This is a genomic window from Bacillus cereus group sp. BfR-BA-01492 (assembly GCF_022662815.1).
Taxonomy (GTDB): Bacteria; Bacillota; Bacilli; order Bacillales; family Bacillaceae_G; genus Bacillus_A; species Bacillus_A cereus_BD.
Genome location: NZ_JAKUEH010000005.1, coordinates 115343 through 173013 on the forward strand (window position 1 = coordinate 115343; position 57671 = coordinate 173013).

Below are 57671 nucleotides of genomic sequence, written 5' to 3' on the forward strand. Positions count from 1 at the left end.
TATCGGATAAACATGTAAGCGATAATATAAATCTTGCCTAAATTTGCCTTCCTCTACAAGTTGAAGTAAATCACGGTGTGTTGCAGTAATCACCCGAATATCTACTGCCACTTCTTTTATGCTGCCGATAGGAGTTACTTTACGCTCTTGTAAAACACGTAAGAGAGCCACTTGCATTTCTGGTGAAACCTCTCCTATTTCATCAAGAAAAATGGTTCCTCCATTTGCTTGTTCAAATTTCCCTTTATACCCTTGACGCCGCGCTCCCGTGAATGCCCCTTCGACATAACCAAACAATTCACTTTCCATAAGTTCCTTTGGCAATGCTCCGCAATTCAATGCTATAAACGGACCGTTTTTTCTTGAACTATTTTCATGAATCGCTCTTGCGACATACTCTTTCCCTACTCCCGTTTCCCCGCACACATATACACTGGCATCTGTCTGAGAAACGAGTTTGATTTCTTCTAATGTTCGCTGAAATGTATCGCTGATTCCAATCACTCCAGGAAAATGGATGGGTTTCTGAAACGAAGCAGAGAAATGGACTGCTTTAAACTGCTTTTCTGCTAAATATAAACATTTCCCAATCATTCTATCATTATCATATACAGGTACCTCCATTTGAATATTCCAGCCATCATGTAATAAATCAGCTACTTTTATCCGTGACCAATTTGGGACTTGTTTCCGAACTGATTTACTTGCAGAAATGACAATTTGGCGGTGATTACATATCACCACTGGTTCGTCACCATCAATGACATGTAAAAAGCGATGAAGTAATTCTAATTCATGTTGATGCACACGAATGCTACACTCGCGCTCAATGGCATGTGCAATGGAAGTGACCATACCGAGCATATACGGATGTGAACATTCAATCGGACACGAAAAATCAAGGACACCAAGTAATTTCCCGTCATCATTATGAATTGGTGCAGCTGCACAGCTCCAACTATGAGATGCAATAGAATAATGCTCTGTACCGCTTATCATAATTGCCTCTTCTGTAGCAAGTGCAGTTCCAATCGCATTCGTTCCTACAGCTGCTTCTGTCCATTTCACTCCTTCTATAAAATTAATATGCTCAGCTTGTCTTAATGTCTTTTGGTTTCCAGTAATAGAAAGGACATATCCATCCGGATCAATTAATAATGCCATCATTTGTAGTTCATCTATTGTCTTTTTCATATTTTGTAAGTGGGGCAATGCAATATCAAGGAAGATTTCACTTTTTTTCTTTTGTTCCTTAAACTTATTGTAGGTCAAAATGTTCTGACCTTTTTCTATATGCGGATTTACATTCTCTGCTTTACAGCGGTGCCACGATTCTAAAATTCTTTTATTGATTCTAGTTGGATCAAGAACGCCTTCATTTACAAATTTTTCCCATGTATGTAAGTAAAAGGTTGATGTTAACATATTATCATCTCCCTCTTTTTCATTTTGGAGATTTATAGTTAGGAGTTCACTCGAGGAAATATAATTTTATTATAAAACTTGATAAAAACGTTTTCAATACAATTAAAAAAAGGATATAATTCGTCACCTCATCGCTACTAAAAAGAACGAGTATAAGCCAGCGATAGCTATACTCGTTTTTTCTATTAAACATGTACAGCATGACCAATCGCTTGTAACAGTGCTTCATGTATTGCTTCTGCTAACGTTGGATGTGCTGCGATAAAATCTCTCATAATATCTGCTGTTACTTCAGTATGAAGCATGACTGTTCCTTGCCCAATCAGTTCTGTTGCGCGGGGACCAACAATGGAAATCCCTATAATTTCTTGATATCTCGGCTCCACAATTACTTTTACTTTCCCTATCTGTTCTCCTAAAATAAGTGCCTTTCCATTTGCCGTAAACGGAAATTCTCCAACAAGGATATCTCCACCATATTGGTTGCGCGCGGTCTTCTCTGTTAATCCAACGCTCGCGATTTCTGGTGCAGTGTACATGCAGCGCGGAACAGCATGATAGTTCACTTTCGTTTCTTTCCCACACGCATGTAAAGCTGCGGTAGCTCCTTCATGAAATGCAACATGGGCAAGTTGAATACCGCCAATAACATCACCGGCTGCATAAATATAGGAAACGTTTGTTTGCATATGTTCATTTACAGAAATCCCCTTACTGGAAAACTCTATTCCTGCCTGTTCAAGATTTAGCTCATTCACACGCGGTCTTCTCCCAACAGAAACAAGAACATACTCTGGATTCTGTTCAAAAAAACCTTTTTCATTTTCAAATAGCGCTTGTTTTTTATGAAGATTTAACCCTTTTAACACTGTTTCTGTATAAACTTCTACCCCGTCATTTTCTAATTTTCCTCTTAATATATTTGCAATATCTTCATCTTCACCAGGAAGAATTTGATTCGCCATTTCAACAATCGTTACTTTTGTTCCCAGTCTACTATAAATACTAGCAAACTCACATCCAATCACCCCACCACCAACAATAAGCAATGATGATGGGATATGATCAAGCGACATAATATCGCTACTATTTAAAATCCATTCTCCATCAAAAGGGGCAAACGGTAATTCGATCGGTTCCGATCCAGATGCAATAATAAATTGGTCTGCATCTAACGTTTCTTCTTTCCCTTCTTGTATAATATGCAAGCGGTGATCGGTTTGAAAATGAGCTTTTCCTTTCAACACTTTAATTTTATTTTTCTTCATTAAATATTGGATTCCTTGTACAAGTTGCTGAACAATCATTTGTTTTCGATTTTGCATTTGTCTCCAATCAACGACAATATGATCCTTCAAAATGTTCACGCCAAATGTTGGCGCATGCTTTACAATATCATGGACTTCCGCACTTTCTAATAATGATTTCGTTGGCATACACCCTACATTTAAGCATGTTCCACCAAGTGCTCCTTCTTCTACAAGGACAACTTCTTTTCCATTTTGAGCAGCTGTAATTGCAGCTACATATCCAGCTGGTCCCCCGCCAATGACAACTAATTTACTCATTCTCTCACCTTCTTTTATACAAGAATTGTTACAGGATCTTCTAAATATTGCTTAATCGTACGTAAAAAGGCAGCAGCTGGTGCACCATCTAATACGCGATGATCAAATGTTAAACTTAGCGGTAATATACTTCCTTTTTGTAGTTCTTCCCCGCGATACACAGGAACATGTTCAATGGCTCCTACGCCTAAAATCCCTGTTTCTGGTGTGTTAAGCACAGGTGTGAAATATTCAATGCCATAAGCCCCTAAATTACTAATTGTAAAAGTTGTCCCTTGCATCTCATCACTGCTTAATGTGCCTTCTTTCGCTTTTTTGGCAACTGTTTTTATTTCTTTTGATAATTGTACAAGTGATAAGTTGTTCGCAAAACGAATGGCTGGTACAACTAAGCCATTGTCGAGCGCCACTGCCATTCCTAAATGGATATGCTCAAATTGGTGAATTGCCTCATCCATATACGCACTATTCATATCTTTATGTTCTTCAAGAGCCAATATAACAGCACGAGACACAAAATCTGTTATCGTTAATTTATGATCATATCTTCTTTGAATGCTTTCCGCCATCGTTTTATGTAACGCAACTAAATCTGTTACATCTGCTTTCATTGTTAACGTTAATTGCGCGCTATTTTGTAAACTTGCATGCATACGGTTTGCGATTGTTTTTCTCATGCCGGTAACTGGAATACGTTTCCCCTGTTCTTGTTTTATAGATATTGGTGATACATTTTTTTCTTCCGCTGCCTTTAATACATCTGCTTTCGTAATTCTTCCTCCAGGTCCTGTACCTACAAGTTTGGTAATATCAAGATTTTCAGCTTGTGCAATTTTTTTAGCTACAGGCGAAATTTTTATTCTTTGTTTCATTTCTTCTTTCCTGTATCTTTCGGATTGTTGTACATTTCGAGGCAATTCTTCTTTCGCTATCGATTCCTCTAGAACGGATTTTTTGCCTTGTACATCTACTTTTTCATTTGGCTTACCAATATAACAAATGACCGTTCCAGGCGGAACTCCTTGATCTTCTCCTACTGCTATATTTAAAACCGTTCCATCAGCTGGCGCTGCTATTTCTGTCTCGATTTTTTCAGAGTTAATGCTAGCGATAAATTCCCCTTTCGTTACATGATCTCCTGTTTTAATATTCCACGATGTGACCATTCCTTCTTTCATTGCCATTCCAAGTTTTGGCATTACAACTTCTACAGCCATTCGTCTCTCTCCTTTCTTTTTATTGCGCTATACATGTAATAAAGAACGATCCCCCATCATCTCGGATACTGTTTCAATGACTTTTTCAGGTGTTGGTAAATATAATTTTTCAAGCGGTGGTGAGAATGGTACTGGTGTATGTGGCGCTGTAACTCGTTTAATCGGTGCATCCAATAAATCAAATCCCTTATCAGCAACGATTGCCGCAATATCCGTTGCCATGCTACATCTAGGATTTGCCTCATCAATTACAATAAGACGATTTGTTTTTTCAACAGATGCTAAAATCGTATCTTCATCAAGTGGTGATAAAGAACACGGATCAATGACTTCTAATTCCAATCCTTTTTTTGCGAGTTGCCCTGCAGCTTCTAGCGCTGTATGGACTTGTTTTCCAATCGCTACAATTGTTACATCAGACCCTTTTCGTTTTATATCTGCCTTTCCAAGCGGAATTGTGTAATATTCTTCAGGAACTTCATCTTGCATATTGTAAAGTGTTTTATCTTCAAAGAAGATAACCGGATCATCATCTTCAATAGAGGCTAATAGTAATCCCTTTGCATCATATGGAGTGGATGGAACAACGACTTTAATACCTGGAATGCTTGTAAATAATGCATATAAACTTTGTGAGTGCTGAGCTGCCGCACTAAATCCAGCTCCATGCATGGTACGAACCGTTACAGGAACTTTTGCTTTCCCGCCAAACATGTAACGGAATTTTGCCCCTTGGTTTAACACTTGATCTAAACAACTACCGATAAAGTCATTAAACATTAACTCCGCAACTGGTCGTAAACCTGTTGCTGCAGCTGCCATCGCCGCTCCCATATAACCAGCTTCAGAAATCGGTGTATCTAAAATTCGATTTCGTCCAAATTCTTGTACAAGCCCTTTTGTTACGCCAAGAACACCGCCCCAAGCTTCATCATCTTGCAAATGATCCACTTGCGCCCCACCAGCAACATCTTCTCCCATTAAAATCACATTCTCATCACGGCGCATCGCTAATTTCATCGCTTCATTAATTGCAGTTGACATACTTACTGTTCTTGTCATTCTTTTTCACCCTCCTCTTATTTGTAAGACACGTATACATCTTGTAATAATTCACTGTCCGCTGGATATGGACTATTTTCACTAAACTCAATTGATTTTTGAACCGCTTCATCAACAGCTTTTTCCATATCTACTAATTCAGTTTCAGTTAGTAATCCTTCATGAATTAAATGCTTACGAAAATTCACAATCGCATCTTTTTCATTTAAATGTTCTTCCTTTTCTTCGGCCGTTTTATATATTTGGGCTTCTCCTTCAAAATGGCCGTAGTTCCGATACGTCATGCATTCAATTAAAGTAGGTCCTTCTCCATTCCGCGCACGTTTCACCGCGAATTCCGCTACTTTATATACAGCAAGAAGATCTTTTCCATCAACGCGAATTCCTGGAATATTATAAGCCTTTGCTCGATCAGCAATCGATTTACAACTTGATGCATATTCAAATGGTGTAGCTTCACCGTAACCATTATTTTCAGCTACAAAAATAACTGGTAATTTCCAAATGGCCGCTAGATTTATACCTTCATGAAATGTCCCCTCATTATTTGCACCATCTCCAAAGAAGCAAACGCTTACATCTTTTGTCCCTTTATACTTTGCTGTTAACGCTGAACCACATGCAAGCGGAAAACCTCCTCCAACAATACCGTTTGCTCCAAGCATCCCTTTATCTAAATCTGCAATATGCATGGAACCGCCTTTCCCTTTACATAGACCTGTTGCTTTTCCGAAAAGCTCAGCCATCATTCCGTTTAAATCGCAGCCTTTTGCAATACAATGTCCATGTCCTCGATGTGTACTCGTAATACTATCGCGATCTGTTAAATGGGCACATACACCAACAGCTACCGCTTCTTCACCAGCATATAAATGAACGAAACCTGGAAGCAAACCTTGCGCAAATAATTCATGCACTTTATCTTCAAACTTACGAATCTCAAGCATCTTTTTATACATCCAACGAGCTTTTTCTTTTGTCATTTCATTTCCTTTACTTTCCGTTGTTTTTAGCATCTTTTAGCCCCCCTATTTTCTTTTCATCTTTTATTCTTGCAAATTGCGTGCCAATTTCAAAAAGTTGTAATGGTGAGCTTTTTCTCTTTATGAAAAGAGAAAAAAGTGGACATAATGAGACAGCTGTCTCATTATGTCCACTTTTGTACAAGATTGTGGAACTTCACTATGACATTTTTATTAGAATAAAATCATGATTTATTATGGAATTTTTTCTTAATGATATCGTAGTAAATAATAAAGAATCTTCTAATCTACTTCCTCTCCTCTCCTACTGACTCTTACTAACCATTCTTTCACTAAACTCTCGAATAATTGAGGCTGTTCAATTTGTAAATTATGCCCTGCCATATCTAGAATAGCGAATGTTGCTCTCGGATAGTCTTCGACAACGTCTAATATATCTTTATAGCCTACAACTATATCTTGTCGCCCTGCAAGTACAAGGACGGGATTCATATATTTTTGTTCCTTTATAGGAACATTCGAGCGATAATTTTTTTGTAAATTTTCGATAAATTTTATGTTTGCCGCGCTAAGACCTGGCTTAATCTCTTCTTTATACCGACGATATGTATATTCATTTGCTATCACTGCGAACTCACAAAACTCTCTTCTTTCCTCTACTGGAAGACTATTTAAAAATAGATCATCGCTGTTGATAAGATGATAATCTGGAACGGTCCGCTTTTCATGCTCTGCAATTATAACAGGACATATTAGTAGTAAGCCATGAATACGATGAGGCATTTGGGTAACTATCACTCTAGATAAATACCCACCATATGATTCTCCTGCAAGTAAGAAAGTTTCATTTGGAATGATCTTTTCTATACATGAAATAAGTAGCTCTATTAAACAATCTGAACTATTTACCCATTTCGGCGCATTTGACTTCCCCATACCTGGCAAGTCAATGTATATTCGCTTATAACCAGGATGCCTATGAAATACTGGTTCCATACACCCTTTCATCGCTCTATGATCAATAGAACATCCATGCAGGATAACAATTGGTTTTCCTTCACCAATTATTTCATAATAAATTTCTGCATCTTTTACAGAATATATCATAACTAAATCCCTCCTCCAAAACTAATACAGCATTATCTTGCCGGCAGAATATACGTTCTATTATATATTCCTTGTCAGAAACGAACAACTCTAACTCATTAACCTTCTGCTTGAGTAATACAACAAATGTATACCTTACGAGAAAGAGAATCATAGATTTTCGATATAAAAATCGTTATGATATAAGAAAAAAGAAAGTGAGCAAAAGATGAAGAAAATCGCGATTATTACTGGTGCATCAAGTGGCTTTGGCCTATTAACAACTATTGAATTAGCTAAAAAAGATTATATTGTCATCGCTACAATGCGCGATCTGAATAAACAAGAAAATTTATTACCGCAAGCTTCCGCATTGCATTTACAACATCATATCAAAATTCATCAACTGGATGTTACCGATCCAAATTCAATCCATACTTTTCAATTATTTTTAAAAGAATTAGACCAAGTAGACCTTCTCATCAATAATGCAGGATATGCAAACGGCGGTTTTGTAGAGGAAATTCCTATAGAAGAATATCGTAAACAATTTGAAACGAATGTATTTGGAGCAATCTCCATCACGCAAATTGTATTACCTTATATGAGAAAGCAAAAAAGTGGCAAAATTATTAATGTCAGTAGTATTAGTGGTCAAATTGGCTTTCCCGGTTTATCCCCTTACGTTTCTTCTAAACATGCATTAGAAGGTTGGAGTGAATCGCTTCGCTTAGAAGTAAAACCGTTCGGAATCGATGTTTGCTTAATTGAGCCTGGTTCTTATAACACAAACATATGGGAAGTTGGAAAATCGCTAGCGGAACAGTACTCAGAAAACACTTCTCCCTATATAGAATATGTGCAGAAAATACAACATCATATAAATAACGGGAGTGATACATTCGGTAATCCAATTGATGTCGCTAAGAAGATTGTAGAGGTTGCCGAAGCAAAAAGAACATCCTTTCGTTATCCCATTGGAAAAGGCGTAAAACTGATGATTACTGTAAAAAAACTAATTCCGTGGAGAATGTGGGAGTTTCTAGTTCATAAAAACTTTAAAAAGATGTAATAAATGTTCATTAACAATCGCTAATTTTTCAAACTTTTATATTTTAACTAAAAAACATCCCCACATTAGATGTAGGGATGTTTTTTGTAATCTTCTTCTGTTGTTATTAATTTACACAGCCTAAAATGCCAACAATCTCACTTGCTTTTGCATTATGAATGTAATAATACATTTCCAATCCTTTTCGTTCGGAACGTAGCACTTTTCCTTTCATTTTCGATAAGTGCTGAGATACAGTTGATTGTGGGATTTCTAAAATTTCTGTTAGCTGTGATACGTTACAAGTTTTTCTATTTTTTAACTCGTTAACAATTTGTAATCGTACTGGATGTGCCATCACTTTTAAAATATCTACATCTTCTTCTGTAATTTGTGTTTTTATCTCTTTACTTTCCATTGCCATGAGAATCTCTCCTTTTTTGTTGCATTTCTTTTTCTATAAAAGGCATTCAGAGAAAGTGAATGCCACCCCTGTAACTTATTTGTTGTTATTCTATATAAAAATAATTAAATATAATTCTTACTTCATATCTGATATCTACATCATACACTTTCAATGTGTGTTTTATATGAAGTTTATTTAAAGTTACAATGAATTTTTCACAAAAAATTCATTGTAACTTCTTGAAAAATATCTTTTTTGATTATTTTACTGAAACTTTTCTGTCCTATCCTCTTCTTCTTCGATGAAATCCTTGTGTGATTCGATCTAATATAATAGCGATTACGACAATGGCTAGTCCTGCTTCAAATCCCATTCCAATATTCACTTGTGTTACAGAGCGATATACATCTACACCAAGTCCCGGCGCTCCTACAAGTGATGCTGTCACAACCATCGATAATGATAACATAATACTTTGGTTAATCCCGGCCATAATTGTTCCTGTCGCAAGTGGCAATTGTACTTTAAATAGCTTTTGTGATGCTGTAGATCCAAATGCATTTGCAGCTTCAATTAAATCTTCTGGTACTTGTCTAATTCCAAGGTCTGTAAAGCGAATCGTTGGTGGCATCGCAAAAATAACAGACGCGATAATCCCTGGCACTACCCCAACTCCAAAGAATGTAATGGCAGGAATTAAGTAAACAAATGCCGGCATTGTTTGCATAAAATCTAATGTTGGTTTTAAAAATTTCGAAAACCGTTTGTTTTGCGATGCTAAAATACCGATAGGGATTCCAACAATAATAGAAATAATAACGGATGTAAGAACAAGCGCCAATGTTTGCATCGTTTGTCCCCAATAGTTAATGTTTAAAATAAATAATAAACCAATCAATGTAAAAATAAGTAAAGAGACTTTTCTTGTTGTATACCAAACGAGAAAGCAAACAATGACAATCATTAAAAAAGCTGGAATGAATGTTAAAAAATTCGTCAGTAAATCAACAAAACCACCAATCACATAAGAAAATCCTCTAAATATATTTTCAAAATGCTCATATAAACTCGCTACAAACGTATCTACCCATTCACCTAACGGAATACGTGGAATATTATTCATTGTCATTCACCTCATCTTCAATATTTCCGGCAAGAGCTTGAATGACACTTTCTCGTTTAATAATCCCCCTTAGCCTATTTTTTTCATCAATAACAGGTAAAGGAAATTTCATCTCTGCCATTTTTGCATACGTTTCTTCTAGCAATGTATCTACATACACATGAGGAAGATTTGTAATTAACAAATCGGCAATTGGCCATTGTTTTTGCACTGCTTTACTTGCATCATCAGCCGTTAAAATTCCTAAAAACTCATGTTTTTTATTGACTACATATACAGTAGATACACCCGCATTTCTCATAATTTGCAGAGCTACGCGCGGTCCGCGATCAATCAGTAATGTTTCTGGCCTTTTTAAAATAGATTCAGCAGTAATGACTTTTCCTAAATTTACATCCGCAACAAATTTCTCTACAAATTCATTTGCTGGGCTCATCATAATTTCTTCAGGTGTTCCAATTTGGACAATTTCTCCATCTTTCATAAGCGCAATACGATCTCCAATTCGAAGCGCTTCGTCTAAATCATGCGTAATAAAAATAATTGTTTTTTCCATTTTATCTTGCAGCTCTAATAATTCATCCTGCATTTCTTTTCGAATCAATGGATCTAATGCACTAAATGACTCATCCATTAGAAGCACGTCTGGATCATTCGTAAGCGCTCTTGCAATTCCAACACGTTGCTGCATCCCACCGCTTAATTGCCCTGGATAACTATCTTTATGATGATCTAATCCAACTAATTTGAGGGATTCTAATGCTTTTGCTTCTCTTTCTTCTACCGGTACCCCTTGTACTTCTAAGCCATACGCTACATTTTGAATCACAGTTCGATGCGGAAATAAAGCAAATTTTTGAAATACCATGCTCATCTTCGTTCTTCTTACTTTGCGAAGCGCCTCTTTCCCCATTGTTGCGATATCTTCTTCATCTATGTATATATGTCCCGCTGTTGGTTTTATAAGCTGGTTCAGCATACGAACAAGTGTTGATTTTCCGCTCCCTGAAAGTCCCATAATCACAAATATTTCTCCTGTATATACTTCAAATGTCGCTTTTTTTACACCAACATTCATCCCTGTTTCTTTCAAGATTTCTGATTTACTTTTCCCTTCCTTTAATAAAGCAACTGCTCGTTGAGGGTTTTTCCCGAATACCTTTGTCACGTTTTCCACACGTACTTTTGTATTTTTCATAAAACGACTCCTTTTCTGCCCATCTATTCACATAGTGTAGCGATTTTAAACAGAAATATTACATAGAAATAACAGAAATAAGCTTTCTTAAAATCTTTATTTTCCGTTCATAATAAGAAGGTTCACCTATACCTTTATTTGTATACAAATGTTAGTGATGAAACGGGAGGATTTCAATGAGACGAAAAATATGGCTTATTAGCATCTTGTTATTTATCAGTATGATTATTACCTCTTGTAATGCAACAAATGCAAATACAAAAGGAAAAATTAAACTTGGTGTTACAAGTTGGAAAGAAAATATTGCAATTGCAAATTTATGGAAAGTTTTACTGGAACAAAAAGGGTATAAAGTAGAACCGATGTATTTAGAAAAAGCAGCCATTTGGACTGGTGTTGCTCGTGGTGATATAGATGCAAATTTAGAAGTTTGGCTTCCAGTTACCGATAAACCGTTAAATAGTCGGTATAAAAATGATATCGTCTTAAAAGCAAAATGGTATGAAGGAACTGGACTTGGCTTAGTTGTTCCTTCTTACATGACAGACGTTAACAGCATCGAAGATTTAAATGCTCATAAAGAGGAATTCGGTAATAAAATTGTCGGTATTGAACCAGGTAGTAGCTTGATGAATTTAACAAATAAAGCGATGAAAGAATACGATGTAAAGTTAAAACTTGTCCAATCTTCAGAAGCGGCCATGATGAGTGAATTAAAAAAAGCATATACACAAAAGAAACCAATCGCTGTGACGCTTTGGAATCCACACTGGGGCTTTTCAGAATTTGATTTAAAATATTTAAAAGACCCTAAGAAAGTATATGGTGAAAAAGACGACATTTATTACTCTGTAAGAAAAGGATTTGAAAAAGATTATCCAGATGTTGTGAAATATTTTGATAGATGGAAAATGAATGATGAACAACTTGGTACTTTAATGGTTATGCTAAATAAAATAAAAGATCCTGAAGAAGCGGCACGAAAATGGATTAAAAAGAACCAAGCACTTGTGAATGAGTGGATGAAAGAATAATGCACTAAAAACAGGCTAGGAAATAGATTATGTTCCTAGCCTGTTTCCCATTATTTTTTTGTAATAACCGCATCAACAATCCCGTATGTTTTTGCTTCTTCTGCCGTCATAAAGTAATCTCTTTCTGTATCACGTGCTACTTTTTCAATCGGTTGCCCTGTTCGGTCAGATATAATATTGTTAATATCTTGTTTTAACTTTAATATCCGCTTTGCTGTTATTTCGATCTCTGTCGCTTGCCCTTTTGCTCCGCCAAGCGGCTGGTGAATCATAATTTCACTATTTGGAAGCGCAAATCGTTTTCCTTTTGTTCCGCTAAGCAACAAAAGTGCCCCAAATGATGCTGCAAAGCCCATACAAAGCGTTTGTACATCTGGTTTAATCAAATTCATTGTATCCAAAATCGCAAATCCTGCTGTCGTCGAGCCACCTGGACTATTAATATAAAGAAAAATATCTTTTTCTGCATCTTCCGCTTCTAAAAACAATAACTGCGCCACTACACTACTTGCAACTTGATCATTAATTTCTGAACCAATCATTACAATACGATCTTTTAATAATCGAGAATATATATCATAGGAGCGTTCTCCTAACTTTGTTTGTTCCACAACATACGGAATTGTATTCATCATGATCCCTCCATCTTATTGTTAAGCTGCACATAACATAAAATTGTAAGAAGAAGATTTTTTCGCACTGAACAATAACACCGGCTCTTTAGAAGATACATGTGTAAAATGAATAGTCGGAAGGAGTTTTGTTAATAATTCTGGTTTTTGTTCTCGAACCGCTGTTACGACTACCTTGACATCATCTTGCCAGGCTAAGCTACTATCTTCTTCATTTCTCATTTTCAATTTATTTCTACTCCGAAATAACGAAGCTTTCACTGCTCCTTCTGATATCGAGCATATTTTCGCAATATCAGATAGATGATATTGAAAGACATCCTTTAACAAAAAAATAACAGTTTGTTGTGCATTTAGTGAAGTAACTACTTTTTCCGCCATCTCATGCAAATCAGCAATTATTTCATGTGGTGTTTCAAATGTTACTTCCTTCTCTACTTTCTCTTGAACAGATTTTGATTTTAATTGATCGAACCATTGATTTCGCGCAATTTTATATAGAAGCGTCATACAAATATCTTTCTCTGCATATTTTTGCAGTACTTTACAAACCGCTTCTTGCGCTAGGTCTTCACCGTCCCACTTGTTTTTTGTTAAAAACATGCAGTACCTTTTTAATTCGGCATAATTCTCAATAAGAAAATTTTTATTTGAATAATCCATATCGATAGGATTTTTAAACAATGGCATTACTTTTGTGCACAAAATAACCACTCCTTTTCAGCGCTTACTTAATGAACGATTGAAGGGATAAAAAAGTTACGGAGGAAATAAAAAATTTTTAAGGTTTATGTTTTTCAATGCGCGGTCATAAATATGTTATGTAGAATTTTACACAAGGAGGCTATCAAATGCCAAAATTAACTGTAATCGGCACTGGTACTTTTGATGTTGAAGAAGGAACAAAATTAGTGTTAGCTCTTGAAGATAATGGCGTTCCAATTCTTCATCGTTGCGGCGGGAAAGCTCGCTGTACAACTTGTAGAGTTGAAGTCATCGCAGGTGATTTCTGTGAGCCTACGCCTAAAGAAACACATGCAATGACAGAGAAAGGCATTGAGGACCACTTACGATTATCATGTCAAATGCGAGTATATAAAGATTTAACTATCCGGCCCATATTAACGGTTGAAAATTCAGGTTTAGATGCTGGACCGCGTCCTGCAGAATAAGGCGACGGAGTGCATCATGAATCTAAAACGTTTAGCTGGTGAATACGCTGTGCATTTTGTACAAGATGGGATGAAAATCGGACTTGGGACAGGGTCTACTGTGTATTGGGCGATACAACGATTAGGACAACTTGTCAAAGAAGGTCTTACGATTGAAGCTGTACCTACATCAATCGAAACGGAAAAATTAGCAACTGAGCTGTCTATCCCATTACGACTTGACAATACAATAGATTATCTTGATCTCACCATTGACGGCGCAGATGAAATCAATCCAAATTTACAGTTAACAAAAGGTGGAGGTGGTGCTCTTTTTCGAGAGAAAATAGTCGCCGCTTCCTCTCGAAAATTGATTATAATTGCAGATGAATCAAAGCAAGTAGAAGAGTTAGGTACGTTCCCTCTACCAATCGAAATCATTCCATTTGCCTATAATCAAACAGAAAAAAAGATTCAATCGCTCGGTTGTCAAACTGTGTTACGTATGAAAAACGGCGTGCCCTTCCTTACAGACAATGGTAATTTCATTTTAGACTGCAAGTTTCCAAATCAAATTACAGACCCACTTGAAATGAATCATCGTTTAAAAATGATAACGGGTGTTATTGAAACTGGATTATTTATTAATATGGTACATAAAGCAATCATTGGGACTGAAAATGGAATCATCGAGTTATGATTTCATTTAATCAGTGGAGGGGTTCTTCCTCCCTGTCCCATTACTTTCACTGAATTTTGAGATGGATATATAATGTTTCATAGAATACTTGGATGATCTTATAACTATTGAAAGAAGTTTACATGTTTTGTAATGTAACATATATAAATGATCCACTATTATACGAAAAAGGACTGAGTCAGTTGAAATCGAAAAGAATTCAAGAAATGAAAGATCTAGAAATCGCCTTTCAAATTCGAAAAGAAGTATTTGTAAAAGAGCAAGGAGTTCCTCTTGAGGATGAATTTGATACATTTGACACATTAAGTGAGTTATGCCAGCATATTTTAGTTTATTATAACGAAATACCGGTAGGAACGGGCCGAATTCGCTTTGTTGACAACATGGGGAAACTAGAAAGAATTTGTATTTTACAGCCTTATCGGAAATATGGACTTGGAAAAGTAATTATTCAAACGTTAGAAGAAATTGCCTATGAAAAAGGAGCCAACAAAGTAAAACTACACGGTCAAACACAGGCTGAAGGTTTTTATAAAAAATTACACTATCAGCCTTCTTCCGATGTTTTTATGGAAGATGGAATTCCTCATATTTTAATGACAAAAGAATTATCATGTTAAGTTCTTTCCGCAGCAGGCATTGAAAAAATAACACGTCTTTTATCGGAATGTTGAGAATGAAAAGGAGTCCATCATCTATATAGTGGGTGGTGGACTCCTTTTCATGATGAAGTGGACTTTTTCAGCGGCCTCTTCTTCATGTTATCCCTTTTTGATTTGAAAGTATGATAGTGAATTTTTATTACTTCACAAACCATCCCGACTCCAACGCCAATTGTATAAGCAAATACATCACTCCATAAAAAACCATAACCTAATACAAGTCCGCCTAATCTCGTGGCACGAATACTATCAATCCATTCTGCATGATATAATTGACTCATTTCAATTGCATAGCAAAATAACAAACTCATTAAGGCCACTTTTTTCGTTTCCAGTTTATGAAAAAGGAATCCAAATCCAATAAAAATCATAAGTGCCCATAATACATCCCCTAAATATGAATGTAAGAAGTCTGGAAAAATATGTGCAAATTTTCTCGATCCTAACCCGAAGACCATAACGATTATTGTTAATAATGCATATCGTACTCTATTTCGTTCATCATTCATTGTTTTATCCTTTCTTACTTTCTCCTTCTAGTTTACATAACAATATTACATTTAAGTTATCGGCGTTTCTCAAAAAAGTGCTGACGTTAACCTCCACCCATAAAAAATCGATAGGAAGATAATAAAAATACATCGTTCTCGTTATGTCTCCCTATGTTTTTCTAACATCGTCTTTTAATAGAAGCTTATCTGTTACCTCATCTGGCAGAACGGACATATTAGATTGAATGAATTTATTTTTTTATATACTCACTTGCATTATTTTGTTGTATAAATTTCAATGCATGTTCTCGTTTTCTTTTTAACACTTTTCAACATTCGATCCTTTATTTCCAAACCCTTCTTATTGGTTCGACAAAATGCTGTTTGGCAAAGTAAATGCACCATGTTCTTGATAAAAAGGAACAGAATCTATAACATCATCGATATGTATAGTTCCATATACATGTGGATAATCTTGACCATTCGATGATTTTTCATATTTTATTTCCGCTTGAACACGTGTTGAATCTATTAAAGGTAAGACTAATTCCTTTTCAGTACGAAAGTGTTTTTCTGCAATGGATAAAGATTGTTCTAAAAACGAACAATGAATAAATCCCTCTTCTGCAAGTGATGCCTCCTTAATTTCCCCGCTTATTTGTGCTGCTTCCCAATCTCCTCTTTTCATAACTTTTGTGATCGTGGTCAATTTTGTTCTCTCCTTTTTAAATTCCAAAGTGAATCATATATTTATTCTCTTCTTTTGCTTGAATAATTTTGTTAGCTAATACGTTCAGCTCAATAGATTGCTTCATATCTTTAGAAGATATAACTATATCTAAAAATTGAGATAGTGATTCAGGTGGAATAATCGTAATCCCCCAATTTGCCAAACCATATTCAGGGCGATCTAACGTATGAAAATATGTCTTCATTATCGATAAAGGTTCAAATAAATTTGTAAGAATATCATCATTTACAGAAATACAGTTATATACATCTGGATTGTAACTCTTGTAAGTCTTTTGATTATTGATATCATGAATTATGCCGAATTCGTGATTTATAGCCATACGTATAACCCCTCCTTTGATAGCTTTCCGCCTCTTTTCCTAACTAACTGAGTATCAAAAGATTCTTATTTTTATTACGCCGAGAATCATAATAAAATTTTTAAGGTATTTGCACTCAAAAATCATTAATAAAGTTGTTTAATTCTTATTGAACTAAATATGTTTTTGTAACCACTGTTCAAATATCTTTAACTGTTCTTCAGTATGAAAATAATGTTCACCTGTTTCTATAACTTCTAATTCACAACGATGTTTTTTTGTAAAATAGTTAATAATTTCAAATTCGCACAGTTCATCCTTGGCTCCATACATAATATATGTATCTGTATTCCATGTATGAATAGGATGTTCTTTTACATAGCATAAATAATCCCAATATAACTTTTGACCAATAGGTGTCGCTATAGTCATTTCTTTTTGCAAAAGCTCTGGTGTTACCTGAAACCATTTCATCATATTTTCGATAATTCGTTCCATATTAACTACTGGTGATAAAAATAATGCCTTTTCTAGCACATCATTTTGATAGGCTAAAAGGCTAAAATAAGCTCCCATACTACATGCAAACACGCTTACTTCTTTCCAATGTTCTTTTGCATAATTCATAATTATAGATAATTCACTAACACAAAACTGTACTTTGCAAGGAGTAGTATCATTTTTTCTTTCTCCATGTTCAGGTAAATCAAAGCTTAATACTTGATAACCTTTTTGATTAGCTTCTTCAGCTAATATTTGAATAACTGCATCTTCCTTATTTGACATATTTCCATGTACTGCAATAAAAATTTTTTCACTCTTATCTCCCCATAAAACCGCGGGAATATTACAAATTTTAAAATTATCTTTAAGCATATTTCCTCCATAGAATAAGACATATAGGACTTGGCAAAAAACGCACACACTTTATAATCCTCTACTCATTTCCAAAAAAATCAAACTATTCCTAGTTTATCACAAATGAATTATAATATCTCTCTACCTCTATATAACAGAGTCTACTTTGCATTTAAAATCTTTCTTTTTTCCATTTCTTCAGCTACAAGTCCTTATTTTGATTCCTTATTGAGCTAATCTACTCCGTTAGTGGAAGAAAGATTTTTAAATGACTTTATTTTACATTATCAAGACCTAATTCAAAAAAGTCATGAAAATAAGGAGCTATACATATTATCCATGACTAACATGTATAGCTCCTTTACTTCTTATTAAACAATCGCGCCCTTTAATTGAACAAAGGAACCTTTAAATTAGCATTCATAAGCCATTCTTAGAAATTCATATGTGCTACCATTTGTAGCTTGCATAAATGTATCAATATCTTTAAACCCAACTTTTCTATATACTTTTATCGCTCTTTGATTAAAAGTTGCCACTGACAATGTAATTTTATCTGGTATAAATCTTGATTGGACAAAATCAATACCTGCATTTAGAAATTCTAACCCTCTACCATCGCCAGTCAAATCTGGTCTCATTCCTAAACCTATATCATAAATATTAGCAGCTACTTTTTTAACACTGAAGAAACCAATAATTTCATCTTCTTTCAAAACGGCAAACATTGAGTTACTTCTTGTTTCTGGGTCTAAAAATTCAGCTAAATCTTCTTCATCAGCTTCTATATCATAAAAAGAATATTCTCCATCATAGTGCCAATTATGTGCAATATCCTCAGCTTGTTCCTGAGTCATAATCTCAAACTTATAAGTCATAAATATTCCCTCTCACTTTTATCCCCTTGCTCTACTATTTTGCCCGTTTGTTTAATACCAATCATCTAAACTTTTTTCAAAACACGCTTTTTTTCTTTGTAATTGAATCATCCTTTTTTTACAAAGGTTTGATAATTTTTGTAATTCTTGCTCATAAAACGCCCTGTTAGTTTAAAGGCGTATACTCATAATATTATAAAATGACAACAATCCTCTTTATTTTTCTCTATTTTCTTATTTGTAAATAAGCCCGAATCATAAAATAACTCACTTCATCTGGGAGCTGTTCTTTTATTGACTTTAAACCGCCCTCTGCATGTTGAACTGCTGATTCGATAAGTGATTCATACTCTGTTGGCACAAAGCTTTGCCACTCTACTTTCATCCCTTCTTCCGAACAACGAATTAAATGATTTTCTACAGTTTGACGCGATAACCCTCTTACTTTTGCAATCTCACTGAGTTCAATACCTCGCTCATACATTTCATACGTTTCTAAATGAGAGTTTTTAGAAGCTTTCCCTGATTTTTTTCGCTCAGTCACAACTTCTGTTTTTAATGTTTCTTCGTAATTCGGATTTTCTTCCATAAAATGAAGCACTGCTTGTAAAAAGTGAGAACCGTACTTCGCCAGTTTATGCTCGCCTATTCCTTTTACTTGCAGGAGTTCTGTCTCGTTTTTCGGCATTTTCGCACACATATCTGTTAACGTTTGATCAGAAAAAATAACAAATGGCGGTACACCTTCGCCTTTTGCAATCTCTTTTCGAATTTCACGAAGCACTTCGAAAAGCGGATGGTCCTGTACAATTTGTCTTGTTTCTACTCTTTCTTTACGCAGTACGCGTTCGTTTCCAAGCAACACTTCTTTTCCTTTTGCGGTTACTTTTAATGTTGGATACGTTCCATGCTCTACCGCAATTAATTCATCCGAAATTAAAAACTCAATAAATTCACTTACTTCTTTTACACTGCGATCTGATAAAAGCCCGTACGTTGGAAGTGTATGAAAACGAAATTCAAGCACTTTTTTATTTTTTGATCCCGTTAACACTTGGGCAATCATTTGTTTTCCAAAGCGTTGATTCGTTCGAATCATACATGATAAAACCATTTGCGCTTCTCTAGTTACATCAATACTTTCACGCTCATCTGTACAATTTCCACAGCGCCCACAATCCCCTTCTGGCACTTCTCCAAAGTAATCTAGAATAAAAGATTGTAAACATTGTTCCGTATGGCAATAATCGGTCATGTACTGCAATTTCTCTAATTCATTTGAGAAACGTGACTCTCCCGTCGATTGATCAATTAAAAAACGTTGCACTTGTACATCTTGAGAGGAATATAACAAAATACATTCACTATCTAATCCATCACGACCAGCACGACCTGCTTCTTGATAATAGCTTTCCATATTTTTCGGAAGCTGATAATGAATCACATATCTTATATTCGATTTATCAATTCCCATACCAAATGCCGATGTTGCGATCATAACACTGACTTCATCTCGCAAAAAACGTTCTTGTTGTTCATCACGTTCATAGTCGCTCATCCCAGCGTGATAGCGTGCAACAGAAACGCCGTCCTTACTTAGTTCTTCATATAGCTGATCTACGACTTTTCGCGTTGCCGCATAAATGATTCCAGATTCTTTTTGGTTTTGCCGAATATATTCTTTCAAATAAGCATTGCGATCTTGTCCTTTTATAACAGAGAATGATAAGTTTTCTCTCTCAAACGTTGTCATGATCGTATGAGTAGGATCAATGGCTAATGCACGGCAAATGTCTTCTCGTACTTGCGGCGTTGCAGTTGCGGTTAATGCGAGCACGATTGGCTTTTCTGGCAAGTAATCTAATATGCGATGTATATGTAAATAACTTGGACGGAAATCATGTCCCCATTGTGAAATACAGTGGGCTTCATCAATTGCAATCATCGGTATTTTCATATCGATTAATTGATCCACAAATTCCATCGAATCGAGACGCTCCGGTGCAACATAAAGCAATTTATAATGCCCTTGCTTCGCTAACTGTATACGCTGATTTGCTTCTGTTATCGAAATAGAACTATTAATATATGTAGCTGAAATCCCATTTTGTACAAGTGTATCTACTTGATCTTTCATAAGTGAAATCAAAGGTGAAATAACTAAAGTCGTTCCCTCAAATACCAATGCAGGAATTTGATAACAAATCGATTTCCCGCCACCTGTTGGCATAATACAAACTGTATCTTTCCCATCCAATACATTTTTAATTGTTTCATCTTGTCCTCTGCGAAATGACGAGTAGCCAAAATAAGAGGATAAAAGTTCTTGTGCTTTCGTAAACAACAAAAATTCACCTGCTTTTCTTAATCTTTCATCTAGCTCTTATTATATCATCAATTTTCAATCATTGTCGTTCTCGCTATTTCGCCGTATGTTTCTATATCAGTGCAAAACTTTCATGTAAAAATGAAAAAATCCATTTCTTTTAATCATTATTTTCATACGTGTACTATTTGGTAGTTTTTATTGTTCTCATTATATAAAAACGGCGTAATCCATTCACAATTAAGTAGTACATAGAAACATGTGCAACATAAAAATTAGAATATTCCTCTCCTAAAACGATACGCATTACTATAAGGGAGGTTTATATATGAAACAAAAAAACAATGTAATTGCGTTTCCACTTTCAAATAAACGAAGCAAATCCTCGTACGATAACACTTGGAAAGATGAGTCACATTATAAATATGAACCATTATTTTCATACAAAAAGATTGTGCATTTCTTTTTAAAAAAGATCAAACAGTTATGGACATAATTAAAAACTTTCTCAACATCATCCTTATAGACTTCACACTTTGCAATCGTTAATATGTAATTAATCTGTTGGATATAAAACCCCTTCTTACGACCCGTGATGGATTTGCGGGTCTTTTTTGATGTCACTCTTATGTTTTTCTATGTATATAGGTTGTGCTAATCCATTTATGTTCATTTTTTTCTCAATACAAAACCTTCCTTCAATTTGTTATGATAAAAGTACTCCAGATGAGTCATGACTCATCAACATTATCTAGTTAAAGAGACCTACCTGCGGGAAGTAGGTCTCTTTGACTTTTTTGAGATTTCTTGCATCTATTTCTATAAACGTATGAACCTCCTTTTCTTTGTTCTCTCCAACATGACTTATTAGCCTTTTCATACTTTCATTTTCTCCTTTACATTTAACGTATAACCATATATTTTATTAATATCTTTTTATATTTTTTGGGAGGAAACAGATTGATTAACGCCATAGGTCTCGCTTTTATTCTTTCTAATAAGCTAGAGAAGAAAAAAAGAGTTTATTTAAATGATAGATTTGCACTAATAGATATTTTAGATTCAAAAGAAGTTTATGATTCTGAAGGAAATCCGCTCGTAGAATTAACTTGTAAATATAGTATTTACTTAGATGAGAAATATTATTGTAAATCGCTCGACGACTATACTGGACAAGTATTCCCTTTCCTAAGCGCAAAAGTAGGAAAAGGCCTCGTTAGAAATTTAAATTACTATTTTTCACACATTGATCTATATGATAAAAAGCCACCAGTTAAAGAGATTAGACAGCTTATGAAACAAGTCATACATGATAGATAATATTTTCTAGTATGTCATAAACGATTTTTTTGTAAGCCAAGCGGGGAACTTTTTCTCCCTCTCTTTTTATATACAAGCAATTCATCTTCCTTATATGAATTCTTTATCCCGCATTAACGGGCAGTAAGACTCCCACCTCAAGATGCAGAGAGAAGCAAGGAAGATAGGTGGGAGTCTTACTGCCTGTAACAGCCCGATTGGTGAGGGCTAATAATCAGTGGGGGATGAAGAAAACCCCCACTGATTAAAGTTTCACTTTATCTCATTCTTGTGCCTTTCATGCTTTGGAATGTTTAAATAAAGAAATCGCATATGTAATGTTTGGAATTACATTTTGCCTTCTTCATTCTCAACAAAAGGTTCATTTTCTAAAATAATATAAAAAAGCAACTCTAGATTTTTAGAGTTGCTTTTTATCATCATCTAATACTATGTGATTTTATATTGTTCCAAATACTTGTGAGGGTAAATGCATTTATTTATTAGATTCCACCACCATGTTCTGACATGTATGACACTGTTTCATACTTTAACTCAGAAGAAGCATTATCTTTTGTAATAGGACTATTTAAACCAAATGATACTACTGCAACACTCATTAAACCTAACAATGCAATTTTAATCTTTTTCATTTTAAACGCCCCTTTTCTTTTAATAAATTTCTAGCTTCGTGACTCATATAATAATAGTCACTTGCTTTTTCTTTCACACCCATATTATACCATTTAATAGCTAATAGTTCGCTATAAATCTGTACATCTTTCCATAAATCTTGTTTTTTAAAGTAAGAAATCCCTTCTAAAATACATTTCTCTAGATTTGTAATTGATTTATTTTCAATCATCGTTTTTAAGATTGTAAAATGATGATTGTATTCTTCTGTACAACACTGTAGGCCTTCATGAATATAAATTTGAGCCTCTGCTAGATTTCCTAGTTTGAAGTGTTCACGTGCTAACACATACATTCCTCTTTTTTGATAGGGTGCTCTTGGATAAGTAAATTTTTTAAATACATCTGTAAGATGCCGTACTGCTAATTCCGAAAGATTTTGATCGGCATAGAACAAACCTAAGTTATAACGAACGGTCAAAGCTGCTTTTTCTTCATTATTTCGTTCAAGAATATTTAAAGCAGAAATCAAATATTCTTCTGCCATCTCAAATTGTTCTAACGTAACGCAAGCCATGCCTAAAGTATTTTTACATGCTCCAACTTTTGTTTCGTAGTCTTCTTGACTTGAAAAATACTCAAGAGCCTTTGTAGCGTAATGAATCGCCAATGTTGGTTGTGATAAATAATAATGGTATAGAGCAATCCGATAATGGTACTCCGCTGTTTCAGCTTCATTTGGCATCATATCTAGTAGATTAGCTGCGAGTTCCCGATGATATTCTGCACAATTATAGTTTCCAGTTTCAGTGTGATAAATAAACTGAAAGAAATGATAATAATATTTCAAAAAGCAATCTGGCATATCTTTTATGTAGTCAAATCCTTCAAGACCCTTTTCGAAATCGCCGGTTAACATCTGATATCTAAAGTTTAATAATGAGTAATAAATAAAAGAATCTGTATGCTTCTTCCTATTACTAAATTTATCATCTATTTCTTTTTTTAGAACCATTGCTTTATCTAATTGTTGAGAAAGCATTTTCTGGTACCATTCATCTAATAAATCATATCCTTTGTCGGCGATAGTCTTTATTCCCATACGAGACCTCCTTTTTTAAGAATATTATCTAAATTTTACCATAAACAATCCAGCTAAAGTTCCTATTCAATCCTTAATTTATATTGAGAAATAATTGTCAGATAATTCATCTTTACGAGTACTAGCAATTTTTTTAGTCAACTCTATATGTAACATATATCGCTTTATGAAAAAAGCTGACTTCTAATATAGCAAGTCAGCTTTTGGATGAAACGAAGACTTAACAATAGCGGAAATCTCTAGGAAGTTAGAATGTAATTGGAGGACTGCAAAAAATATACTGACAGAGATATTGAATTAGGTCCATTATCAAAACTAAAACCGGGATGATGATAGATGAATTACGGAAAGAAGATAAATAAAGATTAAAAGTATTACCAGAACAAGATCTTTCTATTTATGAGATTGCACAAAATACAGTAAATAAGTACAGTAATAAATCCATCTGTTTATTTATTCCATTCTTCTATGTTCATAGCATATATATTCGTCACTGTTAGAACCTTTGAAAAAACCCGCGTTCTTTTCAAAACCAATTTTCTTAAATCCTAACCTTTCTACTAATCTAATTGATTTAATGTTCCTTGTATCAATATACGCATGAAACATTTTTAACTTATAGTTAGAAATTAATATATTAATCATCTCTGTTACTGCTTGTTGTGCATATCCCCTTCCCCAATACTTAGAGGGTAAAATATATGCTATTGAAGCTTTTAAATCTTTACTATAAATAGTCGCTTGAACTGTACCAATATATTCCTTTAAATTTTTATTATAGATTGCAAAATTTAACCAGATTTGCGAAAGATGAGTTGTTGCACCTTCCGCCAACCTTTTGAATTTTGCAGACAATTTTTCTACACTTTCAGGAGGATTTTCAGGGATATAGGTATATATTTTTTCATCTTTTAAAACTGAAAATAACTTCTCAGCATGATACTTGTTTAATGGTTCTAGTGTAATACTAGTCATTTTATACCTCCTCAAGTAATAGACAATCTAGCTAAAAAAAGTAGCTTAGCTTTACCATTTTTGTGTTCAAAATATTGACTCAAGTCCAATAAAATATGACCAGTTTTGTGACCAATCAAACCGTAAAAGAGAAAACACTAAATCTCTTCTCCCTTTTCAACGGCCCCCTTCAATCTCTGAAGCATATATCCAATCCCTTTGCATCCTGCTAATGGATATGTAATCTTATCTTCTGGATATAGTTTTGTGACTACTTTTTTATGTTTCTTTCCCGCTAGTAGAACAATTTCATCAAACTCTAGCAATCCTTTATCCGCCATCTGTTTTTTGAGTTGCTCTATACTAACAATCTCGTCACTTTTCGAGTCAAAAGCGAGATCATAGTTTTCTGTTACAATGTCATTTGGTCTTAAAAATCCATGCTTTGCTGATAAGATTACCCACTCTTCAAAAAACATTGCCGCATATGTCTGACACGCTTTTCCAAACGGGCTAATATAAACATCTTTCGCTTTTGTTGGACCTTGATTTGGGTACTTATCCCAAATTTTCTTTTTCCCACATGGAATAATACATAATCGTTTCATCATCAACTGCTACCTCACCTTTTACTTCTTTCCACATTTCGATCATAACACTTTTACTTCATCAAAAAAACTGTCACAATCGACAGTTTACAAAGAAAGGTTATATATAAAAAGGACAAGCAAACCATAGGTTACTTGTCCTTCTTGTTATCCATCCCTACTATTATAGAGCTTGGAATGTTTCTGTTAATACAGGAACGATTTGTTTTTTACGAGATACAACACCTTTTAAAGTAGCTGTGTTGTTTTCTAATGTTACGTTGTATGCTTTTTCAACAGCGTTTGCTGCTTTACCGATCGCAAGACCGACAGAATCGTTTGTTAAGATATCTGTTACAACGAATAAGAATAAATCTAATCCTTTTTCTTCTACTACTGCAGAAATAACTTTTTCTAATTCTGCTTGATGTACAAGAACGTCGTTCGTATCAACAGCGTTTACTTGTGCAATTTCAACTTTCGCGTTACCCATTTGGAATTCTTTTGCGTCAAGAGAAATTAATTGCTCCATTGTTTTACCGCTTAAATCTGCACCAGCTTTTAACATTTCTAAGCCGTAGCTTTCTGCATCAACGCCAGCGATTTCAGCTAATTCACGAGCTGCAGCTACGTCTTGTTCTGTGCAAGTTGGTGATTTAAATAGTAAAGAATCTGAGATAATTGCAGATAACATTAAACCTGCAACTTCTTTACGAATTGCAACGCCATTTTCTTTGTACATTTTGTTTAAGATTGTAGCTGTACAACCAACTGGCTCACAACGATAGTATAAAGGATCGCTCGTTTCAAAGTTAGCAATACGATGATGATCGATAACTTCTAACACACGAACAGATTCGATATCGTTAGCACTTTGTTGACGTTCGTTATGGTCAACTAAAATAACGTTGTCCACTTCGTTTGCTACTGTCTCAACAAAACGCGGTCCTTCTACTTTAAAATAATCTAACGCAAATTGAGTTTCACCGCTGATCTCACCTAAACGTACAGGCTCAGCATTCATTCCTAATTCTTTTTTTAGTTCTGCATAAGCAATTGCAGAACAAATTGCATCTGTATCTGGGTTTTTATGCCCGAAAACTAGTACTTTTTCCATGATTTCCACCTCTTCATCAAAAGGATATCTTAAAGAAGCAAATATGACAATATTTTAAGCAGATTTTTTTATAAATAAAATCAAGTTTCTCTTCTTTTCAAATAAAAATACTACAATTTTTCCGAATAAGAGGAAAAACAGAATCAAATGTGTAATAAAGTGATAGGAAATGATGAATTGAAAGGAGGGGGCCAAACATGCCCATTATAAAACTTAAAAATGATGTAGAATTGTACTATGAAGATCAAGGAAATGGAAAACCTATTCTCTTTATTCATGGGGTTTGGATGAGCAGCCGCTTTTTCCATAAACAAATTCCTTATTTTCGCGATACATACCGAGCAATTTCAATTGATTTACGTAGTCACGGACGCTCAGCGCATATAGAAACCGGGCATACAATTGCAAATTATGCTTGTGACTTACATAACTTTATTCACTCTTTAGCACTAAAGGATGTCATTTTAGTTGGTTGGTCAATGGGAGCATTTGTCGTATGGGAATATATAAAACAATTTGGAGAAGAAAATATACAAGGCCTAGTCATTGTAGATGAGCTTGCATCAGATTTCAAATGGCCTGATTTCCCTTTAGGTGCCTTTAATTTTCCAACACTGATTCATTTTATGAGAGAGATTCAAATAAATCAAACAGAGTTTTTAAAAGGATTTCTGCCACTTATGTTTAAAGAAACGCTTTCTACTGAGGAGTTATCCTGGATGCTTGAGGAAGTTACAAAAATTCCTGCATCTATCGCAAGTGCCATTTTATTTGATCAATCTGTTGTTGATTACCGAAAAGAATTACAGACGATTACAAAGCCTACTTTACTTTGTTTTGGAAGAGAAGAGAAATTAATTCCAATCGCTGCGGGAGAACATCTTCAAAAACATATTCCAAATTCCAAACTTGTTATTTTTGAAAATAGCTGCCATTGTCCATTTTTAGAAGAAGCGGACTATTTTAATAGCATACTCGATTCTTTCGTTCAATCTCTTTCCTAAATTTATCGTTCGTTCCATTTAGAATGTAAAGAAAGGTCATTCTATACAAAAATGACCTTTCTTTATTTGATTTAATTATCGTGTGAAGCATTGTGCATGATAGACGTAACGCCATTATTGACAAGATTTACATCGATTACTTGATAAAAGGCATTCCCTGTATCTGCAATTTCCCAAACAGCTAAAATAAGATGATATCCACTGCGATCAGTTGGTACATTTGCTTCGTGTGTTACTGTTGCTCCTGGTCTTACTCCTCCATCATTTTTCACATAGAATGGTATTAAATCTAATTGAGAACGTGACAATGGCTTATTAGGGTCCCAATCTTTTTTCGTTATATAATATTTCCACTCTTTTGTACTATGCGGAGCAGTTAATTTCCACTTGAATTCATTCTTTCCCCCTTGAATCGTTACTTTTTTCCATCGATCAGCGGTTTGAACGTCTAAATTCGGGAAATGTCCAGCACCCGCAATTTGTCCATCAACTGGACCTGATTGCGGAAATCCCCCTACTCCTTCTACACTTTGCGGTTCATATTGAATTGGACCACAATTTACATTTACACCTTTGCTGCATAAATACGAACGACTGGAAGGTGATTCCACATACCCATGTGCAGAGGCCTTTTCTGCAAAACCAAATGTTACCGCTCCTGTCAGCACAACCCCACAACTGAGAATAACTTTCTTCACACTTTGCCATTTTTTCTTTTTCATTACGCTGTTCCCTCCCTATCCATAAACGAAAATAACTCTGCTTAAGTTGCCTAGTCATCTTCTCTACATCAAGTATAAACGAAGGGAACTTGTCCATAGAACCGAAATGAAACTTTCTCAAATAAACAAAAGTTGATCAACCTTTATAATATAAATAAACAATTTAAATACTCTTGAACTAAAATGTACAGCGCCATCAACAAATGTTACCAATATTCTCAAATATCTTTATTTAATCTCTCATCCCTTTTTATACGAATAAAACGTAATAACACTCCTTCTTATATTTTAAGCAGAAATAGATTGCAAATTGTGCATACTAAAAAAGCTGTTGAGATTGCTCTCAACAGCTTTTTACTCTAGTTATCCGAATGATTAACACTCGCCAACGCGATAATACCTTCTTCATCATCTAATTCAAGCTGTAATCTTGCTGCGTAAGGATTGAGATTGTACTCTCGATCTAGCCATAGACGAAGCGCCTCAATTAAATTCGCTTGGATTAAAATTTGCTGACGACCGTTTACTTCTACTTCAGCGGAGAATCCATAGTCATCATCGTACATCAGTTCAACTAAAACAGCTTCAGGAGCAACTTGTCTTTTTTCAGCAATGTATACACAAAGTGCATTAATCAGCTCCTGTTCAGAAATCTTTAACGTCTCCATGCTGTTTCCTCCGCTTGTTTCTTGCGCTGATCTTTAAAATATTTAAATGCTCGAATCGCCAACATCACGATACCAGCCATTACTAACATATTTACCATGAACGCCAATATAGAACCAAATGCTCCCATATTTGAGAATAGGCTTCCCATTAATAGACCACCTAAACCACCAAGTAATAACCCTTTCATAAAGCTTCCTTTATTACTTTTTGGCGCTGTATTTGTAGCTTTCGTTTTTGTATCTGGATTTGTCTTTTGTGAATTTACGTTAGAATCTTTTTTGTTTAAATTCACTTTTGACTTTTGTCCAGAACTTGGTGTAAATGACTTTTTACCAGATTTGTAACTTTTCGCTGCTGCATGATCTACAAAAACAAAACTGCTAGCTCCAAAGATCACCATGAATGCAGTCATTACTGAAATGAGTTTTTTCAACATAGTATATCCATTCTCCTTTTACTATAGATATATGTGAAATCTATCTTTCTTAGAAATAAGAATGATAGATTTATTTTTAAACTCATATAAAGAGTTCTTATGAACTTATTATATGAACTTTTATTAAAATAAGCAAGTTATTTACTTATTAATATTTTAGAGAACAAAGGAAAAATGAAGCAAAATGGAATTGACTTTACATAAAACAACACATATTATAAGGTCATAAGAACTTTTATAATTTTGGAGGTGAAAAGATGGAAACATTTCATCTCACACGAAACGAAATGGCAACACTCCTCCTTTCTTTAAGAGGATGGAACACAAAAAAGCCTCTTAGCATATTACAAGAAGCTTGGGCAAAATCACATAAAAAAGATATTGAAAGCGGACAAAGCGTGACTGCTTTTATCACAACTGCACTTTCACCTATTTTCGAAAAGTTGATAAAAATAGAAGATACCGATGTTGGCTTTTCTTTAAATGAAATCGTTGCACTTGGTAATCAAATTGAAAATACCAGCTTTTCTGTAACCGCAATGCAAAACTGGGTAAAACGCGATATAAAAGAAATGATTGGATCACCGCAAAAGGGGAAAAAATACTCCATTGAGCAAGCTGCTTTACTTTTCATTGTCGAAGATTTAAAAACAGCACTTGATTTTGAATCCATTCGGAAACTGCTTAGACTCATTGTCAATGATCCGGCAGACCGCAGCGATGATTTAATTAATCCCGTTCATTTATACGTTGCGTACTCTTCCTTATTTGAAGAGTTGAATCAAGGAAACTGTTTACAATTAAACGCAACTGACACAATCCATACAATTGAAAATATAGTAAAAGAGAAAGCGGATCAAATCGCCAGCCAATTTGACCAAATCAACAATGAACAGCGCGAAGCAATTCGTAACGCCATTATTATCGCGACGCTTTCTGTACATACTGCATATGTACAAATGTTAGCAAAACGGTACGTTTCTGCAACATTATTTTTACAAAACTTAGATGTAAAACCGTAAGCAGAGGGGTAAGATATACGCCTCTGCTTCTATGTATAGCAAAAACTTATTCAAATGTAAATAAAAAAACATCTGTATTCTCAAATCAAGCTTTAACCATTACTCTTCTTTTCCAAAAATAATTCATTCACTCTATCATAACGCCCTTCTCTCATCATTGTGACAAACATATATTTCAAAAAAATCATTTTAATAAAAAACTTACATAGTCTTAAATCTCTGAGGAAACATTAATAGTAGTACACTAAAAAGGAGGGACGATTCCATGAAAAAGAAAAAATATTTATTTGCTTTAATGGCTACTGTTATATCTTCAGGATTATTATTTGGTTGCAATAACGTGAAGGATGAACAAGAACCAGATCCAACTGAAGAACCTTCTGAACAACGAGAACAAGATGAAAGACAAAATAACAACCAATAGTTTTTTTATCGTAATACAAAGCTAAAAAATAACATGATGACTACATTGTCTATCTTCAACATGAATCAAATATATACGCAACAAGTGTACTCAATATGCCATCATTGGTATGATTCGCTCTGTATTTATGATACGTTCTTCTAGCTCTTTATAAAGACCATGCAAAAATAGGAGCAGAATTGCTCCTATTTTCCATTCATATTACAGATGTATTTGTTTCTATGCAAAATCCTTCAGCGGAATTTTTAATAATTATATCAAAGCGCTCATGATACGGGTGCATGAATACTTCATACTGAATCCCCCATTTTAAACTGTTTCTATCAAAATTTTGACAAAAATCAGCTTATTACCAGTCCTATTTTTTCTGAACACAACTTCATACACATATACTAGGCCGAAAAATATTTATCACTAATCTACATATTTATACTCAAAATGTAATAATGTATCCTCATTCTTCCCCCTATCATGCGTATACGTAAACCCTATCTTTTCTAACAAATTTCTTGACTTCATATTCTCCGTTTTAATTCTTGCCTTAAATGTAGTAAGCTTCAAATCATAAATTGCATATTGAATGGTTGCATAAGCTGCTTCAGTCGCATAACCTTTCCCCCAAAACTTCGGGTTAAGTAAATACATGATCTCTACCTCTTCTGTTTCATCTATGCATCTTAATCCGCAATGACCAAGTAATTCTCCGCTTATTTTATGAAATAGAAACCATACACCAAATCCATTCTGCTTCCAATGTGAAATGAGTTGATTGATATACTGTTCAGCTTCTTCTCGTAACATTCCCCTTGCAACTGCTAGCCACTTACCTACTTCCTCTTGTTTGACGATTTCATAGAACTCATCCCGATTTCCTATGCTTGGTGGTCTCATATATAGCCTCTTTGTTTCTATATCCTTCCTCATAAGTATATTTCCCCTTTTATCTGATAGATTAGTAAATTATACCATACTAATTCCTTCATCACTGCAATGAGAAAGTATATCTATAAATAAAAACAGACTATCGTATAAAACGAAGTCTGCTCTTCAAATCACAATCTTTTCTTTTTAATATCGGTCCATTTTAAAGTTGTTGCTGGTCCAAATTGATGTACGTATAAATTCTTAACGTATGGCTTTTGTAAATACGATAATCCGTGCTGAAATACCGGTGCAATGACCGCGTCTTCAAGCAACATTTTTTCCGCATCTTGCATTGCTTTCCAGCGCGCCTGTTTATCATTTCCTAACTCTAGTTTTATCTTTTTCAGTAATGCATCGTACTTTGGATTTGCATATCCCGTATTATTCACTCCATTTTCAGAAAGAAAAACCTCTAAATATGTCATGGGATCTGGATAATCTGGTAACCAGCGCGATAATGACATTTCATATTCTTTCTTTTTCTCTAATGCTAGTTTTTGAGAATGAGGTTGTAACTTTACGTTTATCGTCAAACCTGGAAGATTCTTTTCAAGTTGCTCTTTCATGTACTCTCCAACTTTTTTAAAGTTTTCTAAATCGTAGTTTAACATCTCTATCGTAACTTCATTTGTTCCTGTTTCTTGCTTTGCTTTTTCCCAATATTCTTTCGCCTGTTTCACGTTCGTTTTATTAAATTCTGTCGTCGTTTCTCTAAAATCTTTATTATCTGAATCTAATAAGAAGCCACTTGGAATATAGTAATTAGCAGGTTCTGATCCGTCATTTAAAAAAGATGTAGCAAGATCCTTTTTATCAAAAGCCATACTTAATGCTAGGCGCGCATGTTTATTTTTCAAAATCGGTACGTTTTCATTAAAACGGAAAAAATACATAATAGGATCCGTATGTTGTTTCAGTTCTTTATTATTCTTATATTTATCAACAAATTCTGTTGAAATGACAGCGCGATCAATTTTATTTGTTTCATATAAATTCACGACAGTTGAAATGTCTTTTACAATTTGATAGTTGACTTCATCTAGCTTTACCTCTTTTTTATCCCAATATTGATTGTTCTTTTTCATAGTGAAACTTGCTTCATGTTTCCACTCCGATAATGTGAACGGGCCATTATATACGGTTTTATCAGCTTCTAAACCATATTTCTCTCCTTGTTCCTTTGCATATTTTTCATGAATTGGATAAAAAGATGGCAAACAAAGTAACTTTGTAAAGTACGGCACAGGATGCTCTAATTCTACAACAAATGTTTTATCATCTGTTGCCTTTACCCCTAGTTCGTCTAATCCTAATTGCTTTTTATTGATTTTTTCTGCATTTTTCACATCATACATAATAGAAGCATATTGTGAAGCCGTTTCTGGATTGATCAATTGTTTCCATGCATAAACAAAATCATGCGCTGTGACAAGGTCTCCATTTGACCATTTCGCTTCACGCAAATGAAATGTATATGTTTTACCATCTTGACTTACTTCATGATTTTGAGCCATTCCCGCAATGACTTCATCATCTTTTGATAATCGAAATAGACCTTCCATCACATTATTTAAAACGTTAAACGAAATCGCATCTGTCACTTTTCCCGAGTTCAATGATGGAATTTCCCCTGTTTCCGTTAATTGTAATACTTTCTTCTCTTCTTTCGGATTCGTCGTTGATTGTTCTGCACTACAACCAACTAAAAAGGAAGAAGCCAGTAACGCACTAATGAATGAAATACGAATGACCTGATTCATTTCCATCCCCCTATCATTTTTTATTATGGTAAATAACGTCGAGCTCCGGCATATTCTTCGATATATCCAAGTGTGTCTACCGGAATAATCTCAACTGTTCTTCCCGCTTTCGGAGAGTGAATCATATTTCCATCCCCAATGTACATTCCTACATGATGAACGTTTCCTTTTCCACCATCATGAGCAAAGAAAATTAAATCCCCTTTTTGTAACTGTTCTTTTTCTACCGCCATGCCAGCTTTTGACTGCGGGCCTGAATCACGCGGAATGGTAATACCATGTGATTGATAAATCGTATGTGTAAATCCAGAGCAATCAAATCCAAATCCACTTGTACCAGCCCATATATATGGCAATCCTAAAAATAATTTACCTGTATTCATTAAATCATCCCCTGTTGGCGTCTGTATATCATTTTGTGAATGGTATACTGTGCCATCTTTTTTACGTAACCAAGCTTTTTGACCATTTGGCAATAGAACACGATATGAAATGGTATCTTCGCTTACAAGTGGCAAACGCGTATTATAACTGACCTCTAGCGATTTGTTTTTGTCGGAAGGATTGATATATAAGATAGCTGTAGGTTTTGTGATTAAAACAAAGGGTTGATTCTTTTTATTCGCAAATTCTTGATGATACGTCAGCTGTTTTTCTGGCATCCATCCTGGATACCCTTGTTCATTTCTTGGCGTCGGTTGTCCATGTACAATGACTTTCACCCATTCTCCTTTCCTTTCAACAACGGTTACTTCCTGCCCTAATAACGCTTGTGTTTCCAGCTTATTTGTATTTGTTAACCAAAGCTTTTCATCAAGTGTCATAGATTTCGTCCATTTCCATAGATCCACAGGATTGCTTGCGCTCGGTTCATCAATGGGACGAAGTAGATTCGGACCAGTCCACAGCGTTGCAGCGGCAACATCAATGAAAGCTGTATTTCCTATTCTTTCTTCCGCACTTACTGCTGAGAAAGACGAAAAGAGAAATAAACTTGTTAATACTGTAGTCCCCAGTTTTTTCATACATATCCCCCTTAAAAAATCATTTGCTAGTTTATCATTCTTTGAAACAATAACTCTCCTAAGACTGTAAGTTTACCTTCGCTCCGCTATAACTCATTCCTTCTGGCTCTTCCATTAGCCATAACGGCGCATCAAGATCAACATAATGAATATTCGGATGTGCAGCCGCTACATGCGCTGCGGCTGTTACAGAAAGCGATGATTCCATCATGCTGCCAATCATACATTTTACACCTGCCGCTTCTGCGACATCAGCAATTTTCCATGCCTGACGTATTCCGCCGCATTTCATTAATTTAATGTTGATTAAATCCACATAACGTCCATGAACAAGCTTTAATGCGTCTTCCGCTGAAAAAATACTTTCATCAGCCATAATTGGTATATATACATGATTCTTTACATATTTCAGTCCTTCCCAATCTTTCGCGTGAACAGGCTGTTCGATAAATTCAATATTTAAATTTCTCTTTTCCATTTCTTTAATAATGGAAACAGCCTCTTTCGGTTCCCAGCCTTGATTGGCATCCAATCGGAGCACAATATCCTTTGGTACACTATTTTTAATGGCCTCCATTCGTTCTAAATCTAACCGAGCAGATTGACCCACTTTAATCTTTAACGTTTGAAATCCTTTTTCCACATGTTTTTTCGCTTCTTTTGCCATCGATATAGGATCATCAACACTTACCGTAATATCTGTATAAATTTCTTTCTTCCCACCAAATAAGGCATAAAGCGGAACGTTATGAAATTGACAATACGCATCATATAAAGCAATATCTACCGCTGCCTTCGCACTCGTATTTCCAATACAACTCTTTTGAACATATGATAATAAGGAATGAAGTTGCTCAATCTCTTTTCCTATTAAGCTAGAGCGAATCGGTCCTAAAATCGCCTCTTCCATTCCACTTGCAAAATCACCTGTAATAACCGGAGTTGGAGCAGCGGCTCCTCTTCCTACCATTCCGTTGTCTATATGGAGAAAAACATCGATACTTTCAATTTCTGTTACAGTGCGCAGCGCTGTTTTAAACGGAGTATGAAGTTTAATCAATCGGCGCTTTATCCTTACATCTGTAATGTTCACTTTTCCCACCCTTTCCTTTTTGTCCAATAAAAAAATCCAGTCATAAGAAAGCCATCTTACGGCTGGATTTTGTCTATGAAGAAGTAGACAAAGCAGCAATCTGATCATATTTTTTCTGTGCGTCCTTTAACGCTACAAGTAGCGCCTTTTGCGATGAGCCACAAAATAACGACCTTTAATTTCATCAGCTAGATGCGAATCGTTTATATTTTTATGTAAAAATATATGCTTTATAAACTGAGAAGTTAAGGCAATGGTTGCAGAGCAATCTGCATCTATAATTTCTCCTGTATCCCTTTCAAGCACGAATGCTACAAAATAACTTTTAAACTTTTCAGTAATTGGATTATTTTGAGGCGCTTTTGCATCCCCTACGACGTAAATCGTATTAGAAGCGTACACATGTATCATCCTTTCTTATACAAGGATAGCAGTTTTCTTAACAAGCGTATGAACTGTGAATCCATCAATTAGTTGACCGAACTCCCCTTCTTGCTTCAAGAGTTTTATTTTCATGCTAATAAACATATATCTAATACGAATTAAATCCAAGACTTTGGCTAACATCAATCAAAATTCATCTCCCACCTTCCCATTGGGCTACGTCCCCACATTCGTTGAAGATAGAAGGATTCTTTCGGAAATACGTTAAAAAAGAGTGTGCTTATTAAAATTATATATAATTAACAGAATTTTTACAATATTTTATCTTAAGATCTATTCAAACTGACCACCTTCAGGAAAAATATAATTTATAGACGCACTTCATACTACTCTATATACAAGTAAAGTGTGAAACTTCAACCTTCCTTATATATGTAACAACTTACAGTACATCAACAGTAACAAAAAAACAGTCAGCTCTCGCTAACTATTTTTTATGTACAATTATAATTATTCAGGTAATATCAAAATTGTTTCATCCGGCTTCGAAAAATGGTACTCTTTTCTTGCAAATTGCAAAATTTCTTCTTCATTATCTGTTAAATTCTCAACCTTCGTCTCTAAATACTCGGAATCCTTCTTCAAAGATACGAGTTGTTTTTGTTGCTTTTCAACTGTAACACGCTTCTGTTGAATCATTTCCTGCTGCTTCGTAAGTATATATTGTACATAAAGTGTTGAGGAGATAATAAATAGAAGCGCGAGAAGAAAACGCCTTATTTTTTTCTTATTGATAACTCGATATTCGTTAGGCTGCGATTGATGTTGCACTGTATTAGGAACATTTACCTTTTTGAGTTTCCTCATCATTGAAATCCTCCTAACCCATTTTATTTTACTGCCTTCCATATGAGCTTGTATTATCCTAAATTCTCCTCGTATAAAACAAGCTCCTCTATAAAAAAATCTCATAAATCAATCAATTCCAGATAGCTTTCGACGACATCTCTATATTTCAGCTGAATATTTTATTTTTTGTGCTGTAAAATTGTAGTTTACGCTACTTCGTCCTTTACTTGTCAAATTGTGCCTTATGCAATCTAGTCTACTCTTCTACATAAAAGACGAAATAACATATGAAAAACTTGCAAAAAACGAACAGCGGCAAAATCGCCATGATTTTTTGCTGTGATCATATTTCTGTATCAACATACTTTAATACATTTCGTTATATTTCGATAGAGAATGAAAAACTTCTTTTTAGTTTACATAACATAATTATTCGAATTCATTTTTGTTTTTATGTATCTAAATTCAAAAAACAAAAATTGCAAATGAAAAGAAAAATCTTATTTTTGTTTACAATCAAAAATAAGATGAATCATCTTTTTTAAATTAATCTATAACAATTTTGTCTTCTTCCTTTTCCTGTCTCTTTCAATACATACGACTTCGCAACAAGCGCTGTTAAGGAATCTGTTAATGTTTTATACGATAAATTAGATAACGCCAATAGATCATTTGTATACAGCATCCTATGTTTTTCTAATAATAACAATATGAGCCGTTCAGAGGGCTTTAACATTTCATCACTTTCAAGTATAAAATCTATATTTTTCATAAAAACTTATATTTCTCCTTAATATAAAAACGAATATTTTCTATCAATTATTATGAAAATATTATATAACAAAAATGCATTTATATCAAAATAGTTTTTCTTTTCATGATAACACTAACTAATATTGTACAAAATTCTTAATGCTTCAACATGATAATCAAATCTATCAGTATTTTTAATAACATATATAATATTTCCTAACCAAAAGGCTCCGCTTCATCTACGGAGCCTTTTGATTTCTTCATTTATAGAAAGTAAACTAAAGTTAAGGTAGAAATTCTTAATCAAAATTCTACTGAATTCATTCGTTTTAAAGTGACTTGTTCGTTTTTATGATTTCTTGGTAAAGCGCTGGTGACCATTTATCTCCAAGATAATCTTGAATAATCCATCCTACTCTTTTGGGATCTTTTTGCTTTATATACTGTGCAACTTCTGGATTTAGATAAGAGGCGTAATAATATGGACTACTCCATGCTGTACCACCAGAAGACAAACTAATAAAGTTCATATAAATACGATTTATATTCTGAGAATTTTCGTTAGCTTGGTCGATCATGCTTTTAATAGATTCTATTTTTTCGTCATACCCAACATTATATTTATCTTGCACCGTTACATTTAGATTATAAGTGATAGCGGAGTTAAATTGTTTGTTATCAGGCCAATAAAAATTCTGATACCCTCCAGTCATCTTACTACCAACATACCTTCTCACTAATACTAGTTTCCCACGTGCATCTCCAAGTTTGATATTCCCTTCTGTTTTCAAAAAAATAGGATCATCAAAATATTTTGTTTCGAATGTATTAACAAATGTATCCTCAGCGCCGTCCATATCATCATACTCCTTTTTTAAGGACATAATAATTGTTTCGCTTGGATTCTCTTCTAAAAAGTTTTTTGCTTCATTAATAAACTGCTGGAGTGTTACATACAAATATATTGGTCCATGATGAAGAACAATTGTATTATCATCTGTTAAACGTCCCCTAATATCAAAAATTCTTGCCCCGTGATTCATTTGATAACGAAAATCATGTTCTTGTGTCATTCCCCATACTTGTTTGACTGGATCTTGCAATCTAAATGTTCCACTATCATGTGTTCCTGGAATGGATATTTGGGCTAGTGGTGTATCATCTGGTATTGCTTGCATCCATTTTGGCCAATTTTCAAGTTTCTCGTCCGAAATATCTGCAAATGCCGTAACACTAGGAGAGCCCATCATTGACATAAAGAATATACTCGCGTATAAGGCTGATTTTAAAATATTTTTTCTGTTTTTCATATTTCTATTCGCTCCCTATTAACAGTACTCATAGCACATTACTCTACAAACTATAAGCCATGCCTCTCTAGAATCATTTCAAAAAAGGAAAGATATGTTACATATATCTTTCCCTTAAGAAACGTAAGGCTTAATACACTCTTGACTCAATTAGAATTTATTGTTCTTTAATTAGATACATATGTATCTTTTTTTATGATATCCTCTAACTCTATCCAACTTGTAATACGCGGGATATTTAAATGTTGATTGTAAGAAGCACTTTTTGCATATACTTTAATCGGTTTTCCTATTAAAGTTTCTAAAACAGCCGGCTTATCGTCAAAGAAATAGTCTAATCCTATTTCTTGTATGATTTGTACTTTTTCTTCGTCTTTCATTCCATAATAAAAGCGATCTTCATGTACCGGAAACCCACTGTCCATTAGCCATTTTTTTGTTCGCTCTCCATGCTCTTTAGGCCGCGCAGTTATATAATATACTTCATGCCCCTGTCTTTCTAATTCTTGTAACGTCTCTACTGCATACGGAAACGGTGAACAGGAAGTATAATAAATCTCATTAAGTAGACTGTTCCACATTTGACCACCTTCCTCCGAATTCATGTCAAACGCTTCATGTATTTCAATTGTTTTTAAAGAATGAAATACATCCAATCCTACTTCTTTGTTTAATTTTTTATTGTATAAATGAAAAGCGTGCTGTCTTAAATCAATCAGCGTATCATCAATATCAAATCCAAATTTCATCCTTCATCACTCTTTTCCACGCTTCATATATTTCAACTTCTCGTTATTCACTATCTATACGATATACTGGATAACCAATAAATTTATAGTCTTTTCCAACCTGAGTGAATGTTATATCTTTAAATTCAAGTGCCTCTTGCATTTTAGTAACGCCAGTACCCTCTACAAAGCTAGGTGCCATTCTACCTCCGATCACCTTAGGGGCAAAATATAAGATAAGTTTATCAATTAATTTATTTTCAAAAAACGAAGCATTCACCTCTCCACCGCCTTCAATTAGTAGAGATGAAACCCCTTTTTGTCCTAAACTATCTAGCATTTCATGTAAGTTTATATGCTTTTCCCCACGAGTAACAAACACTTTTACCCCCGCATTTTCTAATGCTTGCTTTTTGGCTACGTCGTGATTATTTGTTGTAAAAATCCACGTAGAGGCTTCACCATCCGTAATAACTTTAGATTCCATGGGAATACGTAATGTAGAATCCAATATTACTCGAATTGGATTGCGTCCATTTGGAATGCGTGTTGTCAATGACGGATTATCTTTTTGTATCGTGTTCGCTCCTACTAAAATAGCCGCATTTTCATTCCGTATTTGATGTACTTCCCGTCTGGCCTCTTCAGATGTGATCCACTTACTATCCGATGTAGAAGTAGCAATTTTCCCATCTAATGTGACTGCAGACTTAATCGTAACAAAAGGGCGCTTTGTCATAATATATTTGTTAAATACTTCGTTCATTTTTTGTGATTCTTCTTCACAAACTCCTACAAGTACCTCAATACCAGCATCTTGCAGAATCTTAATTCCACGTCCAGAGACAAGTGGATTAGGATCAAGTGTTGCAACCACTACTCTCTTGATTCCTGCTCGTACAATTGCTTCTGCACAGGGACCTGTTCTTCCATGATGAGAACAAGGCTCTAAAGTTACATAGATGGTACCACCACGAGCCTCTTCTCCAGCCATACGTATCGCATGTATTTCAGCATGAGGTTCTCCAGCCTTCATATGTGCTCCAATTCCTACAATTCGATTCTCATTTACAATTACAGATCCAACCAGTGGATTTGGAGTAGTTTGTCCCTTCATTGCCTTAGCATTTTCAAGTGCCAACTTCATATAAAATTCATGCTTACCCATGTAAGTGTCCCCCTTCAAAATGGCCAGAACGCTGAATCTTCGTTTGCAAATATTTCTCATTAAATTCTGAGACATCCCCCCATAACGGTTCACGACTCGTAACATTTAATCCAGCTTTTTGTAACGCCTCTAATTTTCTTGGATTATTTGTAATAAGCTTTACAGGTTTTGAGCGTAGTGTTTTTAAGACCTCAATTGTGTCATCGTAATTTCGAACGTCATCTGCAAAACCTAAACTTAAATTAGCTTCTACTGTATCTAGCCCATTTTCTTGCAGGATATAAGTCATCGCTTTACTAAATAAACCAATCCCTCTTCCTTCATGATTGGCTAAATAAAATAGAGCACCCGCACCATGTTCTGTAATCATCTTTAAAGACTGTTTTAATTGGAATCCACAATCACAACGTTTACTGCCAAAGATATCACCTGTGTGACAAATACTATGCATACGAATCAGTGCCTCTTCAGCATCCGCAAAATCACCATACACGAGTACGCTAGATTGTTGCATATCGGCTAAATGAATAGATGGAAGTTTCTCCATAATCCCTTCTACGCCATTCGTCTCTTCATTACATTGTAACCAAGAATACCATTGAAAAATTTTAGTTTCTCCATATAAGTTGATGGGTAATTGAATTGGACCGACTAGATAAATCGCTTTTCCATCTCGATGTATGAATTGAATTTTATCTTCTAACATTTGAATTGTATCTGTTGTAACCATTTAGTACCTCCTAGTATAGAGAATCTTTAACAAAACTCTCTTCCATTTTTCATATTTTCTATCCTTCAACTTACACAATGTAAGTATTTTGGCATGTGATATTCTTTCTTTTATCTCAGTCAGTATATGAAATATGTATAATCACACCTTTAATCGACCTAATAAAAGATTAATCAGTGATATAAATATTTCCCTAATCATTTATCTTTTTGGATGAAATTATAAACAAGAAGGAATTTATTTATTTCCGGATCGAAATTAACGTTCAAACAATTAAATTCTTGATAAAGAAATAGACTTATATTGCCTACTTTGAAAACGAATTTAAATTAAGACCATACCCACGGATTTATATCTGCTTGTTTGTTTGCATAATCGATCTTGGACTTTACTTTTTCAATCCCATCATAGGTAGATGCTGGATATGTTTTAAACCATCCTTTTTCAACTTGAACAAGATCATGCACTTGGAAGGATTGCCCTTCAGTTAATGAAACGAAAACAAGATCCGTTTCCCCTTCTTCTGTCGGAAATTCAACATCTACACCTGCATTTCCATCAGAATCTAGAGGGTATACTTTAGTCACATGTCCGACTACAAAATCTTTATAAACACCCGGTGCTAATGTAATATGCTCAATAGAAGCTGCTGTAACAAAAATGTGAAATGCATTTTGTAACATTGGTCCATCGCTCATGACTCTTACATATTCACCAACATTTACATCTGACTGAAAATCATAATGTACCGTTACAGATTGATTACCTTGTTTAGTCTCTACAACAAAAGAATCATTACTTACTTCAATTACTTTCCCTTCAATTGTAGAATAAACTTCTTGAACTGCGGCACTCACTTTTGTTACTTCTAATCCTGGTAAATTTGTACCTGCCAATGCTGCGAATCCTAGGGCACCAGCTATAATCATTTTTTTCATACCCTACATCTCCATTCTTGTTGTTAGTTGCAAGTTAATATAAAAATTCATATTCATTTACATGTAACTATTATAGTTACATCGATAATGATAATCAATAGAAAAATGAATTTATTTTTAACGTTATAAAATCCTCATATTCAAACTTAAATATATACACCCTAAAAAAGATATTAATTATTGATTTATATTATAATATCCAAAATATGTTACAAACTTCTTTAAAATCAGAAGTCATATTTCGTTCATTCGTATTCTGAAAAGATATCTACTAGGACATACTTATCAATCTCAGAAATTTGAATTTCTATCAGTCCCTCGTGAAGTTACTGACGGATCTACCGAACTTCGACATCCATCGCAACCCAGAGATATTAAATTAATACATGCCGTGGTCCAAAACATCCAAACTTCATGCGGAAAATAAAATAGCCGTATATCCCATAAAAAAATGAATGATACACGGCTATTTGTGATGCGTACCGTAAAGGTGTGCTTGTTTTTTATAATTCAGGCTTACTTCCCTGCCACTACTGGAAGTAAAATAGAACTTTAATCAGTGGATTTCCCTTCCTCTCCTACTAATTAAAAGCCCTAAGCAGGATAAAAACAAAAACAGCCTGTAAGACCACTGAAAACATCCACTTCATAAGAAAAAGGAGTCCATCACCTACTGTATATAGATGATAGACTTCTTTCTATCCTCAGCATTCCGATAAAAATGCAGGCTGTTTCAAAGTAATCCCTTTTTCAGCACCTTCTAAATAGGCTGTTTTCCTTTTTAATTTAAAATTTTACTCTATTTCAAAAGATGATTTCACTCGTTCCTTGTAGTGCGACAAATCTACCGTCCAGCGTATTATTATGATGATTTACAATCTGAGAAGCTGAAAGCACTGGTGTGTCAAATGTACTATGAGCATCTTTTACTAAAACGTTCTCTTTATATCCTAAACTATAAGCACTTCTACATGTTGTATCTACACAAAACTGAGTTTGCATACCTGCGATAATCAATTTTTTAATTTCTAATCCTTGTAATTTGTCTTGTAATGTTGTTTTATAGAAAGCATCTAAAGAAGATTTACGAACAACAATATCTGTTGGGAGAGGCTTAACATCACGATGAATTTCCCATGTTTGTTTTCCTTCATTTAACAGGCTATCTGGACTCGAATCTGTATGTTGTATATAAATAACAGGTATATTAGATTGACGTGCTTTCGTAAGCAAAGAAGAAATATTTTTAAGCACTTCTTGCTCCTTCCATAAAGAACCACCTTCATAAGAAAACATAATATTCTGTACATCTATTAGTAATAACGCAACGTTCTTACTCATTTCCTTCCTCCTATCCTCTTTTTCTTCCATGACTTATGAAATATTTGATTCATTTGTATTCTATTTTTATAATTTCTAATCCTATTTCATTTTGATATACTTCGTTTCTTAAATTTATTTTTTCGTTTTTTTATTATCTGAATTAGATTATTTTCATTTAAAAGAATGTTTCCTTTTAATAAAATAGCTGAATGAAAATGAAATGGCTTTTTGACTTCCCTTTCTATTCCGTACAGAAAGAAATATTTATAATCTTTTAGGACATAGTAAGTATGAGGTGTTATTTATGTTCAAAAAACTAGGAATCCTTTCTCTGCTTTTCTTTTTCTTATCCACACATGCGCTTGCAAATACAAATAAGCAAATTGAAGTATTTGACTGTCAAAAAGAGATGGTCGTTCAAAAACAATCGTTACATGCAGAAATTCAACACAATGCGATCCAATACGCAAAATCCATTACTGGTGCATTTACAAATATAAATGTTGTCCCTAGAAGCGGATATATGATCAAAATCCCTTTAACAAAACCTGCTATCATCACAAATCAATGGATTCATGCAACTATCGACGAAGTACTTGTCCTTCTTCCTAAAAACGAAAAGCCTTATATTATGATTTACGATGACGAAAACAATCCACATTTTTATTATGTAAAAGGACATCCGGAGCTTTTATTAAAACAGTTAAAAGTGAAACGCAATTGAATGAAAGAGATTTCTTCAGGTGGAAGAAATCTCTTTCATTTTTATTGGTCCGGATTATATGGCCTCATTTTAAGCATTTCCACCAAAATTTCAGAAGAATCATTCGCTGCCATTTTCGAAAAGTTTTCATATGACATTGTCGCTTCATCATCTGCGTTATTAGCAATACATCTCATAACAAGAAAACAGTATCCCTCTTTATATATTGCTCACACACTCTCTACATCACCAATCATAAAAAATCTCCGTCATACAAGCTCTTTTCGGCTGTATAATAAGTCGATATAGCCATTCAACCTTTCTCGTTCCATTATTTTACAGTTTGTGATGAAGCATTAATCATTCTCCGATACGAATTGAGTATTATGTTTGCCACTATTACAGTTTACTTTTACAAATAATTGCACCTTATTATCCTCTAAACAATTATACAAGAAATATAAATATTACAATACATCTAAATATTCTTTTTATAAAACCGCAATCATTCGCATTTTTTTAACTGTGATACCATCTTCTATCCTAATTTAATATTTCAAAAGTACAACTAATCATTTTCTATACGTGATGAATTCCAATAAAAATAAAAATTTTTGTAATTATAAAAACTATTTTTTGAAATAATTAGACATTATCGCCACCTCCATTTATATTTAAATTATAGAAAATTTCCAATCTATTATATATTCAAAACGAAAGCGATTTAATTATTTATTTTACACTATGTAGTTATTTAAGTCACTTACTTTCAATTTTATAAAAAGGGGGCTGTATGTAATGGATGAAATTGATAAGAAAATTATTTTACTTTTACAAGAAGATGCTAGAATGACTGTTACTGAGATGACTGAACATTTACATCTTAGTCGACCAAGTATTACAGAAAGGCTGAAACGTTTGCATGATGCAGGAATCATCGAAAAATATACAGCACGAATTTCTCCAGAAGCAGTTGGAAAGCCTATTCAAGCTTTTTTAAGAATTGAAAGTTTAAAAATCCCTTGTAAACATTTCGAAAAAATTATTTATGAGGAACACCAAATTCTCGAATGCCACCGCGTAACTGGTGAAAGTTGTTATTATTTAAAAGTCGCCGTTTGCTCTATGAAAGAATTAGAAGCATTGATTGATATTGTGATTCCTTTCGGTACGGTAAAGACTTCCATGATCTTATCCTCACCCATTCCATATCGACCGATTATTGTAGACGAAAACAAAAAGGATTGATCAAAAGATCAATCCTTTACTCCACTTCATTTAAGAAGAATAACGCTAAAACACCTGGCCCTGTATGCGCTCCAATTGCTGCGCCAATTGTATTTACAACAAATACTTCACAACCAAAACGCTCCTTAATAAGCGTTTTTAATACTTCAGCAGTTTCTAGCTCATCACCATGTATAATGGCAATTGTTTGCTTTTGAAGGTTTTTCCCTCGTTCTTCCATAATATCAACCATGCGGCTTAACATTTTCTTTTTGCCTCTTATTTTTTCAAGTGGTACAAGTTTTCCCTCTTCCACATTTAAAATCGGTTTAATATTTAGCAAACCACCAATAAATCCAGCTACTTTGCTGAGGCGGCCACCTCTAACAAGATATTGTAAATCACCTACAGTAAAGATATGTTCTATATGTGTTATGAAAAAAGCAACCCGCTTTAAAATTTCTTCTTTTGACGCGCCTTCTTTTGCCATTTTAGCAGCTTCTAAGACAACAAGCCCTTGCCCAAGAGATGCACATTTTGTATCAACAATATCTAAGTCGAAATCTGGATACGTTTCTTGTACTTCTTCTTTAATAAGGAGCGAAGATTGGTATGTACCGGAGAGTTCAGATGAAAAAGCTAAATATATACAAGGCGTACCTTCTTTTGCATATGTAGAAAACGTTTCTTGAAATGCTTGTAATGAAGGGAGCGATGTTTTATACGCTGCACCCTCTCTCATTTTTTGTAACAATTGAGTTGATTCTAACGTTACCCCATCTAAATACTCTGTTTCTGCTTCATCAAAGACACGAAGCGGAATTACATGTATATCGTAAGCTTGCAGCACCTCTTTTGGTAAATCTGCCGCACTGTCCGTAATAATTTTTACACCCATTTTTAAACCTCTATTCTTTTTAAGTATACGATAATAAGGACGTTTACCTTTACATATTATATACGTAAAACAAGATTGAAGGAAGAGAAACTATTGTATATTATATGCTCGCAATGTCTACAAATTCACTTTTTAAATATTCTTTCCATTATTTTTATTATTCTTTGTATAATAGAACATATTCATATTTTATGAGGAGGAAATAAGATGGAGATTCGACTTGCACGAAAAGAAGACTTAGACTGGATTAATCATCAATATAAGTCAGTTGGATTTGTTCCTAGTAATCTAACACAAGATCAAGTTGCGATCATCACATACAATGGAAAGCAAGCTGGACTAGGACGTTTAGTTCATATTGATGAGCGCACAATTGAAATGGGCGGTATTTACATACTCCCTACCTATCGAGGCCATCAACTAGCTGGAAAATTAGTTTCTTTTTTAGTTCGAACGGCTAAAGAATCAGAAGTACCACACGTATATTGTATTCCGTTTGAAGAACTTGGTTCGTTCTATAAAAAATATGGATTTCAAGACATCGATATTGAAAAAGAAGATGTGCATCCGACCATTATTGCGAAATATAAATGGTGCCTACAAAAATATGATAAACATGTATTATTATTTAAGTTATAATCCGAAGTCATCATTTTCTTTTATTATACAAGAAAGACAGATTTCGTATGATAATGGCCCATTTAAAAAACGCCACCCATTTTTCAAGTTATTCAACAACATTCTAATGAGCATATTCCGCAATTTTAAAATCTCCTTGAAAGAATCCATTAAGAAAAAATTTTAAACAAATAGAAGGAAACAATTTCATGTTTTCACTAAAAAACGTTATAATAAGCTATAGCCTCTACGACTATGTTATAAAGGAGATTGAAACAATGGCTAAAATTAAAGTATACCAACCAAAAGAAGAACATATGGAAACAGTGAAAGACATTATTGATGTTCAAGAACAAAATCCAACTACTGAACATTTACACACTCTATACACATGTGTATTAAACACGGAAGATATGGCTTTACCTGAATCATATATGGAAGAGGATATCTTAATTGACTCTATGGAAGTAATGGTAAATGCTTCTCAAAATAAATTAAGAGACCTAGGTACATATGATGTAATTGAAATACAAAACAAAAGCAAAAAAACACAAATTCTACTGCTGTCAGACGAAGAATACGAAATTATTGAAGAGTAATTTGTAAAGTACATATGCAAAAGCTCCTTTCTCATCTAGAAAGGGGCTTTTGATATTGTTATTATATGTTATACTTTTCATGTGTATATACGGAATGATATGAATGTTACATAACAATGTGTTCTCCACCAACAGAATCCACTGGGATATTTCTAGAATGCATCCTTGCAGTTGGCGCCGTCATATTCCATTCTTTTAACAGCAGTATACTCTTCTATCTGTCTGCGTGTTTCTTACTCATTGACGGAATGATTCAAACATATTTTGTTTACTGATTAGAACGCAAAGAAAAAAGCTGCCTTTATAAAAAAACAGCTTTTTTTCTTCATTTATCCCGCCATATTATTCATACTATCCTCCGGGGAAAATACAGAGATATGATCTACTTTTCCAGTAGAATTAGGAATCACAAATTTTAATTCAAATTGTTTGTTCACTTTATAAATATATATTTTGTCATCTCCATTTGTCTTAACTGTCGTCGGTTTTCCTAAAGCATTCTCAATATCTTGTAATGTGATTGAACGAAGGTTTGGATGATTGGAGCGAACATCAAAAATTTGAGATCCTTTATTAAAACCAAAGACGACATTCTTCTTCATATATGTTGCATACATTCCTTTACCGGCTGGCTCAGTTTTGTCCGCTTTACCCCATTCTTTTTCTACTTCTTCAATATCTCCCGTGTGCGCCGCGACTGATACATTCGGTACTTTTCCTTGCTTTGCCTGTTCTAATATATTTTTAATTTGGCTCACTGTTTTAAAATTCGTTGATGTGCTTGACGTATCTTGTTTCGTATCCGCTTCTTTCTTTTCCGATTCGCTTGATTGCTTTGTAGTTTCATCTTTCTTTTCATTCGCTTGATTACTTGTATTTTGTTCAGATGTTTCTGTTGGTGGTTTCTGTTCATCCGCACTCTTACAAGCAGTTATTATACATACAAATATGAGGCTGATCATGAGTATAAGAAGCTTTTTCATATATCTCCTCCTCTTTCGTTACATTAATCCTTGTAGCCAATTCATTACACTACTTTTTAAATCTTGTGAGCACCAAAAATTGAGCGCTTTCTCTTCATCTAAGTGTGCTACTAAATCTTCCATGTAAGATGTTCCTAAAAAATAACCGAGTCGATTATAGCCGAAGTAACGTCCTCCCGATAAGCGAAACCATTCTTTTTCTTTCACATCATTCCATCCAGCCATATAATCCTCGAAAAACATCTGTTTTATTTGTACTTCCTTATTCTTATAGCACTCTAGCCATGCTTCACCCTCATTATCATATGCATAATAAACAGATTCCTTTAATCCATGTACGACTTTTTTGATAGATATGTTGCAACTCCTTCACGATACAAACTAACTGCTCCATCTGTCCAACTCACATCATGCCAATCCATGCCACTGCGGTCTAATAAAAACATTATGATATATATGCCCAATTTCATGAGCTACAATCACACGAAGGTGCTCTAACTTAGGCAACAGTTTTTCAGCTGCCAAAAACACTTGACCGATAATTTCTCTACTAACAAATGCATTGGAACCAAAGCCACCCACAAACAAATGAAAATTCAAATGCAGTTCAAAATTAAAACGCAATCTATAGCAATTTATAACATCTTGAATTGCGTCCGGTAATATGTTAGAAACCGTTTCAATATCTTTTAGCTTCTCTGGATATCTCTTAATTGCTTTTGTAAGTCTCTCTACCGTTTTCGGACAATGATACATAAAGTATTCTTCAAACACTGCCTCATGTGCATCATAGTATCGTTTTAAATCATCCACCGTGATTTCACCCGTTTTATATAGATTTAGAAAGGTCGAAATTGTATGATTCACTATCACTGTTTATCGTCTCCCCATCATTTACACGAAATATCCTTTATACACCTTCTCTATTTCGTGAGACTATCCCTTCCTATATAGTGAAACTTCCTAACCGTTCCTAATCTATAGGAAAACTAAAAAACTGCCCCAAAAAGGGCAGTCCGATATGTATTTATGCTTCAATATCTTTACCGTCTTCAACAATATGGTACAGTAAATGTGCTAAATGATGGATTGGGCCATATTCTTCCTCTTCTTCCTCTATTTCTCCTTGGAATTCAAGGTCATTTAAGTATAGTGCTAAAAATTGATAGAATAATTTCAAATCAAATTCAAAGCAAGCACTTGGCTCTTCATGATCTCCTTCATATTGCAGCATTAAGTAATGCTCGTTTCCTTCTGCATCTTCGGCATCAAAGAATACAAAAAAACCAACGTTTGTATCTAAATCAAATAAATGACGTGTTCCATTTTCGGTTGCTTTATTAAAGTCTTCTTCATTTAACTTATGTACTGTTGTTGCTTTTGCATTGTCTTCCTGATGAAAGTTTACTGTAAATGATTTCAATGCTAACACCTCCTGATGATATAACAGTAGCATAACAGATTAAAGACAAGAATACAAAAAGGACTGCTTACAATCTGTAAACAGCCCTAATTTTTTATTTTTTATTTTTTCATTGCCCTTAGTAAAAAGCTGACGATGAAAATTAAAATAATCGCTCCAATTAAGGCTGGAATAATCGCAAATCCTCCGATAACAGGACCAAATCTACCAAGAATCGCCGTTCCAACCCACGAACCGATAATACCTGCAACGATATTGCCAATGACTCCGCCAGGTACATCTCTTCCTGTAATCAAACTTGCAAGCCATCCTAAAATACCGCCGACAATTAAAGACCATATAAATGCCATATCATTTCCTCCTTCTTTTATACAATAAAAGTAACACTAATCATTGCTTACTATTAGTTATGCTACTTTTTTCTTAAGTTATACTGCTATACAACAAATCAATACGATGACTGTATCCTTCCATCACGTGTAATCATTTCATAATGACATAGAAAAGATTCTTACAAATACAAAAGCGCACTTTTGTTTTTACTTTAAAGAAGATTTAGCAAAGCGGATACTGAATATAAATGAGACGGAAGCAGTAAGCTATAAAGAAATAATGCGGCATGTTTTAGAACTAAATTGCAATTACTTACATATTTGAGAAATAAGGGGGGATTAAAAATTTTTCCCTCTTTTTAAAGCAAAGCCCTTTCTACTCGTGCAAGGAGAGCTTCTTTTTTTCAGCCGTATCGTAAACGGTCCCTTTATTTTGTTATATCCTTATTAGATGCAGAGCTCAAAATAATTTAAAGCAATCGATTTAGCTACATAAAGATTATAGAATGTACATGCTAAAGAAGTTCATTATATACGAACGATGAAAATAAAACGACCATATAGTATTTGGGAGTAACACTAGTCAAGAACAATCTGGTTTTAACATTGTACTCATAAATTCTCTTTTAAATGCTTGATAACGAAAATTCATCGCAATCCTCTGAACTGGCCGATTATCAAATCTTGTTTGCTCAGCTGTCTTTCTAAAGTCTGCTACACTTTGTCCACGTGTCTCATCATTTGTTGTACTAATCCAGACGGCAGACTTTCGATATTCAAAAATAGTATCTTTTCGCAGTGCAATAAATGGAAGTAAATCATGAATTGGGCTGCCACCGATTCCAGGGTATTGCTTTTTATAATAATTTTCATAGTAAAAATCAATCATTGGTTTAATGAGCTTTGCTTGTCCTGTTCCCTTATCGCCAATAAAATTTACCATTTCAGGAGTAATAATGGCCCGCTGCGTCACATTTAATGGATAAATACTTGCGTTTTTCGCGTACTTCATCACAATATTTGTTGCAATGGGATCACCATAAAAATTTGCTTCTGATACAGGTGTAACATTACCGGGGCATAAAAACGCACCACCCATAATATAATACGCATGTACGCAATCCATTACTTCAGGATACAACAGAAATAATGTTGCGAGAGCTGTTAAACGCCCTGTTGCTACAATGATAATATCTTCTGGGCACGGTTCGATTAACTTGATAATCTCATAAAAGTTTTCTCTTTTCATCCCTCTTGTTTTTGGAGGAATAATTGATCCCAAACCGTGTTCGCCATGAATTTCTGGAAAGAACAGAGGATCTTCTGCCGTCATTGGCCTACTGGCTCCTTTTATAATTTTTATCTTTGTAGCATAGTATCTCTCTAAAAAATAAACATTTTCAGTCACAACTTCCCTTGAAACATTTCCGTAATCAGCAACAATTCCAATAATATCAAGACGACACGTCTTATCTGCATAGATTAACGATACTGCATCATCAATACCAAAGTCTCCAAAAAAGATGATTTTCTTATTCACTGCCCTCACCCCTCTTCTGCATATTCTAATACCATTATTATGCAAAAAAGACAAGGCGGTGAAACCGTGAGAAGCAAAAAAGTCACCTATTTATTGGTGACTTCCTTCTTTTTATAAGATAAATATGCTAATACACTTTTACTTGTATTGTATTTTGGATTATTTCCTTTACGTGGTTCTCTTATATGCGTTTTTTCAAATCCAGGAATTTCAGGCATTCTCTCCAAAAATTCAACAATTTCTTGTTCATTTCCTTCCACTCGTACACGAATCATTGTTATAACTACTCCTAGCTTTCTTTTTTACTTTCATAAGTATAACGTACTTACTAAGGAGCGCAACAGGTTTATCTTTTTAATGTAGTATTTTAGGGACACATAAAAAGCGCCATTTCACAATGAAATGATTTTACTTTATGATTGTGAAAGTGAATTTGGAAATACTCCTTCACTTCATTCGAAGCTTTCATCATACATTCTGTTAGTTTTGGGTGTGGTACATCCACCATGTCACACCAACAGTCAAATTGAAATTATTTTTCAAATGTATAACAGGACAGAATTTATTTTATTTTTTATTTAAAATCTATTTATATGAATGTATAATTGTTAAAGGAGGTGCAAAAATGAAAATAGGATGGAATATAAATGCTATGCCGCAACATACAAAGATTACTCCTTTGAATATTGCACAAAACGAGAAACAGCATGTCGCTATTTCGGAAAAAGAAAATATGCAAGATGATGGAATTAAATTTGATATTCGATCATCCGAAAAAACAACACAACAAGCTAAACATAAGTTTACAGAATTAGACTTATGGAGCACGTTAAAAGATAAAGGTGTTCCGATGTGGATCATTTTAGAAATTCTAAAAAAATTCCACAAAGAAAAAGAACAAGAAACAACTAGCGCAACCCAAAATACTTCTAATGCCTTTGAAGCTGTAAATGAAACAAGGTTAAATGAAGTCATGTAGCATTTACTCTGTTAAGAACCTTACCTTTTGGTGGGTTCTTTTTCTTTGCTTAATGCACGAAAAGTATATCTTCTTCTTTTTGCACATACATGCTCATGGGTTCACAATAGGATTGAACAACTAATGGGAATGAAAATTGAAATAATTTCGTTAATACCGTTTCTTCATACAAATGAATAATCTGTTTTATTTCTGTAAAGTGATCCAAAATCACTGTTATGTAGGATGCAAATTCTATATCCTTACTTACCCCTATCTCTTTTAATAATTCTGTACATAATAAAGAACGACGATAAATGAAACGAGGAAAATAATAGGTGTAAATCAATTCATAACATTTTTCTTTAATCTTCTCTTCGAATGTAACGTAGTACATTCTAGTTCCAAAACGAAATTCACCTTTTATTTCCCCGTTATACTCTCTTAAGAAATCTTCTACTTTCTCATATGTATACTCTTCATGTGATTGATTCATTTCAACTAAAGATCCGCCAGCATTCATTATAAATTTAGGGGTAAACATGTAATAAAACACAATCCAAAAACATAATCTCACTACTATTTCCTCTTCCTTCTCCTGTAAAAACTGCTTAAATATTTTTTGAAAAAACTGTTCTATCATACTCCATCACCTCCATTCTTAGTTTATGTTTATTCCTATTTATTTTCCAATTAGTAAAAACTCTTTTTGTACTAGATAAAATTGTATTTTCGCTATAGAAAAAATGGAATTTGTGCTATTAAACAGAAAATATAGACGCTGCGTCACAAAATAGAAAATCGCACTTGTATCATTCGATCTCTTTGCATTTGGCATTGTCACTTCTTCTCTATTATGTCGCGAAGTGAAAGTGAAAAAAGCCACCATGAATGCTTCTAAAAGTAATATTTCAAACCTTTCTATTTAGAGAAAAAACAATATACAAATACGTAAAATATTTTTTCTTTTTTATATAGTCATTCATACCAATATTTTCATCCTCCTCAAAAAATGATAAAATAGATTCACGTGTTTTCAGAATAATAAAATAGTAGAAATTTTAAAACGAGAACACAGTTTTAGGAGGGGTTTTAATGACGTATACGTTAGCAACGAGAATGAAAGCATTTCAATCTTCCATATTTAGTGAATTAGCAGCTTATAAAAAAGAAAAGATCGCAGCAGGTCAGAAAATGATTGATTTAAGTATCGGAAACCCGGATATGCCCCCTGCGGATTTCGTAAGAGAGGCTATGGTACATACAGCAAACAAAAAAGAAAACTACGGTTATACTTTGACAGGAATTGAAGACTTTCATCAGGCGGTAACGGAATACTATCATGCGAGTCACAATGTCATATTAGATCCTGATCGCGAAGTGTTGTTATTAATGGGATCTCAAGATGGATTAGTACACTTACCTATGGTCTTTGCGAATCCTGGAGATTTTATTTTAGTTCCTGACCCTGGATATACAGCTTATGAGACAGGAATACAAATGGCTGGTGCCACTCCATATTTCATGCCGTTAAAGAAAGAAAATGACTTTTTACCTAATTTACAAGAGATTCCTGAAGAAATTGCCAAAAAAGCAAAAATGATGATATTAAACTTCCCAGGAAATCCTGTTCCAGCAATGGCGCACGAAGATTTCTTTCAAGAAGTAATCGCATTTTCTAAAAAGCATCATATCATTGTTGTTCATGACTTTGCTTACGCTGAATTTTATTACGATAATCAAAAACCAATTAGCTTTTTATCTGTTCCTGGTGCAAAAGAAGTAGGTGTAGAAATTAATTCCCTATCCAAAAGTTATAGTTTAGCAGGAAGCCGCATCGGATATATGATTGGAAATGAAGAGATTGTGAGAGCTCTTACTCAATTTAAATCCAATACGGATTACGGTGTTTTTTTACCCATTCAAAAAGCTGCCGCGGTTGCTTTACGCCAAGGAGCGGAATTTTGTGCGAAAAATCGAATTATCTATCAAGAGCGCCGCAATACTTTAATTGAAGGTTTTGCTTCTTTTGGCTGGAATATTGAGAAACCTGCTGGCAGCATGTTTGTATGGGCAGAAATACCAGATGGCTGGACCTCTTTACAGTTCGCATATGCGTTAATGGACCGTGCAAATGTTGTCGTAACTCCTGGTCATGCTTTTGGACCACATGGTGAAGGCTTTGTCCGCATCGCACTCGTCCAAGATCAAGCGGTTCTACAACAAGCCGTTGAAAATATTAAAAATAGCGGAATTTTCTCTTCGAAAAAAGAAATTACACTTGTTAAAAATTAATATCAACTCTCCTGCTGCCTCATAGTAGGAGAGATCCTTTTAATGGAGGTTTAAATATGAAAGGTACGCTCCCCCACCGCTATCCATTCTTAATGATTGATAACATTGTAGATATAAAAGAGGGACAATCTGTCAAAGGCTACAAATATATTACCCATAACGAATGGTTTATTTCTGAAACGCAAAATAGTATGCCCCACATGTTAATTGTAGAGGCACTTGCTCAGCTTCGTGCATTTGTTGATACAAGTGACTCTAATGGATTAGGTTTTCTTTCATCATTAGACGGTGTACAGTTTCACGGAAAAGCATTCCCTGATAATACGGTTATATTACATTATGAAGTAGTACGAAATCGCCGAGGCTTTATGCTTGGTAAAGGTACAGCAACTGTGGACGATCAATTGATTGTTACAGTTAAAAAACTATTAATCTATAAAGCTTAACAACAATAATCTGAAATACATAAGAAGGGGTAAAGAAATGGAACGTGTTGTCGGTATTGACGCTGGAGGAACATTAACAAAAATTGCTTACTTTGAAAGAAATAAGACAATATCTTTTAAGAAATTTTATTCTTATGAGCAAGAAAACATTAAAAAGTGGCTTCATCAAAACGAAACGATTACGAAGTTATGTATAACAGGTGGAAAAGCTGAACAATTACAAACATTACTTGCGAATCAGTATGAAACGATATATGTAAATGAATTTGAAGCTACTCTCCAAGGTGTGCGGTTTCTTTTAAAAAAAGAAACTCTCTCTATAAACAATTTTGTTTTAACAAATATCGGCACAGGTACTTCAATTCACTACATTCATGATAAACAATATGTTCGCGCAGGAGGAACTGGCGTTGGCGGTGGTACAATCATGGGGCTAGCAAAATTATTAACAAATATAGAAAGTTTTGATCAAGTGCTCTATCACGCAAAACAAGGGGGCAGAAACACTCTTGATATAACAGTGGGAGATATTTATAATGGCATTCTCTCACCTATTGATCATCATTTAACAGCTAGTAATTTTGGAAAAGCAGCGATGACAGACTTAAACTACGCTCATTCAGATTTGCTCGCCACCCTGCAAGGTCTCGTTGGCGAAGTCGTTACCGCATTAAGCCTTCAATTTGCTGAGACAAAAAACATGAATACTATTGTTTATATCGGCTCTACCTTATCTAACAATACACAGCTACAAAACATTATTGAAAATTACACAAAGTACCAAAATAAACGGCCTATTTTCTTACAAGATCACGGTTATAGCGGTGCAATTGGTGCCTTGCTTAGCGTACAAATGAAAAAAAGCTGACTTATGCCAGCTTTTTTTAACTTTCAAGCTCATATTTATTTTGTGAAACAGATTGTAAAAATGGATTCATTTCCCCTTTATTATAAATCATTAATTCATGCATCGCGCGTGTACACACCGTGTAAAATAATTTTCGTTCATTTTCTCGTTTATACTGTGATGCATCGTAAATGATAACCGCATCGAATTCTACTCCTTTTGATAAATAGGATGAAATCACAAGAATACCAGTATCAAACGAACTCGTTTCCTTCTGAATAAGGCGAACGTTTGGAAGCTGTTGTAGGCGATTATAGACTACTTTGCTTTCTTCTGTTGTTTTACAAATAACCGCAATTGTTCGATGCCCTTTCTTCTTTAAATCATCTATTCCTTTTGCAATTTGCTTATCATGTTCTTCTCCCTTTTTCCCTTCAATTATTACTGGCTTGCGTCCATCTCGTTCAAATGGCTCAATTTCTTCGTTATGCGGAATAAACTGTTTTGCAAATTCAATAATTTGTTTTGTAGATCGGTAGCTGCGTTTCAACACAATTTTTTCACTGCGCTCTTCATCATATAAATCATTTAATTGTGAAAATAAATGATTTGTTGCTTGTTCATAAATAGTTTGATTAAAATCACCAAGTATTGTCATTTTTGCATGTGGAAATATACGTTTTAAAAACGCATATTGAAATGCCGAATAGTCCTGTGCTTCATCAATAAATATATGTTGTACAGTCGTATTTCTTTGCAGTTCTTGTATTTGATCTTTCATGTATAAGTACGGCGTTGCATCTTCATACGGCATATAAAAATGCTTCACTTTCTCCACTGTTTGTTTGCATATTGCCCACCAGTTCTTTGGTAGTTCTTCGCGATCTACAAATTGAGTTACATAGTTAGGGTCTTGAAATAATTGTATATATAGCGCTTTCGTAT

The 57671-nt window shown here is 34.4% G+C and carries 65 protein-coding genes and 5 pseudogenes (2 of these 70 running past the window's edge); 18 read left to right on the forward strand and 52 right to left on the reverse strand.

The genetic code is table 11. From position 1 onward, the window contains the following. The 6 genes from MR063_RS08875 to MR063_RS08900 form a co-directional block, all read right to left on the reverse strand. Positions 1 to 1425, reverse strand: partial view of a sigma-54-dependent Fis family transcriptional regulator gene (locus tag MR063_RS08875; RefSeq protein ID WP_242196567.1) — the 5' portion only. It extends 429 nt beyond the left edge of the window; only the first 1425 of its 1854 coding nucleotides appear in the window; its start codon is at positions 1423 to 1425; the stop codon falls past the left edge of the window. Between the two features lie 185 nt (positions 1426 to 1610). Then, positions 1611 to 2993 carry a dihydrolipoyl dehydrogenase gene (lpdA, locus tag MR063_RS08880; protein ID WP_242196571.1) on the reverse strand — a complete coding sequence of 461 codons (1383 nt, stop codon included), beginning with the start codon at positions 2991 to 2993 and terminating at the stop codon, positions 1611 to 1613. Positions 2994 to 3007: 14 nt separating this feature from the next. Next, a complete protein-coding gene (locus MR063_RS08885; protein ID WP_242196574.1) occupies positions 3008 to 4210 on the reverse strand; it encodes a dihydrolipoamide acetyltransferase family protein in 1203 nt (400 codons plus the stop codon). Between the two features lie 27 nt (positions 4211 to 4237). Beyond that, the gene (acoB, locus tag MR063_RS08890; protein WP_242196576.1) at positions 4238 to 5272 is read right to left on the reverse strand and encodes an acetoin:2,6-dichlorophenolindophenol oxidoreductase subunit beta; all 1035 of its coding nucleotides are present in this window, start codon (positions 5270 to 5272) and stop codon (positions 4238 to 4240) included. 17 nt (positions 5273 to 5289) lie between these two features. Continuing rightward, positions 5290 to 6288, reverse strand: coding sequence for a thiamine pyrophosphate-dependent dehydrogenase E1 component subunit alpha (locus MR063_RS08895; protein WP_242196578.1), 999 nt, complete (start codon positions 6286 to 6288; stop codon positions 5290 to 5292). A gap of 249 nt (positions 6289 to 6537) precedes the next feature. Beyond that, positions 6538 to 7362 (reverse strand): alpha/beta fold hydrolase, encoded by an 825-nt coding sequence (locus MR063_RS08900; RefSeq protein WP_242196580.1) that lies wholly within the window; start codon positions 7360 to 7362, stop codon positions 6538 to 6540. A 208-nt stretch (positions 7363 to 7570) separates the two neighbouring features. Here MR063_RS08900 and MR063_RS08905 point away from each other — a divergent pair, with 208 nt between their 5' ends. Further along, positions 7571 to 8413 (forward strand): oxidoreductase, encoded by an 843-nt coding sequence (locus tag MR063_RS08905; protein ID WP_242196582.1) that lies wholly within the window; start codon positions 7571 to 7573, stop codon positions 8411 to 8413. Positions 8414 to 8519: 106 nt separating this feature from the next. Here the strand turns inward: MR063_RS08905 and MR063_RS08910 are convergent, their stop codons facing one another. From MR063_RS08910 to MR063_RS08920, 3 genes are all read right to left on the reverse strand, one after another. After that, complete coding sequence (locus MR063_RS08910; protein WP_242196584.1) at positions 8520 to 8816, reverse strand: ArsR/SmtB family transcription factor; 297 nt, start codon at positions 8814 to 8816, stop codon at positions 8520 to 8522. 265 nt (positions 8817 to 9081) lie between these two features. Next, a complete protein-coding gene (locus tag MR063_RS08915; RefSeq protein WP_242196586.1) occupies positions 9082 to 9921 on the reverse strand; it encodes an ABC transporter permease in 840 nt (279 codons plus the stop codon). Further along, complete coding sequence (locus MR063_RS08920; RefSeq protein WP_242196589.1) at positions 9914 to 11119, reverse strand: quaternary amine ABC transporter ATP-binding protein; 1206 nt, start codon at positions 11117 to 11119, stop codon at positions 9914 to 9916. The genes MR063_RS08915 and MR063_RS08920 overlap by 8 nt, the downstream gene beginning before the upstream one ends. Before the next feature lie 176 nt (positions 11120 to 11295). Between MR063_RS08920 and MR063_RS08925 the strand changes: the two genes are divergently transcribed. Further along, positions 11296 to 12153 carry a glycine betaine ABC transporter substrate-binding protein gene (locus tag MR063_RS08925; protein ID WP_242196592.1) on the forward strand — a complete coding sequence of 286 codons (858 nt, stop codon included), beginning with the start codon at positions 11296 to 11298 and terminating at the stop codon, positions 12151 to 12153. Between the two features lie 50 nt (positions 12154 to 12203). Here MR063_RS08925 and clpP read toward each other — a convergent pair whose 3' ends face one another. Then, complete coding sequence (clpP, locus tag MR063_RS08930; protein WP_242196596.1) at positions 12204 to 12785, reverse strand: ATP-dependent Clp endopeptidase proteolytic subunit ClpP; 582 nt, start codon at positions 12783 to 12785, stop codon at positions 12204 to 12206. A gap of 21 nt (positions 12786 to 12806) precedes the next feature. Continuing rightward, complete coding sequence (locus MR063_RS08935) at positions 12807 to 13490, reverse strand: RNA polymerase subunit sigma-70 (RefSeq protein WP_242196599.1); 684 nt, start codon at positions 13488 to 13490, stop codon at positions 12807 to 12809. Between the two features lie 146 nt (positions 13491 to 13636). Between MR063_RS08935 and MR063_RS08940 the strand changes: the two genes are divergently transcribed. The 3 genes from MR063_RS08940 (at position 13637) to MR063_RS08950 (ending at position 15256) form a co-directional block, all read left to right on the forward strand. Further along, positions 13637 to 13957 carry a 2Fe-2S iron-sulfur cluster-binding protein gene (locus MR063_RS08940; RefSeq protein WP_242196603.1) on the forward strand — a complete coding sequence of 107 codons (321 nt, stop codon included), beginning with the start codon at positions 13637 to 13639 and terminating at the stop codon, positions 13955 to 13957. A gap of 16 nt (positions 13958 to 13973) precedes the next feature. Continuing rightward, on the forward strand, positions 13974 to 14636 hold the full coding sequence (gene rpiA, locus MR063_RS08945) for a ribose 5-phosphate isomerase A (RefSeq protein ID WP_242196606.1): 663 nt from the start codon (positions 13974 to 13976) through the stop codon (positions 14634 to 14636). Between the two features lie 182 nt (positions 14637 to 14818). Further along, positions 14819 to 15256, forward strand: a complete 438-nt coding sequence (locus MR063_RS08950) for a GNAT family N-acetyltransferase (RefSeq protein ID WP_012094393.1) — start codon at positions 14819 to 14821, stop codon at positions 15254 to 15256. 101 nt (positions 15257 to 15357) lie between these two features. Here the strand turns inward: MR063_RS08950 and MR063_RS08955 are convergent, their stop codons facing one another. The 6 genes from MR063_RS08955 to recQ form a co-directional block, all read right to left on the reverse strand. After that, positions 15358 to 15807 carry a ribosomal maturation YjgA family protein gene (locus MR063_RS08955; RefSeq protein ID WP_242196609.1) on the reverse strand — a complete coding sequence of 150 codons (450 nt, stop codon included), beginning with the start codon at positions 15805 to 15807 and terminating at the stop codon, positions 15358 to 15360. A gap of 343 nt (positions 15808 to 16150) precedes the next feature. Then, positions 16151 to 16477 (reverse strand): DUF952 domain-containing protein, encoded by a 327-nt coding sequence (locus MR063_RS08960; protein ID WP_242196892.1) that lies wholly within the window; start codon positions 16475 to 16477, stop codon positions 16151 to 16153. A gap of 37 nt (positions 16478 to 16514) precedes the next feature. Continuing rightward, positions 16515 to 16862: a short-chain dehydrogenase gene (locus MR063_RS08965; RefSeq protein WP_242196612.1), complete on the reverse strand. Its 348-nt coding sequence runs from the start codon at positions 16860 to 16862 to the stop codon at positions 16515 to 16517. Between the two features lie 153 nt (positions 16863 to 17015). Next, positions 17016 to 17717: an alpha/beta hydrolase gene (locus MR063_RS08970; protein ID WP_242196614.1), complete on the reverse strand. Its 702-nt coding sequence runs from the start codon at positions 17715 to 17717 to the stop codon at positions 17016 to 17018. Between the two features lie 395 nt (positions 17718 to 18112). Next, positions 18113 to 18577, reverse strand: a complete 465-nt coding sequence (locus MR063_RS08975; RefSeq protein WP_242196617.1) for a GNAT family N-acetyltransferase — start codon at positions 18575 to 18577, stop codon at positions 18113 to 18115. Positions 18578 to 18803: 226 nt separating this feature from the next. Further along, positions 18804 to 20921: a DNA helicase RecQ gene (gene recQ / locus MR063_RS08980; protein ID WP_242196620.1), complete on the reverse strand. Its 2118-nt coding sequence runs from the start codon at positions 20919 to 20921 to the stop codon at positions 18804 to 18806. Positions 20922 to 21231: 310 nt separating this feature from the next. Here recQ and MR063_RS08985 point away from each other — a divergent pair, with 310 nt between their 5' ends. Then, positions 21232 to 21399, forward strand: coding sequence for a hypothetical protein (locus MR063_RS08985; RefSeq protein ID WP_242196623.1), 168 nt, complete (start codon positions 21232 to 21234; stop codon positions 21397 to 21399). A 464-nt stretch (positions 21400 to 21863) separates the two neighbouring features. Beyond that, a complete protein-coding gene (locus tag MR063_RS08990; RefSeq protein ID WP_242196626.1) occupies positions 21864 to 22223 on the forward strand; it encodes a cytoplasmic protein in 360 nt (119 codons plus the stop codon). A 482-nt stretch (positions 22224 to 22705) separates the two neighbouring features. Here the strand turns inward: MR063_RS08990 and MR063_RS08995 are convergent, their stop codons facing one another. The 5 genes from MR063_RS08995 to ppaC form a co-directional block, all read right to left on the reverse strand. Beyond that, entirely contained in the window at positions 22706 to 22855 is a 150-nt protein-coding gene (locus MR063_RS08995) for a Phr family secreted Rap phosphatase inhibitor (RefSeq protein WP_012094399.1), read from the reverse strand. After that, complete coding sequence (locus MR063_RS09000; RefSeq protein WP_242196629.1) at positions 22852 to 23937, reverse strand: response regulator aspartate phosphatase; 1086 nt, start codon at positions 23935 to 23937, stop codon at positions 22852 to 22854. Before MR063_RS09000 ends, MR063_RS08995 begins: the two co-directional genes overlap by 4 nt. Positions 23938 to 24390: 453 nt before the next feature. Beyond that, the gene (locus MR063_RS09005) at positions 24391 to 24912 is read right to left on the reverse strand and encodes a GNAT family N-acetyltransferase (RefSeq protein WP_242196632.1); all 522 of its coding nucleotides are present in this window, start codon (positions 24910 to 24912) and stop codon (positions 24391 to 24393) included. Between the two features lie 137 nt (positions 24913 to 25049). Further along, entirely contained in the window at positions 25050 to 25499 is a 450-nt protein-coding gene (locus MR063_RS09010; RefSeq protein WP_242196635.1) for a DUF6884 domain-containing protein, read from the reverse strand. Positions 25500 to 25662: 163 nt separating this feature from the next. Continuing rightward, entirely contained in the window at positions 25663 to 26595 is a 933-nt protein-coding gene (gene ppaC / locus MR063_RS09015) for a manganese-dependent inorganic pyrophosphatase (RefSeq protein ID WP_242143141.1), read from the reverse strand. A 197-nt stretch (positions 26596 to 26792) separates the two neighbouring features. On the opposite strand from ppaC, the gene MR063_RS09020 reads away from it, so the two are divergent. Then, positions 26793 to 27599 (forward strand): alpha/beta fold hydrolase, encoded by an 807-nt coding sequence (locus MR063_RS09020; RefSeq protein ID WP_242196639.1) that lies wholly within the window; start codon positions 26793 to 26795, stop codon positions 27597 to 27599. 71 nt (positions 27600 to 27670) lie between these two features. On the opposite strand, the gene MR063_RS09025 is transcribed toward MR063_RS09020, so the two are convergent. From MR063_RS09025 to MR063_RS09035, 3 genes are all read right to left on the reverse strand, one after another. After that, a complete protein-coding gene (locus tag MR063_RS09025; protein WP_242196642.1) occupies positions 27671 to 28321 on the reverse strand; it encodes a lytic polysaccharide monooxygenase in 651 nt (216 codons plus the stop codon). Between the two features lie 359 nt (positions 28322 to 28680). Beyond that, the gene (locus MR063_RS09030) at positions 28681 to 28989 is read right to left on the reverse strand and encodes a YxcD family protein (RefSeq protein WP_242143144.1); all 309 of its coding nucleotides are present in this window, start codon (positions 28987 to 28989) and stop codon (positions 28681 to 28683) included. Beyond that, positions 28977 to 29426, reverse strand: a complete 450-nt coding sequence (locus MR063_RS09035; protein WP_242143145.1) for a hypothetical protein — start codon at positions 29424 to 29426, stop codon at positions 28977 to 28979. The genes MR063_RS09030 and MR063_RS09035 overlap by 13 nt, the downstream gene beginning before the upstream one ends. 257 nt (positions 29427 to 29683) lie before the next feature. Here MR063_RS09035 and MR063_RS09040 point away from each other — a divergent pair, with 257 nt between their 5' ends. Together MR063_RS09040 and MR063_RS09045 are read left to right on the forward strand one after the other, a co-directional pair. After that, positions 29684 to 30448 (forward strand): DUF1836 domain-containing protein, encoded by a 765-nt coding sequence (locus MR063_RS09040; protein ID WP_242143146.1) that lies wholly within the window; start codon positions 29684 to 29686, stop codon positions 30446 to 30448. 265 nt (positions 30449 to 30713) lie between these two features. Then, complete coding sequence (locus tag MR063_RS09045) at positions 30714 to 30872, forward strand: hypothetical protein (RefSeq protein ID WP_012094410.1); 159 nt, start codon at positions 30714 to 30716, stop codon at positions 30870 to 30872. Positions 30873 to 31068: 196 nt separating this feature from the next. On the opposite strand, the pseudogene MR063_RS09050 reads toward MR063_RS09045, so the two are convergent. From MR063_RS09050 to MR063_RS09115, 15 genes and pseudogenes are all read right to left on the reverse strand, one after another. Next, positions 31069 to 31173: pseudogene (locus MR063_RS09050) on the reverse strand (phosphoribulokinase); the annotation flags it as partial. A gap of 113 nt (positions 31174 to 31286) precedes the next feature. Beyond that, a complete protein-coding gene (locus MR063_RS09055) occupies positions 31287 to 31796 on the reverse strand; it encodes a GNAT family N-acetyltransferase (RefSeq protein WP_242196645.1) in 510 nt (169 codons plus the stop codon). Positions 31797 to 31924: 128 nt separating this feature from the next. Then, complete coding sequence (locus MR063_RS09060) at positions 31925 to 33556, reverse strand: peptide ABC transporter substrate-binding protein (RefSeq protein WP_242196647.1); 1632 nt, start codon at positions 33554 to 33556, stop codon at positions 31925 to 31927. 23 nt (positions 33557 to 33579) lie between these two features. Continuing rightward, positions 33580 to 34581, reverse strand: coding sequence for a C40 family peptidase (locus tag MR063_RS09065; protein WP_242196650.1), 1002 nt, complete (start codon positions 34579 to 34581; stop codon positions 33580 to 33582). A 58-nt stretch (positions 34582 to 34639) separates the two neighbouring features. Further along, entirely contained in the window at positions 34640 to 35674 is a 1035-nt protein-coding gene (locus MR063_RS09070; protein ID WP_242196653.1) for a dipeptide epimerase, read from the reverse strand. Between the two features lie 73 nt (positions 35675 to 35747). Beyond that, positions 35748 to 36076 (reverse strand): annotated as a pseudogene (locus MR063_RS09075) (DUF3870 domain-containing protein). Between the two features lie 15 nt (positions 36077 to 36091). Next, complete coding sequence (locus tag MR063_RS21785) at positions 36092 to 36226, reverse strand: hypothetical protein (protein WP_277927820.1); 135 nt, start codon at positions 36224 to 36226, stop codon at positions 36092 to 36094. Positions 36227 to 36568: 342 nt separating this feature from the next. Beyond that, positions 36569 to 36925, reverse strand: a complete 357-nt coding sequence (locus MR063_RS09080) for an FtsB family cell division protein (protein ID WP_242196656.1) — start codon at positions 36923 to 36925, stop codon at positions 36569 to 36571. 523 nt (positions 36926 to 37448) lie between these two features. After that, a complete protein-coding gene (locus MR063_RS09085; RefSeq protein ID WP_012094417.1) occupies positions 37449 to 37679 on the reverse strand; it encodes a hypothetical protein in 231 nt (76 codons plus the stop codon). Positions 37680 to 37989: 310 nt separating this feature from the next. After that, positions 37990 to 38865, reverse strand: a pseudogene (locus MR063_RS09090) (phosphatidylinositol-specific phospholipase C domain-containing protein); the annotation flags it as partial. Between the two features lie 272 nt (positions 38866 to 39137). After that, on the reverse strand, positions 39138 to 39719 hold the full coding sequence (locus tag MR063_RS09095) for a 5' nucleotidase, NT5C type (RefSeq protein ID WP_242196662.1): 582 nt from the start codon (positions 39717 to 39719) through the stop codon (positions 39138 to 39140). 43 nt (positions 39720 to 39762) lie between these two features. Next, positions 39763 to 40866 (reverse strand): bifunctional diaminohydroxyphosphoribosylaminopyrimidine deaminase/5-amino-6-(5-phosphoribosylamino)uracil reductase RibD, encoded by a 1104-nt coding sequence (gene ribD, locus MR063_RS09100; RefSeq protein ID WP_242196665.1) that lies wholly within the window; start codon positions 40864 to 40866, stop codon positions 39763 to 39765. Continuing rightward, positions 40859 to 41596: a GTP cyclohydrolase II gene (locus MR063_RS09105; protein ID WP_242196668.1), complete on the reverse strand. Its 738-nt coding sequence runs from the start codon at positions 41594 to 41596 to the stop codon at positions 40859 to 40861. The genes ribD and MR063_RS09105 overlap by 8 nt, the downstream gene beginning before the upstream one ends. A 329-nt stretch (positions 41597 to 41925) precedes the next feature. Continuing rightward, positions 41926 to 42534, reverse strand: coding sequence for a hypothetical protein (locus MR063_RS09110; protein WP_242196671.1), 609 nt, complete (start codon positions 42532 to 42534; stop codon positions 41926 to 41928). An 804-nt stretch (positions 42535 to 43338) separates the two neighbouring features. After that, positions 43339 to 43875, reverse strand: coding sequence for a cysteine hydrolase family protein (locus tag MR063_RS09115; RefSeq protein ID WP_242196674.1), 537 nt, complete (start codon positions 43873 to 43875; stop codon positions 43339 to 43341). Positions 43876 to 44161: 286 nt separating this feature from the next. On the opposite strand from MR063_RS09115, the gene MR063_RS09120 reads away from it, so the two are divergent. Beyond that, entirely contained in the window at positions 44162 to 44581 is a 420-nt protein-coding gene (locus MR063_RS09120) for a hypothetical protein (protein WP_242196677.1), read from the forward strand. A gap of 41 nt (positions 44582 to 44622) precedes the next feature. On the opposite strand, the gene MR063_RS21790 is transcribed toward MR063_RS09120, so the two are convergent. Beyond that, positions 44623 to 44757: a hypothetical protein gene (locus tag MR063_RS21790; RefSeq protein WP_277927821.1), complete on the reverse strand. Its 135-nt coding sequence runs from the start codon at positions 44755 to 44757 to the stop codon at positions 44623 to 44625. A gap of 601 nt (positions 44758 to 45358) precedes the next feature. On the opposite strand from MR063_RS21790, the gene MR063_RS09125 reads away from it, so the two are divergent. Further along, the gene (locus MR063_RS09125; RefSeq protein WP_242196680.1) at positions 45359 to 45808 is read left to right on the forward strand and encodes an Lrp/AsnC family transcriptional regulator; all 450 of its coding nucleotides are present in this window, start codon (positions 45359 to 45361) and stop codon (positions 45806 to 45808) included. 16 nt (positions 45809 to 45824) lie between these two features. Here the strand turns inward: MR063_RS09125 and MR063_RS09130 are convergent, their stop codons facing one another. Beyond that, positions 45825 to 46685, reverse strand: a complete 861-nt coding sequence (locus tag MR063_RS09130) for a DegV family protein (RefSeq protein ID WP_242196683.1) — start codon at positions 46683 to 46685, stop codon at positions 45825 to 45827. 207 nt (positions 46686 to 46892) lie between these two features. Here MR063_RS09130 and MR063_RS09135 point away from each other — a divergent pair, with 207 nt between their 5' ends. Both MR063_RS09135 and MR063_RS09140 read left to right on the forward strand, forming a co-directional pair. Continuing rightward, on the forward strand, positions 46893 to 47324 hold the full coding sequence (locus tag MR063_RS09135) for a GNAT family N-acetyltransferase (protein WP_242196687.1): 432 nt from the start codon (positions 46893 to 46895) through the stop codon (positions 47322 to 47324). A gap of 257 nt (positions 47325 to 47581) precedes the next feature. Further along, positions 47582 to 47902: a hypothetical protein gene (locus MR063_RS09140; RefSeq protein ID WP_242196690.1), complete on the forward strand. Its 321-nt coding sequence runs from the start codon at positions 47582 to 47584 to the stop codon at positions 47900 to 47902. A gap of 329 nt (positions 47903 to 48231) precedes the next feature. On the opposite strand, the gene MR063_RS09145 is transcribed toward MR063_RS09140, so the two are convergent. From MR063_RS09145 to MR063_RS09175, 7 genes and pseudogenes are all read right to left on the reverse strand, one after another. Next, entirely contained in the window at positions 48232 to 48885 is a 654-nt protein-coding gene (locus tag MR063_RS09145) for a YjgB family protein (RefSeq protein WP_242196693.1), read from the reverse strand. 18 nt (positions 48886 to 48903) lie between these two features. After that, positions 48904 to 49755 (reverse strand): annotated as a pseudogene (locus tag MR063_RS09150) (aminopeptidase). Positions 49756 to 49912: 157 nt separating this feature from the next. After that, a complete protein-coding gene (locus tag MR063_RS09155) occupies positions 49913 to 50308 on the reverse strand; it encodes a cytosolic protein (RefSeq protein WP_242196696.1) in 396 nt (131 codons plus the stop codon). 101 nt (positions 50309 to 50409) lie between these two features. Next, positions 50410 to 50658, reverse strand: a complete 249-nt coding sequence (locus MR063_RS09160) for a GlsB/YeaQ/YmgE family stress response membrane protein (protein ID WP_242196699.1) — start codon at positions 50656 to 50658, stop codon at positions 50410 to 50412. Positions 50659 to 51223: 565 nt separating this feature from the next. Beyond that, entirely contained in the window at positions 51224 to 52189 is a 966-nt protein-coding gene (locus MR063_RS09165; protein ID WP_242196701.1) for a nucleoside hydrolase, read from the reverse strand. Between the two features lie 77 nt (positions 52190 to 52266). Continuing rightward, positions 52267 to 52455 carry a DUF3970 family protein gene (locus tag MR063_RS09170; protein WP_012094450.1) on the reverse strand — a complete coding sequence of 63 codons (189 nt, stop codon included), beginning with the start codon at positions 52453 to 52455 and terminating at the stop codon, positions 52267 to 52269. Positions 52456 to 52547: 92 nt separating this feature from the next. Further along, positions 52548 to 52736, reverse strand: a pseudogene (locus MR063_RS09175) (class I SAM-dependent methyltransferase); the annotation flags it as partial. A 69-nt stretch (positions 52737 to 52805) separates the two neighbouring features. On the opposite strand from MR063_RS09175, the gene MR063_RS09180 reads away from it, so the two are divergent. Beyond that, positions 52806 to 53159: a DUF3914 domain-containing protein gene (locus MR063_RS09180; protein ID WP_242196704.1), complete on the forward strand. Its 354-nt coding sequence runs from the start codon at positions 52806 to 52808 to the stop codon at positions 53157 to 53159. Positions 53160 to 53208: 49 nt separating this feature from the next. Here MR063_RS09180 and MR063_RS09185 read toward each other — a convergent pair whose 3' ends face one another. Together MR063_RS09185 and MR063_RS09190 are read right to left on the reverse strand one after the other, a co-directional pair. Further along, a complete protein-coding gene (locus MR063_RS09185) occupies positions 53209 to 53781 on the reverse strand; it encodes a hypothetical protein (RefSeq protein ID WP_242196707.1) in 573 nt (190 codons plus the stop codon). 39 nt (positions 53782 to 53820) lie between these two features. Then, a complete protein-coding gene (locus MR063_RS09190) occupies positions 53821 to 54027 on the reverse strand; it encodes a hypothetical protein (RefSeq protein WP_242196710.1) in 207 nt (68 codons plus the stop codon). A gap of 206 nt (positions 54028 to 54233) precedes the next feature. Between MR063_RS09190 and MR063_RS09195 the strand changes: the two genes are divergently transcribed. The 3 genes from MR063_RS09195 to coaW are packed head-to-tail and all read left to right on the forward strand — an operon-like array spanning position 54234 to position 56747. After that, positions 54234 to 55433 (forward strand): LL-diaminopimelate aminotransferase, encoded by a 1200-nt coding sequence (locus MR063_RS09195; RefSeq protein WP_242196713.1) that lies wholly within the window; start codon positions 54234 to 54236, stop codon positions 55431 to 55433. Between the two features lie 56 nt (positions 55434 to 55489). After that, entirely contained in the window at positions 55490 to 55879 is a 390-nt protein-coding gene (locus MR063_RS09200; protein ID WP_242196716.1) for a 3-hydroxyacyl-ACP dehydratase FabZ family protein, read from the forward strand. Positions 55880 to 55916: 37 nt separating this feature from the next. Then, on the forward strand, positions 55917 to 56747 hold the full coding sequence (gene coaW / locus MR063_RS09205) for a type II pantothenate kinase (RefSeq protein WP_242196719.1): 831 nt from the start codon (positions 55917 to 55919) through the stop codon (positions 56745 to 56747). Between the two features lie 16 nt (positions 56748 to 56763). Here the strand turns inward: coaW and helD are convergent, their stop codons facing one another. Continuing rightward, a protein-coding gene (gene helD / locus MR063_RS09210; RefSeq protein ID WP_242196724.1) for an RNA polymerase recycling motor HelD crosses the window boundary here: on the reverse strand, positions 56764 to 57671 show its end. 1435 nt of this gene lie beyond the right edge of the window; the window shows 908 of its 2343 coding nt (coding positions 1436–2343); the start codon falls outside the window, past its right edge; the stop codon is at positions 56764 to 56766.

Coding starts and splice junctions, on each gene's coding strand:
- MR063_RS08915 (WP_242196586.1), bottom strand. CDS start 9,921: ATGAATAATATTCCACGTATTCCGTTAGGTGAATGGGTAGATACGTTT.
- MR063_RS09190 (WP_242196710.1), bottom strand. CDS start 54,027: ATGGTGGCTTTTTTCACTTTCACTTCGCGACATAATAGAGAAGAAGTG.
- acoB (WP_242196576.1), bottom strand. CDS start 5,272: ATGACAAGAACAGTAAGTATGTCAACTGCAATTAATGAAGCGATGAAA.
- MR063_RS09035 (WP_242143145.1), bottom strand. CDS start 29,426: ATGTTGAAAAAACTCATTTCAGTAATGACTGCATTCATGGTGATCTTT.
- MR063_RS08905 (WP_242196582.1), top strand. CDS start 7,571: ATGAAGAAAATCGCGATTATTACTGGTGCATCAAGTGGCTTTGGCCTA.
- MR063_RS08960 (WP_242196892.1), bottom strand. CDS start 16,477: ATGAAAAGAGGAGATTGGGAAGCAGCACAAATAAGCGGGGAAATTAAG.
- MR063_RS09045 (WP_012094410.1), top strand. CDS start 30,714: ATGAAAAAGAAAAAATATTTATTTGCTTTAATGGCTACTGTTATATCT.
- MR063_RS09130 (WP_242196683.1), bottom strand. CDS start 46,685: ATGGGTGTAAAAATTATTACGGACAGTGCGGCAGATTTACCAAAAGAG.
- MR063_RS09145 (WP_242196693.1), bottom strand. CDS start 48,885: ATGAAAAAGCTTCTTATACTCATGATCAGCCTCATATTTGTATGTATA.
- MR063_RS09195 (WP_242196713.1), top strand. CDS start 54,234: ATGACGTATACGTTAGCAACGAGAATGAAAGCATTTCAATCTTCCATA.
- MR063_RS08995 (WP_012094399.1), bottom strand. CDS start 22,855: ATGAAAAAGATTAAAATTGCATTGTTAGGTTTAATGAGTGTTGCAGTA.
- MR063_RS09080 (WP_242196656.1), bottom strand. CDS start 36,925: ATGAGGAAACTCAAAAAGGTAAATGTTCCTAATACAGTGCAACATCAA.
- MR063_RS09010 (WP_242196635.1), bottom strand. CDS start 25,499: ATGAAACGATTATGTATTATTCCATGTGGGAAAAAGAAAATTTGGGAT.
- MR063_RS09095 (WP_242196662.1), bottom strand. CDS start 39,719: ATGAAATTTGGATTTGATATTGATGATACGCTGATTGATTTAAGACAG.
- MR063_RS09110 (WP_242196671.1), bottom strand. CDS start 42,534: ATGAAAAAAATGATTATAGCTGGTGCCCTAGGATTCGCAGCATTGGCA.
- rpiA (WP_242196606.1), top strand. CDS start 13,974: ATGAATCTAAAACGTTTAGCTGGTGAATACGCTGTGCATTTTGTACAA.
- MR063_RS09060 (WP_242196647.1), bottom strand. CDS start 33,556: ATGAATCAGGTCATTCGTATTTCATTCATTAGTGCGTTACTGGCTTCT.
- MR063_RS09120 (WP_242196677.1), top strand. CDS start 44,162: ATGTTCAAAAAACTAGGAATCCTTTCTCTGCTTTTCTTTTTCTTATCC.
- MR063_RS09000 (WP_242196629.1), bottom strand. CDS start 23,937: ATGGGAATAAAGACTATCGCCGACAAAGGATATGATTTATTAGATGAA.
- MR063_RS21790 (WP_277927821.1), bottom strand. CDS start 44,757: ATGAGATGTATTGCTAATAACGCAGATGATGAAGCGACAATGTCATAT.
- MR063_RS09140 (WP_242196690.1), top strand. CDS start 47,582: ATGGCTAAAATTAAAGTATACCAACCAAAAGAAGAACATATGGAAACA.
- MR063_RS09170 (WP_012094450.1), bottom strand. CDS start 52,455: ATGATTCGTGTACGAGTGGAAGGAAATGAACAAGAAATTGTTGAATTT.
- MR063_RS09025 (WP_242196642.1), bottom strand. CDS start 28,321: ATGAAAAAGAAAAAATGGCAAAGTGTGAAGAAAGTTATTCTCAGTTGT.
- MR063_RS09030 (WP_242143144.1), bottom strand. CDS start 28,989: ATGGAGACGTTAAAGATTTCTGAACAGGAGCTGATTAATGCACTTTGT.
- MR063_RS09160 (WP_242196699.1), bottom strand. CDS start 50,658: ATGGCATTTATATGGTCTTTAATTGTCGGCGGTATTTTAGGATGGCTT.
- MR063_RS09020 (WP_242196639.1), top strand. CDS start 26,793: ATGCCCATTATAAAACTTAAAAATGATGTAGAATTGTACTATGAAGAT.
- MR063_RS09085 (WP_012094417.1), bottom strand. CDS start 37,679: ATGAAAAATATAGATTTTATACTTGAAAGTGATGAAATGTTAAAGCCC.
- MR063_RS09180 (WP_242196704.1), top strand. CDS start 52,806: ATGAAAATAGGATGGAATATAAATGCTATGCCGCAACATACAAAGATT.
- MR063_RS09135 (WP_242196687.1), top strand. CDS start 46,893: ATGGAGATTCGACTTGCACGAAAAGAAGACTTAGACTGGATTAATCAT.
- MR063_RS09125 (WP_242196680.1), top strand. CDS start 45,359: ATGGATGAAATTGATAAGAAAATTATTTTACTTTTACAAGAAGATGCT.
- MR063_RS09055 (WP_242196645.1), bottom strand. CDS start 31,796: ATGAGGAAGGATATAGAAACAAAGAGGCTATATATGAGACCACCAAGC.
- MR063_RS08885 (WP_242196574.1), bottom strand. CDS start 4,210: ATGGCTGTAGAAGTTGTAATGCCAAAACTTGGAATGGCAATGAAAGAA.
- MR063_RS09040 (WP_242143146.1), top strand. CDS start 29,684: ATGGAAACATTTCATCTCACACGAAACGAAATGGCAACACTCCTCCTT.
- MR063_RS09115 (WP_242196674.1), bottom strand. CDS start 43,875: ATGAGTAAGAACGTTGCGTTATTACTAATAGATGTACAGAATATTATG.
- MR063_RS08940 (WP_242196603.1), top strand. CDS start 13,637: ATGCCAAAATTAACTGTAATCGGCACTGGTACTTTTGATGTTGAAGAA.
- ribD (WP_242196665.1), bottom strand. CDS start 40,866: ATGGGTAAGCATGAATTTTATATGAAGTTGGCACTTGAAAATGCTAAG.
- ppaC (WP_242143141.1), bottom strand. CDS start 26,595: ATGGAAAAAGTACTAGTTTTCGGGCATAAAAACCCAGATACAGATGCA.
- MR063_RS09065 (WP_242196650.1), bottom strand. CDS start 34,581: ATGAAAAAACTGGGGACTACAGTATTAACAAGTTTATTTCTCTTTTCG.
- MR063_RS09200 (WP_242196716.1), top strand. CDS start 55,490: ATGAAAGGTACGCTCCCCCACCGCTATCCATTCTTAATGATTGATAAC.
- MR063_RS08985 (WP_242196623.1), top strand. CDS start 21,232: ATGAAACAAAAAAACAATGTAATTGCGTTTCCACTTTCAAATAAACGA.
- MR063_RS08920 (WP_242196589.1), bottom strand. CDS start 11,119: ATGAAAAATACAAAAGTACGTGTGGAAAACGTGACAAAGGTATTCGGG.
- clpP (WP_242196596.1), bottom strand. CDS start 12,785: ATGAATACAATTCCGTATGTTGTGGAACAAACAAAGTTAGGAGAACGC.
- MR063_RS08910 (WP_242196584.1), bottom strand. CDS start 8,816: ATGGCAATGGAAAGTAAAGAGATAAAAACACAAATTACAGAAGAAGAT.
- MR063_RS08925 (WP_242196592.1), top strand. CDS start 11,296: ATGAGACGAAAAATATGGCTTATTAGCATCTTGTTATTTATCAGTATG.
- MR063_RS08955 (WP_242196609.1), bottom strand. CDS start 15,807: ATGAATGATGAACGAAATAGAGTACGATATGCATTATTAACAATAATC.
- MR063_RS08965 (WP_242196612.1), bottom strand. CDS start 16,862: ATGGCTATAAATCACGAATTCGGCATAATTCATGATATCAATAATCAA.
- MR063_RS08900 (WP_242196580.1), bottom strand. CDS start 7,362: ATGATATATTCTGTAAAAGATGCAGAAATTTATTATGAAATAATTGGT.
- lpdA (WP_242196571.1), bottom strand. CDS start 2,993: ATGAGTAAATTAGTTGTCATTGGCGGGGGACCAGCTGGATATGTAGCT.
- MR063_RS08895 (WP_242196578.1), bottom strand. CDS start 6,288: ATGCTAAAAACAACGGAAAGTAAAGGAAATGAAATGACAAAAGAAAAA.
- MR063_RS09005 (WP_242196632.1), bottom strand. CDS start 24,912: ATGACTAGTATTACACTAGAACCATTAAACAAGTATCATGCTGAGAAG.
- MR063_RS08970 (WP_242196614.1), bottom strand. CDS start 17,717: ATGCTTAAAGATAATTTTAAAATTTGTAATATTCCCGCGGTTTTATGG.
- MR063_RS08975 (WP_242196617.1), bottom strand. CDS start 18,577: ATGACTTATAAGTTTGAGATTATGACTCAGGAACAAGCTGAGGATATT.
- MR063_RS09185 (WP_242196707.1), bottom strand. CDS start 53,781: ATGATAGAACAGTTTTTTCAAAAAATATTTAAGCAGTTTTTACAGGAG.
- MR063_RS09105 (WP_242196668.1), bottom strand. CDS start 41,596: ATGGTTACAACAGATACAATTCAAATGTTAGAAGATAAAATTCAATTC.
- coaW (WP_242196719.1), top strand. CDS start 55,917: ATGGAACGTGTTGTCGGTATTGACGCTGGAGGAACATTAACAAAAATT.